This window comes from Paenibacillus sp. 32352 (assembly GCF_002042965.1).
Lineage (GTDB): Bacteria > Bacillota > Bacilli > Paenibacillales > NBRC-103111 > Paenibacillus_S > Paenibacillus_S vulneris.
On record NZ_MZNT01000004.1, the window covers coordinates 230,687 to 288,357 of the forward strand.

Below are 57,671 nucleotides of genomic sequence, written 5' to 3' on the forward strand. Positions count from 1 at the left end.
TTTATTGATGGATGAACCTTTCGCTGCACTCGACGAGCAGACACGCCTTATCCTGCATAAAGAGCTGGAAGATATTTGGATGCGGACGCGCAAAACGATACTGTTCATTACGCACAATATCCGCGAAGCAGTCATTCTTTCCGATCGGGTTCTGGTTATGTCAACGCGTCCCGGTACGATCAAGAAGGAATTCGCCGTGCAAGCGGCAAGGCCGAGAGATTGGTCGGATCCCCTCCTCCATCACGTGGAAAACAGCATCATGGATGCTCTGGCCGATGAGCTGGAAAAAGTGGTAAAGGAGGAAATGGGCGATGAGTACAGCATTAAGAAGAACCCTCTTTCTGGTTCTGCTGCTGATAGCATGGGAAGCGGGATTTAGAATCTTTGACTGGGGCTGGAAATTCCCTTCGGTTTCACAAACGTTCCAAGCTTTCTATGACGGCTTCGTTCACGGCCAGCTGCTTGAGGCCACACTGGAAAGTATCCGCCGGCTGCTTACCGCATTTATTATATCGATTGTCATTGGTACTACGCTTGGCTTCCTGTTCGCCAGATACCGGTTCCTGGACGATACGATCGGCTTCCTTGTTGTCGCTTTGCAGACAGTTCCGAGCATCGCCTGGCTCCCGTTCGCCATCATCTGGTTCGGTATGAACGATTTCTCCGTTATTTTTATTACGACATTGGGAGCGACCTGGACGATGGCCATGTCGAGCCGGACAGGGATTATGAACATCCCCCGGATTTATCTCAAGGCGGCCCAGACGATGGGAACCGGCAACGGGTTCAAAATGTTTTACCAAGTGATGGTCCCTGCCGCTTTCCCTCATATGATTACTGGCGTTCGCGTTGCGTGGGCTTTTGCCTGGCGCGCGCTTGTCTCCGGTGAATTAATCGCCAAAGGCGTCGGCTTGGGACAGCTGCTTCAGGACGGCCGCAATCTGATGGACACGGCATTAATGCTCTGTATTGTCATTATCATCGCCATTCTTGGCACGTTATCCGACCACTTCTGCTTCAAAAAGCTGGAAGATACGATACTGGTCCGCTACGGATTATCAGGCAAACAAAAATAAGCTTTCAAAGGGGAGTTATTTCATGAAAAAAAGTATTTCCTTATCACTGGCCCTCTTGCTGGTTGTCGTTCTGGTATTGTCGGCTTGCGGCAAGAGCGGGGAGACTTCCAAGGATGCAGCGAACGGCAGCGGTAAATCGGCTCCTGCGTCAACGGTCAAACTCGGCATTTTCAAAAATGTTACCCACGCTCCAGGCTATGTCGCATTGGAAAAAGGTTTATTCCAAAAATATTGGGGTGAGAACGTAAAAATCGAAGTCACGCCATTCGATAACGGCTCCGATTTCTCTACCGCATTAGCTACAGGCGAAATCGATCTTGGCTTCGTAGGCCCAGGCCCTTCGACGAACCAATATATCAAAAGTAAAAACTTCAAAGTCATTTCCGGTTCCAATAACGGCGGCGCCGTACTGGTTGCCGGCAAAGATTCCGGTATCACGAATGTCAAAGATTTGGTAGGCAAAACCGTCGCAATTCCAACCAAAGGCAGCACGAATGAGATTTCTTTGCGCTTGCTGTTGAAGCAAAACAACCTCAATATTACAACAGATAAAAGCGGAGTTCAGATTATCGCGCGCGCTCCTGCCGATACCATGGTAGCCATGCGCCAAAAAGAAATTGACGCTACCTTGATTCCAGAGCCTTGGGGCACCCAAATGGAACAGGAAGGCATCGGGAAAATCATCGTGGATTGGGATAAAATCCCGCCTAACAATGGCAACTATCCGTTGACGATTCTGGTGGCAAGCGACAAGTTCCTGAAGGAGCACCGCGATATGGCGAAGCAAGCGATTCAAGCCAATGCCGAGGCCATTGATTTTATCAAGAAAAATCCGGATCAATCCTATGAGCTGATCAACAACCGTTTGAAAGCACTCAGCGGCAAAGGGATGGACATTGCACTCATTAAAGCAGCCCTCTCCCGTTTGAATTTGACGACCGACGTAAGCAAGGAAGCTATCGAGGAGATGGCAAAAGTCTCTATCGATGCCGGCTACATTAAAGATGTGAAGAAGGAAGAACTCGATCTTAGCAAGTTCGTAGATTTGAGCCTTCTCGAAGAAGTCAAAGCAGGTAAATAATCCAGCCTGTATTCAATATTAAGAAATCCCCCTTCACCCGGCGGAATGTAATGCTTCTGCTGCCGTGAAGGGGGATTTTGTATGTTTCTAATGAAATAAGACCGATTAATATACCTTGGCGACCTCGATACGATGCGTTCGACCGTCTTCCGTAAAATACAAGTCAACGCCATGACCCTGATCGTCCATAAAATAGGATACATACTTCGGGTCGTCCTTCCGCATGGGTACCAGCAAGGTTACTATGCGATGACTTGCCGACGGTTCCGTCGATGCGGTCAAGTGCCATTGAAGATCTAGTCCCTCGATCTCGGAAGGATCAACCTCCGCGAATTCATTGGTTTGGGATAAGTTCAGCTCCCCTGAAGAGCAGTACACGAACCTGCCATCCATATTGGCCTTACGGCCTTGGACCCGGAACGATTGAGGGCCAAGCTTCATTTCGTACAGGGTATGGAACAACCAATTCACTCTTCCTGGCCGAGATAAATCCAGGCTATCAACGACGACGATATAGGACTCGTTAACAAAATACAGCTCGCGGACATATCGTTCCAGATAGGGTACATTTTCTTGGTAAGCCGCCGTTGCATTGCACCGGGTATAGGTATAGCCGGGATGCTGCTCCACGGCCTCAACAGTTCCGGAGGCAGCGATATTGAGTGCCTTATTCGTTCCGGCATACTGTCCCAGTCCATCAATTAACACGTTATTCGTGGAGCGGGTCTGTTTCCTCCAATTCATATGCATCGTACTGCCGAATGCGACATAATACCCGCTCTCGATGGCTAATGGCTCCCCGTAGGCATGGAGCAAAAATCCGTTCTGATCTCCATGACTGTGGCTAATGGAACCGTACGGGCTGCTCTTGGCCAGCAGCATAATATGTTCCTCCGCCTTGTCCATCCTGGCATGAAAGGCGACCCATCCGATATCCCGGAACCATTTTACGGGCTCAATATCCGATGGAGCTTGTGCAGGTATCTCCGGATAATCGTACCGGTACATCATCTCGTCAAAGCGGAAGTCCCACCAGCCATAATTGTAGAACTTCAGCTCCGAATCGGTATCGATCGCCTTTGTCTGCTCATAGTACCATTGATAGTATCCGTTACCCGTAATTCCTGCGAACTGCCGGATATTGAAGCCCGTTTTCAAGCTGACCGGATCTCCAAGGGTCGATTGGTCTCCGAAGCTCGCCCGTATTGTATCGGGACTGAAGCAATAAAGCGGAAAATCGCCGGTTTTTTGGAAGAAGGGTCTTTGGTAAAAATCAATGCCCGTGTATTTCTTTAACAGATTCATCGCTTCTGTAACGAACGCCATGCCTGTCGTCCAGTACATCGGCCCTTCCGCCCATCCGCCGTCCGCACCGCCCCAAGGTGTATACAAGCATGCGTAATATTCCAATGTATAATCCAGCCATTCCGCGGCTTTGCTTTCCTCCCCGAGCATCGCGATACTGCACGGAACTAGCACGGAGGAAAGCGAGCGTACCGCGTGGCTGTCAAATGGAATATGATGAATCTTGGACCGTTCCATTACATGAAATGCAACCTGCTCCGCTCTTTTCCATAGCTTGCCCCTGACCTCTTCCCGTTCCGCAGCCGTCAAACGGTCATAAAGCCAGTCATAGCCCCATGCAAGAGCCCCGGCTACCCGGAAGGCTGCTTCATCGTTATAGTCTCGGCTTGTAGGTCCTTGAGGGTCCCAGGAGGCCACATGAAGAAGCCATTGCTTGGCTCGTTCCAAAATCAGCTCATCCTCCAGCACAAATCCTGCAACGCTCAAATGACGAACCGCATACAGCGCTTCTTGGCAGTCCATGTACATTTGACGCCAAAGCTTAGCCGTCCGCTTGTTGTCGGGATAAGGCTTCGGCTCGGCGATCAGCTCCTTCCCCATCCAGGGCTGAACGGATTTCTCAATAAACACGTCCCACCCGCAGAATGCGGCATCCTGCTTGACCCTGCGTCTGAAATCCGGCAGCTCCGAGGCCTGCAGCCATAGACGTGGATGCTCGGCAGCCGCTTGCCGATAGCGTACCTCTCTCCTGGCCAAAGGCGTTAGCGGAAGCCCCTCAGGAACCGTAAAGCTTCTTATGACGCTCCATTCGGAATGCTCGTCTCCTTGTTCATTGGATGAAGCGTCAAGGAGCAAGGCATAGCGCCAATAATAGGCTCCCGGCTCCAGGGGCTCATCCGGAGTGTACAAATTATACGGAATCCGCTTGACCGTTACCGTACAACCCTCCTCGAATTCAGGAGAACGGGAATATTGCAGCGTATAACGGTCCTCTTCCAGCTGTGCAGGAATCCAGGTAAACCGGGGAGGGTTCTCCGTCAGCCGCATGTCGCTGTCCGGTTGGTATTGGACCGTAAGAGGCCCGGCAATAGGTTGGTATAACAGGTGGCTCATAAGATATGGCTCCTTCTTGGTTCAACTCGATTGTAGATTGCATGCAGTTTAACGCATGAACATGCCGCCATTGATTTCAATCGTCTCTCCCGTCAAATAAGCTGCCAGATCGGAGACCAGATACAGTACCGCCCCAGCCACATCCTCCGGGGTACCTTCCCGTTTTAACGGAATTCCGTTAACGGTCGCTTTTCTCGCTTCATCCGTTGTGAACGTAGCGTGAAATGCGGTTTGCCCGATAAAGCCCGGGGATACTACGTTGACTGTGATCCCATCCCCGGCTACCTCTTTGGCCAGCCCCTTGGAATAGCTCGATACCGCAGCCTTGCTCGCTGCATAAATACTGGCACCTGCACCGCCCCCATTATGCGCCGCTATCGATGACATATTGACGATGCGGCCTGCCCGCTTGTCCTTCATTCCAGGCAGCACTCTTTTGCACATAAAGACGGTGCTCTTGAAATTGACGTCCATGATCTGATCATACAGCTCTTCGCTCATGTCATAATTCGAACGACGCTCGACCAGATGTCCCGCATTATTGACGAGAATGTCTACAGTGTCTCCGAATGCCGCTTCGACGGCGCCGACCAACTCGTCAATCTGTCGGATATCGGTCACGTCGGCACGGAACAGCTCGGCTTGCCCTCCCGCTTCGCGAATCCTCGCTACCGTTTCCTCTCCTTGATCCTTATGGTTTAAATAAGTAATCCCAACTTTTGCACCGTGAGACGCCAGCAGAATGGCGACAGCACGCCCAATGCCCGTATTCGAGCCTGTAACCAGTGCGATTTTCCCCTTTAAGCTCGTGTTCAAAAGATCCACCTCCGGCAAGTTTGTTTAGCTTCCCTATAGAAAACGCTTACTTAACTGCTTAAAACCGCTCTATATGATTGTACCATGTTTGGCAAATTATGAATATGAACGTTCTTATTTTTCCCTTCAGGCATGACAAATCGTTCTTGGATTCAACCATGAGCTCCGATTTGTCGGTGGAGTTCATTTTTGCTACTCTACAAAAAGTCGGATACAATCTATTTATTCCATTTTATAAAACGCAAAAGGATGATCTTATGCATTTGGAACAGCTTGAATTCATAGTCGAGGTAGCCAAGACGGGCTCGTTAACTGCGGCCGCACAAAATCTTCATGTCACTTTATCCGCCGTCAGCCAGTCGATCTCCAATCTGGAGGGGGAGCTTAACATCACCTTATTCACCCGCTCCCGCTCGGGAGCCGTTCCGACAGCCGAAGGAAAAGCCATCATCCATAAGGCGGCCGAAGTGCTCGGCAAATTACAGGAGCTACGGGACGAAGCCTGCGGGTATGCCAACACTCAGAGCGTCGAGCTGCGGATAGCGACCATTCCGGGTCCTTTATCGCTATACCTTGATACGATCCTGAGCTTAAAGAAGCAGTACCCCAAGATACAAATGGAAATAGTCGAGAAAGGGACACAGGAGATCATTGAGGAGGTTCGGCATAATAAGATCGATATGGGATTGATCATCGCGTTCGAGCCTTATTTGGAGAACCGCGCCGGTTTAACGCTCGAGCCCCTGCTGGAAGGCAAAGTCGTCGTGTGCATAAGCCGTAAATCGCCGCTTGCCTTGAACAGGTCCATTTCGCCGGAACAATTAAGAAAGCATTCTGTCGTTTTGTATAATGACGACTATTTGAAGTGGTACATGGACCAGTTCCAGAACCGGTACGGCGATGTCACCATTCTTTTCTCCACCAATAATAAGGATGCGATTCGAAGGGCGACAGAGGACGGTACCGCGGTTACGATCGGGCTAGATTATTCCTTCAGGAACCAGCCCGAATACTTAAAGGGTGAATTCGTCGTCGTTGAACTGGACAACCCTTTCCAAAGAACGATACATCTTAGCCTGGTTTTGTCCAAGGAAAAGAAACTGTCCAATCCCGCCAAAATATTTATCAATCACTTGAAGCATACCCTCCTGCAGCCATAGCTGCTTGGAAAATGAGGCCGCCCTTCCATTCGGGTGATGCTTCTTGCGTTTTTTACTTAAGCTATACTTAACTAAACTTAAATATATATAAATTTACTTAAACAATGAGCGGATTTACAATAGAAGCGAACGATGTCTCTTCATCATTTTTTTTGTTACTTACTCTTCATAAAGGAGCTGTTCCCAAATGAAAGCAGCCAAAATTTACGGCCCTAAAGACATTCGAGTGGAGGATGCAGAAATTCCTGTACTGGAAGCTGGAACGGCTAAAATCAAAGTAGAATTTGCCGGAATATGCGGAAGCGACATGCATGAATATATGGCCGGAATTTATCCAATGCGAACGCAGCCCGTGCTGGGTCATGAATTTTCCGGTACTGTGGTTGAAGTCGCACCGGATGTTACTACCATTAAGGTTGGTGACAGAGTAGCCGTCGAGCCCTTGATCCCTTGCGGCAAATGCGACAATTGTAAAAGAGGTCTTGTGAATTTGTGCATCAGCCGTCAAGGATACGGCTATACTATATCCGGCGGTTTTGCCCAATATGTTGTTGTCAAGGAAGAAAATATATTCTTGCTACCCGAGCATATGAGCCTGGAGCTGGGTGCTCTTGTGGAGCCTACTGCCGTAGCCGTTCATGCCGTTCGGCAAAGCCAGCTTCGTCTTGGAGACAGCGCAGCTATCTTTGGTGCAGGTCCAATCGGGCTGCTGCTGCTGCAAGCCGTAAAAGCGGCCGGAGCAAGCCGTATCTATGTCGTGGAGGTTTCCGAGGAACGCAGACAAAAGGCAATGGAGCTTGGAGCTACAGTAACTCTCAACCCTATGGAAGTCGACGCCACCCAATTTATTCTCGATGAGACTCGAGGCGGTGTAGATGTAGCCTTTGACGCCGCAGGTGTTCAAGCCACCTTCCAATCCGGGGTCCGTGCCGTACGTCCGTATGGAGAGTTCAAAATTGTGAGCGTATGGGAAAAACCCGTCACCTTCGATCCGAATACCATCGTACGTACCGAAGCAAAAATTAGCGGCTCTTATGCTTATATCCGTCTGTTCCCCGAGGTCATTCGTTTGTTAGCTGACGGAATCATTGACGGCAAAGCTGTCATTACCAGTATCATCGATCTGGACGACATTGTTGAAAAGGGCTTTGAGCTGTTGAGCCATGATAAAAAACAATGCAAAATTCTCGTCAAGCCAAACCGGGATTAATTAACATAACAACCCCAAAGCCAGTGGAGTGTGCCGTTCACGCTCTGCTGGCTTTTCTTGTTTTGGCTGCCTCCTATGATTATGGTTTTATTCGCCTGGCAGGCGAACGGTATGATATAGTATTTTTATACATAAGGATTTTTTGTCGCTCAGGAGGATATGGACATGACTTTCGAAGGTTTTCAGCAAGAGGATTTTGACGTATTCGCTATCCCCGGCCTGGAGGGCCGAATGCAAGGGATCCAGCAAAGAATTCAGCCCAAGTTCAAGGCTATAGGAGATGCGCTGTGTGATGAAACGGCTATGCTCGCCGGGGACGAAATGTTCCTGCACATCGCCAAGCACGCCCGGCGTACGGTTAACGCCCCTGTAGACACCTGGATGGCCATTTGTCATAACAAACGGGGATATAAGATGTACCCCCATTTCCAGGTAGGGCTTTTCGATGATCGCGTATTTATATGGCTTGCCCTTATCTATGAGCTCCCTGCAAAACAAAATATAGCCCAAGCGTACCTGAATGAATTCGACGAATTTCGTTCGGCGATTCCGGATTCTTATAAGCTATCGTTCGACCACATGCAAAAAGATGCCGTTACGATCAGCGAACTGAGCGATACCGAGCTGCAAAAGGCGCTGGAGAGATTCCGTGACGTCAAGAAGGCCGAGCTGCTGATCGGTCTCAGCCTGTCATCCGCCGATCCCGTACTTTCCAACGGCCCGCAATTTCTTGAGCTCGTGCGAAACACTTTTCAAACATTAATGCCGCTGTACCAAATAGCCAGAAAGGCTTCCAACTAATTCCTTTTCGTATAAAAGCCGCTGAAACTGCAAACTCTTAGTTTCGTAATGTTATACGAGCGTCTTAGAAAATTTATGTAGCACTAAGGTTCTCTTAAAGTAACATTAAGTTCATTTGCACACGCTATAACTTGGTTACCTCATCCAATGGGGGATCAAATTATTATGCGAAAGGCGGACAGAAGATGAGAAGCGTTCATACGAACAGGGTTATTGTCACAAGCCTGGCTTTCACTTTACTGCTGAGCGGAGTCGCTCTCTCCGGGTCTAAGCAGCAAGCATTTGCCGATCCTTCGGAACGGACAACCCTTGAGCAGCAAGGGCCCACGGATCAGAAGCAGGACCGCGGCGAAAAAGGCAAGGAAGGCAAACATTTGGAGAAGGGCGAGCGCAGAGCCATCCCAATTCTCGAAGAGGCCGCTGCGATTCTAAATATGGATAAGGCCGCTCTCTCTGCTGCACTCAAAGAAAAGTCGCTTGTGGATATCGCAAAGGAAAAAGGAATCAGCGAGACGGATCTGATCAGCAAGCTGACAGCCGTTCGCAGCGGTAAAATCGATGAGGCGGTTAAAGCCGGCAAGCTGACAGCCGAGCAGGCCGAGAAGATGAAAGCCAATATGGACAAGCATCTGAAATTTATGGTGAACCATAAAGGCGGTTTCTGGCATGGCAAGCACGGTATGAAGCATAAGATGCTCCCGGCGCCGGACAAGCTTGCCGCGATTATCGGAATCTCGGAGGATCAGCTGAGAGCTGAGTTGAAGGAAGGCAAGTCCCTGGCCGAGGTCGCCGCTGACAAAGGCATGAATAAGGAGCAGCTGGTCGCCAAGATTAAGGAGGAAATGACTCCTTGGATCGAGAAAATGGTGGAGCACAAGCGCGGCTCTCCGCAAGAAAAAAGCAAGGAAGCTAAGTAACCGTCCGTTCAACCCGAAAGGTTAAGGCAAACACAGTCCTCCGCATTGGATATGACGGGGGACTGCTTTTTTTTCGCAATTTCAGCAAAAAACGTGATTAATTTCACACTTCCGTCATCTTTTTCGTTTATAATGGAGAAAAGTGACAATCACAAGGAGTGCCTGCTATGTTTCGCAATCGACCCATTAGAAAAAGCACATTGCTGCTGCTCGGCGCTGCCTTGCTAGCCGGAGGCATGCTGCTCCAGAGTTCGTTACCTAAGGATAGGACGGCAGCAGCGGCAGCGGCTCCCGATCCTTCAGCGGCCGTTCCTGTAAGCGGCGAGGCGGTCTACCAACAGCACTGTCTGTCTTGTCATGCAGCGGATGGCAAAGGTTCTGGCAAATTCCCCGCCATAGCGAGCGATCATGTTAAGAAGAAGCTAGGCACGTACGATAAAGCCTACGATTTTATTAGCCGTAACATGCCAGAAAGTGCACCCGGCTCCTTGACCGAAGACGAATACAAAGCCGTAAGCAAGTACGTGCTGTCTTTAAATGGTATTCCTACGGATTTTAGCGATATACAAGGCCACTGGGCTCAAAAAGAGATAACGGATTTATACGACAAAAAGTATATCGACGGTTATTTGGACAAACAGACGGACAAGCTGGCCTTCAAGCCGGATCAGTACATTACCCGTGCCGAGTTTATCCGGTATTTTGTGAAAGCGAAGGAATTGTTTCTGTCCAACAGCACCGAAACTGAATTTACGGATATAGGCTCTAATAAGGAAGACCGGACTTATATTATTACGGCCGTAGAATACGGGCTTATTAACGGCTACCCGGATCACACGTTTCGTCCGAACAATACGATAACGCGCGCTGAAATTTCGGCTATACTGTCACGAAGCGAAATGCTGAAGGCAGCTGCCTCTTCCCCATCTTTTAGCGATATACCGTCCGATTATTGGGCTGGAGAATCTATTAGTGCGGTTCAGGAAGCGCACCTATTTGACGGATACGAGGACGGAACGTTCCGTCCCGACCAGAAAATGACTCGCGCCGAGGCCGTCGCCGTCATTTACCGGCTGCTCCATCCTGCTGCCTAACAAAATAACCCCACATTGTGGGGCCAGATTGTTAAAAACCTAGTTTTACGTGAACCATGCTACAGAGGTTCGATTCAGGGGGATTGCATGGAACCATCCTTTTATGCTAGAGAAAGCCTATAATGCAAAAGAAAGCCGCAGTCGCTCCCTTGAAGCGCCTGCGGCTTTCCTAGCGTTATGAAGCTTAAGCTCTTTGTCCGAGCGAAGCGGTTTCCTTGTCAATAACCATGAACCGGTAAAGCAAATACAGCGCTGCCACAGACAAAATTGCCCCCGTGTAGAACGGAAGGTTCATGCTGTACTGATAGATTCCAGCTCCTAGCAGAGGTCCTGTGATGCGGCCCAAGCTGTCCATAGAGGAGCTGAGTCCGGAAGCAACCCCCTGTCCGACCTTCGTTTTCTGGGTGATCAGCGAAGTCACACAAGGACGAATCAATGCATTGCCTGCGCCGAATACCGACAGGTAGATGGAAGCGGTCACCAGGCTGCTCGAGAATAAGATCAGCACGAAGCCGATGGCGGACAAGATCAAGCCGAGCCCAACAACGCGCGCCTCATCGCCTCTTTTAATGAATCTTCGCACCACCCCGCCCTGAATCAATGCACCGACAACGCCGCTCACCGCGAACATGATGCCCAGGTCAAGCGAAGAAGCTCCTATCTTGTCCTTTTCGAACAAGAGCAGCGTCGCTTCAAGCCCGGCCAGAGTGAATGAAACGAAGAAGGACAGCACGTATAAATATTTGAGCGAGCCGACAAAGGCCGACCAGCGCGAAGGCTTGGCCTCTCCTGCTTGCGGCTTGCGCCGCTTCTCTTCGCTTAAGGATTCCGGCAGCATGACCAAGGCAAACAGGAAGGTCAGCAATGCCAGGATGGAGGAAGAGAAGAAGGGAACCTGAAAGCCCCAGTGGCTTAAGATCCCGCCCACCGCAGGGCCGAAAATAAAGCCAAGCCCGATGGACATGCCGACAAGCCCCATGCCCTTGGTACGGTTCTCTTCCGTCGTAATATCAGCCACATAAGCTACAGCGCATGCGGTTGCCGCTCCGGAAAACAGCCCGCCCAGAATGCGGGACACATACATCAGCAGCAAATTGCCGTCCGCCAGCCCGAATATAAGAAAGCTCGCGCTGAATCCCAGCGTTCCGATCATAATTAGCGGCCTTCTGCCGATCCGGTCCGAGATGCTGCCCCAAATGGGCGACATGAGAAAGGAAGCCAAGGAGTAGATCGACAGCAGCATGCCTAAATGAAAGCTGCTAGCTCCAGAGCTTGTCACCGCATCGGGAAGCACCGGAATGATGATGCCGAAGCCGATAAATATCGTCATCAGCAGTACCATAATGATGGCCAGCTGTTTTTTCATAGTGTTATCCATTGCCCCCCAATATATAGTTATACTGCTATGGTATCATAACTTTTTTCCATAGGGAAATCTTCTCAGCGAAGATTAACAATTTGGACAAAACCGCCGGAGGATGCATGTTCTTTGCCCTTCCGCTTCCTGAAATCCCTTCCAACTTTGGACGCTCCTCCAGACATCAAAAAATCCTCTTGCATCCCTATCCCATTATGGTTTAGTATAACTTAGTTGGGGTCCCATACCGGACCTCTTCCCGTATTTATTTTACTATGAAAGGTAGGCATGACAGTGGATCATCAACGTACTCCTCTTTTTACTGCGTTAAAGCAGCACGCAGAGCATAACCCCGTTCAATTCCATATTCCAGGCCATAAAAAAGGAGTCGGGATGGACCCGGAGTTCCGGCATTTTATCGGAGACAACGCCCTGTCCATCGACCTTATCAATATAGCACCACTGGATGATCTGCATCAGCCGACCGGTGTCATTGAGGAAGCTCAGAAGCTTGCCGCCGACGCTTTTGGTGCCGATTATACGTTCTTTTCCGTTCAAGGTACGAGCGGCGCCATCATGACAATGATCTTAACCGTCTGCTCTCAGGGAGACAAAATCATTGTACCGCGGAACGTACATAAGTCCATTATGTCCGCGATCATTTTCGCAGGAGCCAAGCCTGTCTTTATTTCACCCGTCCGTGATGAAAACCTGGGAATCGATCATGGAATTACTACCCGCTCCGTTAAACGGGCTCTTGAGAAGCATCCTGATGCCAAAGCCGTTCTCGTCATCAATCCAACATATTATGGCGTGTGTGCCAACCTGAAGGAGATCGTCGACCTCGTTCACAGCTACAATATACCCGTATTGGTAGACGAGGCTCATGGAGTACTGATTCATTTTAACGACAAGCTGCCTATGTCTGCTATGAGCGCAGGGGCTGATATGGCTGCAACCAGCGTTCATAAGCTGGGCGGCTCGATGACGCAAAGCTCCGTTCTTAATATCAAGGAAGGCCGGGTCAATGTGCGCCGTGCCAAAACTATCATCAGCATGCTGACTACGACTTCGACCTCGTACGTCCTTCTGGCTTCGCTCGATGCGGCCCGCCGCCATTTGGCTTTGAACGGTAAGGCCCTTGCCGACCATGCGATCGAATTGGCGCAATATGCCCGCAAATCGATTAATGAAATTCCGGGGCTTAGCTGCTTTGGGGAAGAAATTCTCGGTACGGAAGCAACCTATGACTATGACCCGACCAAAGTGAACATCCATGTTAGGCACTTGGGCATCACCGGTTATGATGCGGAGAACTGGCTTCGTGAGCATTACAATATTGAAGTCGAGCTAAGCGATTTATATAACATCTTGTGTCTCATCACTCCCGGAGATACCCAAGACAACGTCGATATATTGCTGACCGCGCTAAGAGAGCTTTCCAAACAAAATTATAATATAAGGGAAGTCAACGAGCTGGTCATCAAAATTCCAAAAATTCCTCAGCTCACCTTAACGCCGCGGGATGCGTTCTACGGCGATACGGAAGTCGTTCCTTTCAAGGAGTCTGCTGACCGGATCATTGCGGAATTTATCTACGTATACCCTCCTGGAATTCCGATTTTGCTGCCGGGTGAGGTTATCTCTCAGGATTTGATCGATTACATTACCGAGCATGTGGAAGTAGGCCTTCCGGTCAAGGGCCCGGAAGACAGAAGCATTCAGAATGTAAAGGTCATAGTAGAAACTCAAGCGATTTTCTAATGCTAATAAAGACAGAAGGGAACACGGCCATGAACGTCGTGTTCCCTTCCTTTATATCCCGTCCTTACACTTGAGATTCCAGCCATTCGATCACATCAGCGACGGCATGCTCATTATGATGCTTGCAGGACCGATTGCTTACTTCCACAAGCGATGGATGCGCATTGGCTACGGCAACGCCGACCCCTGCTCTGCGAAGCATCTCCAGATCATTTAAATGGTCTCCCATCGCAATACAGCGAGAACGTTCGATTCCCGTCATGCTCATAAGCTCTTCCAAGGCATGTCCCTTGGTCGTTTCTGCCGGTAATATTTCCAGGTATTTGTCGTCAGACCGCACCCAGGTAAAATGGTCGCTGAATTGCTGAACATAGCTTTCCACCTCATCCAGATGCTCCGGCTCCCAAGCAAGAAGTACCTTCAACCATGGATCTGTCAGCTGATGCATGTCTTCAGTCAACGGTCTCCTGAAATTCTCCATTCGCCGATGATGCTCTGTCATTCGATTCTCGCGAAGAAAGAACGGATCGCTGCCGCAGTACACCTCTACGCCAATCTCAGGAAATTGCCGCATAACCTGCTCCAGCACCGGCATCACGGTTCTGTCCAGCGTACGCTGCCAGACGACCTTGTCCGTCGAGAAATCGTAAATCACGGAGCCGTTATATAATATGGCCGGCGCACCAATAGGCAGAACATCGGCGAAGCGCTTTACCGAGCCTGCAATTCTTCCTGTTGCTAATGTAAAGAGTCCGCCTTCTGCAACGAATCGTTCGATCGCACTCCTATTTTCTTCACTAATTGATTTGCTGCTGTCCAATAAAGTACCGTCCATATCGCTTACCAGCAAATAGCCTTCAAATCGTTTCATTCCTGCGGTCTCCTCTCCCTGCTCCTAACATGTTGATAGTTTCTCCATAATGATACAATGCTTGATCATATTGTCAATCCAACCTTGAAATGCTATGATGGTCTTATTATGATTGTGAAACCCTTTCCAGTCCATCTTACAGGCAGGTGTATCGGTTATGGCTCAAAGCGCTTATATAAAGTTTGTAGAAGGCTCCACCGTTTCTTCCGTAACTTTGGATGAATTGAAAGATCAATTGCTGCATTACAAAGAGCAGCTGAATCTCACCGGCAAGCAGCTGGGGTGGGATTATGAAGATGCCGGTTTCCCGTACAGCATAGAGTCCAAGCCCGAAGGCGAGGGCAAATGGTTTTACCTCAAAGGCAAGAACGCCTTGTACAAATATATCGTCATGGGGTCAGGCAAAGACCAGCATACGGATCAGGAACGGCACTATATTCAAGTCGTTCTTCCAGACGATTGTACGCATGGGGACAGATCCAAGGGCAACGAGTTTTGTAAATATTTAGCCAAGCTTTGGAAAGCCGAGCTTCATCTATTCAATGGACGTATTATGTACTTCAATCCGCGCAAGTAATTCCCGTCCTAGCGTGTCTGCGTGTAAGCTCCCTTCATGAACTGGAGCGGTGCTTTAAGTGGATTCATGTAAAACGGCAAGGCTTCCTGTCCAATTTCATAAACACTACAATGTTAAAAAACCTTCTTGCTTCGGCAAGAAGGTTTTGCTCATTATTCGTTTGCTTGCTCTTCAATAATCTGATTGTAAATCTGAACCACGCGGTCCCATTCTTCCTCGTCCTCGATGCTGGCGAGATAAGCCTCGTCATCTTCTTCCTCGATTCGGAAAATAACCCCGTCCGCTTCCGGATCATTGCGGTCCAGCAAGACTGCATAAGGCTGGTCGCTTGCCTCAAACGTATATACCATAACCATTTCATGCTCAACGCCGTCTTTATCTGTTACGATAAAAATATCGTCTTCGTGATCGTGGTCATGATCACAGTTCTCATCGTGTATGTGATCGCTCATGGGAAAACCTCATTTCATCTAAATTAGTCATCCCTCGTATGGTAACACGTTTCGTAGGTTGAGGTCAATGTAAGACAGCTTGGCCTTCGGGTTTCCTTTACTCGGATACGATGACCTTCTCGGAAACGTCCGTGTACTCTCCGTCTTCATCCAGCTTGATGGAGAATTTGATCTTGTAATCCCCCGCCTCGTTGAAAGAAACCGAGAACGGCCACGGGTACCAGAAGTTTTCCTTTTGCCCGTTGACGATTTTCTCGTGGGCCGGCACCGCTTCTTTACCGCTAGGTGTTACTATGGAAATTTTGAAAGAGTAAAATGGCGTCTTCAAGCTGTCCACTTGAGCAAAGACGGCAAAATCAATCTTTTTCCCCTTTGGCACCCGTCCAAACGGAGACTTTACCGAGTAATCGTCGTTCACTTTTTCCGCTACGAACATATGAACGTTAGGCTTAAAGACGGATACGGTCTTGGTAGTGTCGTCCCAACGAACTAGCGATTGCAGCGAGTCGGATAAAGCGCGAACCGGCAAAACCGCATTGCCTTTAATCAAAAAGGCCGGAGTCTCGTTATCTTTGAACTGCTTTTCCACATCATTCACTACCAATTTGATCTTGCTGAAGCCCTCATAGTCGCCCCATATTGAACTGGCCATAGCCCCCGTTGCTCCGAAGAGTGATAAAGAGAGCACCAGCGTTAGCATCCGCGGTACTTTAAACATTCCAGCAACCTCCATCGTGTCTTGTACTTTGTTCTATATGCTTATACTCCGATCGGTGGAAAGAGTTGCGCTCATTTCCTTATTAAACAAAAAAAATGTTTTTCCGATAGACTAGATATAGTAATAATAACCAATTTTCTTCCCGCCTTCATACAAAATACGCCAATTCTGCAGTTATCTGCAGCCTGCCCGGATCACTCCATGCAAGCTTTTGACGATTTTTGCGCTTCCCCGGGAAATTGAACACTGCTTTGTTTTCCATACTAAACGTGGTATATTGCAATTATCGCAATCCTAATCTGTCATATGGAGATGGTAGCATGTCATCAGACCCAAGTCGGCTGGAAGAGGAAATTGAGGCTCTCAAGAGGCACTTGGCGCAAGTTGTAGTGAAGCACCAGTACAATTTCGGTCATCCGGATGTGTTAGCCATCAGTCAAAAGCTGGACTCTTATATCCTAGAACAAATGAAATCAAAATAAGCTTGTCAAATTTCTCTTGTAAATAGGTTCAAAGACATGGTAGATTTAAAAATGACTTAAGTGCTACGGAACCACGAGTGGAGGATCGTTTGTGAGCCTGCAAATTCAGATGATCGGCACGGGAAGTGCTTTTTCAAAAAAATATTTTAACAATAATGCTCTGGTAACCTGTAACGGGTTCGTCTTATTAATCGATTGCGGAGCGACAGCACCTAGAGCACTGCATGCTCTGGATATCGATATAGACCAGATTGACGCCCTGCTTATCACCCATATTCATGCGGATCACGTTGGAGGTCTCGAAGAATTCGCTTTTCGGTTTAAATATGAATTCAAGCGAAAAATCAAGCTGTTCGTGCCCGTCAAAGTTCTTGAAGCCTTATGGGACCACTCCCTGAGAGGAGGCCTTGAGAATGCAGCTGAAGGCTTAACCAGCCTGCAGGATTATTTTGACGTCATCGCTCTGGACGAAGCCTCTCCGATTCATCTCTCGCCGGGATTAGTCATTGAGATCATCCGTTCTATACATATACCTGATAAACCAAGCTATTCCGTGCTTTTGAACGATACTGTCTTTTTCAGCGCCGATACGACGTTCAATCCTTCCCTTCTAATGAGTTTATATGAGAATCAAAGATGCAAGTATATTTTGCATGACTGCCAGCTATCATCTCCCGGTCTTGTGCATGCGTGCCTCGAAGAGCTGCTTACTCTGCCTTCCCACATTCAGCGCAGCGTATACTTGATGCATTACGACGATACTATGGAGCAATATAGAGGCAAGACAGGTGAGATGTCCTTCATCGAACAACATAAACGCTACGATTTCGATTAAGTGTGACGGATCGAGAGGATGTTCAAACTATGATAGGCGATGTCTTACCGGCTTCTTAATGGCTGCTGCCTATCATGAGAAAACCTGACCTCCTATGAAGGTCAGGTTTTTATCATGATCCACTTCACCGTACAGATCAATATTGGGGTATACGAAGGACATCGGCTATTTAGCCGAATGTACAGCTCTTTGTCCATGCATATGAAAACGTTTACCCCTTAAAACCGTTGGGGGCTTCCTCAACCACTTGCCCTTGGTTACTAGGATAGCAATCAAAAGTTTTTATTAAACAGCCGGATAATTCCGATTTACACGGAAGGATTTGAACACTTCACAGAGAATTCCATTAATACCCTTTCATTCCTAAATTATGATAAGGAGTATGAAAGCATGAGCTATCATTGGATTCTGATTGCCTACACTGCCGTTATTTGCGCTTCCTCCATTGGATTTGACATAACGGATCATCCTTGGCTGCTAATTATAGCCGCCATAGCTTACCTGGCCGCCCATCTTGCCGAGAACAAGCTTAAAGGATCTCCTATCCTCCAGATGGGTCTGGTTATGCTTTTTCACTGGATAAGCCAAATGGATTTAGTCTTGCCGCTCTATATCGTTCAAATCTGTAAATCGATGCACTCCATCAAAAACCCACAGTTCGCAACTCCCGTCACTATCATCTATACTGCCGGATACGTGCTTATCGCTTGTATGTATATGCCATTTACAAGCTACCGGTTGTTTATTTTGCTATTTTGCGCGTGCAGCTGCCTGATTGTAGGCTATTTGTTTAAAAGGTACTTGCATGTCATTGAGAACCAAACGCTGCAGCTGGACAATGAGAAAAAACACCTAAGCACCCACGACGCTTTAACCGGGCTGTACAACTATGAGGAATGCCACCGCCAGCTGGAGCATCTGGTGCAAATTCACAAGTCCGTAGCGCTTGTGCTGATCGACTGCAAGGACTTGAAATCACTCAATACGATCAACGGGTTTCATGGAGTGAACCGGATACTGAAGCAGGTGGCTCAGCTGTTGAGGATTATGTTTCCCGAAGCCCTCGTTATCTCCCGCTATGGAGGCGACGAATTTGCTATCGTTCTGGATTATAGTGATACCGGCCATACGCAGAACAATATCTCGCAATTAATGGCCTCGGAATTCCCTAAGCTTACGGGGATCGAGATTAACTACGGTATGGCATTTTACCCCGATGACGGTGCATCCAAGGACGATTTGTTTTTTATAGCAGAGCGCAATCTGTATACTATGAAAAGAGAGTCCTGGTTAAAACGCGAGGAGCATATGCTTCGTTCCGAAAAGCTGCGTGTCGTCGGAGAGCTAGCCTCGGGCATGGCCCATGAAATCCGAAACCCTCTTACGACTATTAAGGGTTTCCTGCAAATATCAAAATCGGATAATTATAATATTAAACCGTGGTATGATTTAATTATGGATGAAATTACACGCATGAGTATGCTGACGGCCGAATTCCTTCAGTTTTCCAAGCCGCATGCTACGCAGTTCAAAGTCCATTCGATTAAGGATTGCATCCAAAGGGTCATCTCCCTGCTGGACTCGGAAACATCCCGGCTGGGGCATCATATCGATTTTGAATCCTCCTCCGAGCCGCTTATGATGCTGATGGATCAGGATAAAATGCTGCAGCTGCTGCTGAATCTGATAAAAAACGCTTTTGAAGCTATGCCTGATGAAGGACTTGTGCGAATTCGCCTTACTAAAGATAAGGACCATGCCGTCATAGAAATATCCGATACCGGCCAAGGCATTCCCGAGCACGAGCTGGACCAAATATTCCTTCCCTTCTATACAACCAAAGAATCCGGTACGGGCCTGGGATTATCCATCTGCCATAAAATTGTGCAGGACCACGAAGGCACGATGGAAGTGGAAAGCCAAATCGGTAAAGGGACCAAATTTACGATCACGGTGCCGCTGAGTCATCCGGACGCCTCTCCTCAGATGAGCCTTAGCGGGAATAGAAGCTCCATGTAGCAAAGAATGAACCCTGTACCGGTCATGATGACCATACAGGGTTCGTTGATTTAATCAAACCATGGAATAAAAAATTTGCGTTTCCGCGTCGGCTTTTCCAGCAAAAAGCTGCCCGCCCCGATAAAGGTGCCCATCAGCGCTCCTCCAAGCACCTCTTGCGGGATATGGCCAAGCCTTTCCTCCAGCTGTTTCTCCCGCTTCTCATGCCCTAAGGACGGGTCCTTCTCTGCCATTAGAGCAACGGTATCTCCCAAATCGTTCACTTCCGTCGCAATAATTCCCGCTTGTCTTCGAATTCCCATTGCATCAAACATAACAATAAGGCCGAGCATGCTGGCTGTTGCGAAATGGATAGAGGTTACTCCTCGTTTTAAGGCGACATAGGAGGCTAATGCGGCTACACCAGCGGAGTGTGAGCTTGGCATTCCTCCGGTTCTGAGCAAATTCGACCAGTCCAGCCTGCCTGTCTGCTGGTATGCGAGCGGAACCTTGGCCAGTTGGGCCAAGCCGACGGAGAGCAGAGCCGTAGTTAAAGCACGGTTCATCGTATCACCTCAAGCATAGCATTTTGTATCTTGGGGCGTTCTATACATCCTAAGGTGTATCCATTTGAACAATGCTTCCGCTGCCGTCTCCCTCCCATTGAATGACCACGCCGAAGAGCTGTGGCAGCTCACTGACGGCTACAACGGGTTCCGCCCCCAGCTTTTTGATAAAATGTCCAAGCTTAACGCTCTTGCCGTCAATCCAGGCTTCGTCCTGATTCATTTGAACCTTCACAGATCGCTGTTGAAACTGAACGTCCAGCGGCCTGCCGTCGCTGTTCAATGGCTGGTTAGCGTCATCCCCATCCGAAAATAATCTCAGAGGAATATAGTCGACGCCGCTTTCTTGGTACTTCCGCACGGCATTATAAGGCTTCCCGTTCAAATACATAAGAACAAGCGGCCAGCTTTCCATCCCTTCGTTCTTCAGCATAGTGCGAAGGCCTTGTTTATCCAGCGGGAGTGTCATCGGCTTCAGCGTCCCGGTCTCCGTATCAAATGAGAACCAATTCATATAATAAGGGGTATACATGATCTGTTTGCTCTCCGGCTCCAAGGCCCATACTTGAATATGGAGATAAAATGTTTGGAGCTCCTGTGTCAAAGGCCGTATATCCAGGCTGGCTTCCACTTGTCCCCTGCCTTCTGCTTCGAGCCCTGTTGTTATGCTGACAGGAATCCCTCCCTGCTCACCGAAGCCCATGATGCGAATGCCATACATGAGCTTATGCTCATTAGACGGCGCGGCCGAGGAGAACGCAACATGGATTTTGGGGCCGGCTTCGTCCGGCGTTTCATCCTTTACCAGCTCCCACTGTTGAAGAACAGGCATTTTCAATGCCGGCTTTGGCGGAAGTCCCGCCGCGGTCTGCCAATAACTTCGGACAGCTGGAATGGACAGCACGGATGGAATGTAATCATTCTCGTGCCGCAACCAATTCACAACATCGCTAGGTCTGTCAGGAAGAGGTCTGGAGTCGATACCGAAGAGCAATACATAATCTTCCGCCATAATTTCTTCCGGGTCCCATTTATGGCTGTAGGGTAAAGTAGTTCCCGCCCACCGGATAGGAAAACCATCCAACCGGCGGATTTGTGACCATTGGGATGCTTCCGTCAACTGGGAAGGATAGATGCCTTCCTTCTTCTGCAGCCAATAATAAGTAAAATGATGTCCGTACTCATGAATCAGCGTCCGTTCAATAGGCAGCGCATCGACTTCGTACAGATCAATACTTTTGTTTTTTATATTGTAATAGCCTACTCTGTAGCCGCTCTTGCCTACACTTCGATCCGGATAAAGGGCGACCTGCTTCAGCTCTGCCAATTCCTCCCCATGCTCACAATGAAGCAGCATTTCATACAATCCCTTCAATTTATCCAGATCCCACTTCGTGCTGTAGCTTTGAAAGCGAATCCCTTCCGGACTTATATAGGTAACTGCCGGCTCTTTATCTTGAGCTAAAATGATGCAGGAATATGCCATACATAAACCAAGCCAAATCCAGAATGCAGCTACCTTTTTGCCCATAAAAAGCAACACCGTCCCACATCAAATGACAACGCTTTCAATTTTCCTTTAACATCATCTTAGCACAAATAGTATGAATATTGTATAAAGTTTTTGTAGGTTATTGGATTTAATTCCGATACAATAGAACTACGACCTACGCAGAAAGGTTTGATCTGACGATGTCCATGAGAATGAATGCTCATACACAAATTGCCGACTATTTATCCGCAGCTAATTTCAAGCAGCTGGAGCAGCGGCTGGCATTTGAACATAAAAAATCCGGAAATCACCTGTTTTGGGAAGGTGAGTCGGCACGCTCTTGCTTTTACATCAAGCATGGGTTGGTGAAGGTGTATAAAGTCACTAAGGACGGTCAAGAGCTTATTTTACAGCTGCTTCAACCCGGGGATTTTTATATGGAGATAGGCAACGGAGAGGCGCAGTTTAGCTGCAGTGCAGAAATGATGCAGGACAGCGAAATCGGGTTGATATCGAGCGATGCTCTGGAAGAGCTGGTTGCGGGCAGCGGGAGCTTCGCGGTAGAATTCATGAAATGGATGGGATTGCTTCATCGAACCTCGCAGTCCAAGTTCCGCGATCTGATGCTGTATGGCAAGAACGGCGCACTGGCTTCCACACTGATACGTATGAGCAATTCTTACGGCGAGCCGTGCGAGGCAGGCATTCGTATTCAATTAAAGATGACCAAAACCGAGCTGGCCAACCTGATGGGAACGACTAGAGAAGGGGTCAGCCGTATGCTGAGCGCATATCAGGAGCAAGGCGCCATCACCTATATGGACGGTCACCTTGTCATTACCGATCTTGCTTACTTGCGTTCTATTGTCCAGTGCCCCGATTGCCCTCCGGATATTTGCAGAATGTGACCCCTATTACTTCTACTCACCAGCCGAACCTTAATTCGTACAGGGATTAGGGTTGGTTGGTACATAAGAATCCCATATACGCCAATCGGTAAGCTTTATCCCTATCCAAGAAATACGCTGAAGCAGCTCTATAACCCCGCTCTCCTCCTGCCTGATCAGCTCCGTGATGACGTCCAGGCAGCTTCTGCTGTACACGCCTCCGAGCGCTTCGGGCTTCTCCTCCATGACCGGCAGGACCGCTTGAACGGACTGCCGCTGCTTTGTTTCCGACAACCGGAGAATGGAGCTTGAAGAATACACATAGGGAGCATGACTTCCTATGACCCATAAATCATCGTACTTGCTTAATGCAAAGGCGGCATGCATACCGCTCAATACACCGAACCCGGGATAATAGTCCGTCAAAATCCGGATGGACCGCGGAACCACTGGGAGCAGCCTCCTCGGTTCGTTAGTTACAACTATGATTTCCTGGCACACCTTTTGCATTTCGCGAATCTGGCATTCAATGAAAGCTTCACCGCCGACGAGACGCAGCGATCTCGCTACTCCTTTCTCTCCTCCGGCCAGTATGACTCCGCTCAGCATGTGTCTTTCACATCCTTTCCTGCAAAGCTGAAATCCCCTGCCTGTTGCTATTTATAACTATATCAAGCCGGGCACGCCTCTGCATGTTACAAATATCACAGAATTGGGCGCTTTTTCAGGAAAAGCGTGATTTTTGTCACATCGCCTGTGAGATGAATCCGATATGGTTAAAGCAAAGGAAAAACCTTATCGGCGAGACACCTCCCGCGTGCTCCAAGAGGGATTGGTTTAATAAACTAAGTCCTATACAACATGCGGGTAACGTGCGATAGGGCAAGGAGGAAAATTACATGCTGCACTGTTCTCTTATGGTGGACGGCGTTCATAATACCGACTGTTTTTCAAAGGAAAACCTGCAAAAGCTGAAGGACATCATGTATGAACAGAAGGTGACTTCGGGTTCGTATTTGTTCTGGGAAGGCGATCCTGCGGATAAGCTATATTTCATGATTCAGGGACGGGTCAAAATTACGAAAACAAGCGATGAGGGGAAAAGCTTTATTCTATACATGTACGGGGATGGAGATTTATTCGGTCAGCTGGACCCTTTCCATCAATCGGTTCATAGCTTTAATGCGGAGGTCATGGAAGACAGCATGATCGGGATTATTCAGCAAAAGGACCTGGAGACACTGCTGTGGCAGCATGGAGATCTATCCATTGAATTCATGAAATGGATGGGACTTATGCATCGGATGACACAAACAAAGTTTCGTGACCTGATGATGTTCGGAAAGCCCGGGGCGCTATGCTCGACGTTAATCCGCTTGAGCAACTCTTACGGACAAAGCAGCGGCAGCCAAATTTTGATCACGAAGAAATTGACAAACAGCGAGCTGGCCGATATGATCGGCGCAACCCGCGAAAGTGTCAACCGCATGCTCAGCGACCTTAAGAAGCTAGGCATCCTGTCCGTGGATAACGGCTATATGGTTATTGAAAATATCGAATATTTGAAAAACGTATGTCAATGCGAGAATTGTCCCAAAGATATGTGCCGGATTTAGGCCCGGGTCAGCATCGAGATAGGAAAGCTGGCCTCCGGGTCACTTCCCATTTTGCCCCAGCCCATCATTCCGTTGATATATTCCAGCTCGAAGGGCTCCTCGAACCCCTCAACATGATATGTGCCAGGCTGAAAATCCGACGGGTCCAGCAAATACGATTTGGCAGTGTAATATTTGCGTTCTAAAAGCTCCTTCTGGCTTGGAAACTCAGCCTTGGCCAGCGCTTCCAGAATGTCCGCCAGCTCCGCATCAAGCTCTCCCGGCGACATCTGGCTGTACAGCTTCTTCATCCAATCACCCCCATTGTGCCCGGCAAAGGTCCATCAGCTGTTCTTTATTTTGCTCCAGCCATGCATATACTTGACTCAGCTCGGTTAAATAACGGCCGATAACCTGCTCCTCATCGATACCGTCCCAATGTCTTCCAAGGAAATGGATGCAGAGCACCATACTGCGCAGCAAAATCAACTGCGGCAAAGCTTCAATCTCATCCTCATTCAAGCGGGCTGCTTGGCCATAGCCTGCGATGAAAGCCTCTACCAAGCTCCAGCCATTCGCTTCCTGCTGACGGATCAGCTCGCACAGAAATACAGCCGCGTCCATGGCACGAAGATCCGGGGTGACAAATTCAAAATCCAGTACGCCGGATATTTCGCCGTCATCGATTAGCACGTTGCCCGCAACGATATCGGAATGCGTCAATTGGACCGGTAAGCGGCATAATCCCGGAATATTGTTGAGTAAACGGTCTATCCCTCCGCTTAACAGCTGGATTTCATTGTGATACGGTCCTTCACTCATCTCTTTCATCCAGGCATCCAGCCTGTCCTTCTTCACCAGCGGGTGGACCTCATAGAGCTCGTAATAAGGCTCGTATGCTGCGTCTACATCCAGCTGGATTCGAGACAGTGCATCCGTCAATTCCCCCATAGCCCTGCCTATCGCCTCTACATGTCCGGGATCGGTTAAATCGGCCCGTTCGCCTTCGATATATTCGAATAAGACGGCTATTTTGCCTGACACCGTAACTACATAGGGCATTCCTTTGATAGTAGCAACCGGCTTCGGTACGCGATAGGATAGCTTTACCCTTTGAAGCTGCTGCAATACAGTGCTCTCATAGATAATTTTATTCATATCTTCATGGTTTTCATAAATTCGTAATACAAATGCGCCCATTGGAGTGTACACGAACCGGGTCGTGTTGTTGACGCCGCTTTCCTTCGCCTCAACCCTCCACTGGCTGTCTTCAAAATAGTTCTCCAAAACTTCCGTAACGATGCCTTCTATATCATTTTTCATGGAACCTGCTCCTTGTTATTATGCCTTACCCTGATGTAATGAGATTATCCGCGAAACGTACCGGAAAAGCCGGCCGTTATATATTTCTTATCCTGATCTGACATCCAAACCCAACACTTAAACAAACGGTGATCCGGCAGCAATTGATCATGAAGATCCTTCAAGCCGAGGACGGCCGCTTCCATACCATACTGACCGAAGGCCTGGAACAAAAAGCGAAGCCGCTCTTCCTCTGTTTTCAATTGGTACAAGGTCTCAAGCAATGCTTCATTATGCTCGTCCAGCCGAATCATATCCGACCACATCACCAGCCTGCCGCCCGGCATCAGCAGCGTGCTTAACAGCTTGTTATAATCCGTGATGAGACTGTCGCGAAGATACGCTAACGCCTCGATCACCAGACGAACATCCGCTTCTTCATATTGATCGGCGTACCCCGCAAATTGGGTCAGCGCATGAATATAAAACAGCTGCGTATGTACTGAGGATGACACAACAAGAGCGAAGCTCTTCTTCCATTGCGGGAAGGCCTCGCGATGTCGGACTCGAAACGAACAATCTTTTATATAAGCCGCCATCTCAGCGGCGGGAGCTTGGTTCAACAGCATTTCTTCCCAAGTCTCGTAGAACTGCACCTGATCCAAGCAAGTATAGTCTACATGGGTAACAGACTTCATTTTACCAGATAATAACCCGTTGCTCGACTCTATAATATCTTCCAGAGCATTGGACTCCGTGTCAAGCACCAAAACCTGCATAAATTGATTGGCGAGCTCAGGTAAATCAACATCCCCGTGAGTCCCCGCCCCGAGTACAACCGCCTTATCCTTCACCTGCAGCTGATCGACGGCATGAGTCACCAGCTGGCGAATATGAAACCGGTGAGTACCCCATTCCTTGCTTCCCCAATCGATGGATTCGTCTTGGAGCGGCTCCTGCTGCATTTGCAATTGAATAGGTTGAAATGACCGTTGAAACTCCCTCATCCTGTACCTTCTTTCACTAGGTTGATATCCTAGTATTATAGCATAAGGTATCGGATTGCGTGCTGCAATCTTCATCACAAACCCGTAAAGTAAACTTTTCATATTTTTTTATGCAAACCGTTGACATGGACCCAATATCTTGGTATATTAGTACTTGTCGCTGATGAGGTGACGAACTTAATAAGACTTGTTAGCTCAGCGGGAGAGCACTATCTTGACAGGGTAGGGGTCGCTGGTTCGAACCCAGCACAGGTCATAACGATGTATAGCGAAGCCCCTTATTAATTAAGGGGTTTCTTGCTGTCTTTTTTATTTTGTTCCTCATTTTGGTTTATGACGAACCCATTATCTCCATCCGCTGTTTCATTCTGATACTCGTGAGTCATAATGATTGTCCACTCTAAAGTATTATCAAATACGTAAAAATCACGCGGAAAAGCTTTTACATTATCAATTAAAAATTGACTCGAACAAGTGAACAACTCCTTCCGCCCCAAATCCATAAGATCCGGTAGTATGTGGTGATCCCAGAACAGGAACACATTTTTTGCGGCCGTACGATCCATTTCAATTCCAAACTCTTCGACGGAGAAAGTATAAATCTGGCCTTGCTGTTTAAAACAGCACCAAAGGTAATATCCATCACCGACATTTACATAATTTTCGTAATACTCACCATTTGTTGAGAAAAACTTTTCAATATATTGATTTTTTATGATGTCTTTTTGACCTTTTTGAACTCTATCAAGATTAAATAATAATTCTTTATCCAACAATGCTAGCTCCCCTTTAAAAGAAAGGTGTTGATTAAATGAAAAGTGACAATATAACCAGTTTTTTAACCATAATAACAAGTGTCATTCTTTTGATTACCGTTAGTCCAAATGACACAAGCGTTACCCAGACAACAATCTACATCATTTCCCCAATAGTTATTTTACTATGTTTAATTTCTATAATACGTTCATCAAAATATAAATGATAATAGCTATCGAAAACACTCGTGGAAATTATAATGAAAATAAGGGTTTGATTTAAGTTTCCACGAGTCTGTCGTTACAGATTTCAATCCTCATCTACTTTTTTCCGATTTAGATAATATCCAAAGGTAAATGGCAATTCCACCAAAGGTTATAATCGTACTTATGATGAGTTGAGTTTCATTTTGAAGTGGCGTTAGATTAAGTAAATAATCTGGCAATGTTAACAATGCCATGATAATGATTAGAATCCATGATTTTGCCCAAATGGATACGCCTACTATCAACAGTGCTGTGATTACGCCGATAATCAAGCTCCCCGTATGGCCAAAATGAATGACGGGAGTGTCGATGGCTCTATTTAGGTAGATTAAACCAATAAACAGAACGATTGGCAGTATCCCTATACCGAATAAGATCATTCCCTGCTTTTTGATAGATAGATGAACTGAAGCAATATATTTAAATCCAGTGAAAACAGAAGCAATAAATATAATGCCAATTACAATATGCCCGAAAATTTCCAAGACGGAATAAGAAAGGTTGCCTTCTAATAAATCAGGGAAAACCGTAAATGAAAACGACCCGAAAACGATGATGCAAATGTATTTGAACCATGTTCGATAGTCAAGGGTCATTTCATTAGAAACCATCTTCATATACTCTTTCGGTGATTTACCAATAATTTTTTCGATGGGTTTACCATTTTTTTCGGCTTCTGATAAATGGATTTCTAACTCTGTTACAATATCTTCGATTTCATCGGAATTTTTTCCACTCGAAAATAAGTATAGCCGTAAGTTTTCTAAGAAATCTCGGCTCTTTTTAGAAAGCTGTAATTCATTCTTCAACCATCTCATCTCCTTTTGCAAACTTTGTATCTGACCCATAATCTAACACTCTGTTAACATTGTTCTGCAGCGCGGTCCAACGTTCCACGAAATTTTTCAATTCCTGCTCACCTTTAGTTGTTAGTGAGTAATATTTTCTTTTTGGTCCAGCTGTTGAGTTTTTTAGTGTTGATGTAACTAATTCTTCCCTTTGCATCCGCATCAACAATGGATAAATGGTCCCTTCACTAAAGGACTCAAACCCACAATGACCCAATTCCTCTGCCAATTCATATCCGTACACCTCTTTTTTTCCAATAATCGCCAGTATACAGCCATCAATAATCCCTTTTAGCATTTGTGTTGTTGATGACAAATATCTCCCCCCCTCTCCGGTAGCTTGCAATACAAGATATATAACTGTAAAATATCTTGCATTACATGATAATGATGTAGTTAGTATAACTTTATTAGTCTTGTAATGCAAGGTAAACCACGAAGAGTTCCTAAAAAAATATTGGGAATCATTTAATTAAAAGAAAAAGAGTGCCCACCCTCCAGGAAAGGATAGGACACTTCAAAAGCATTTAACCCCATCTGAATGTAGAAATGGCTATAACACAAACCATTTAGAACGACTAGTAACCCCGCTCTGCTCATACTTCAATCCAAAATCGCTTGATTATATTGCCGTCTTCCTCTGTATAGCTCGAATCCTCGATCCCGCCGTTATATAGAATCGTTTTCTCCGACCCTATATTCCAAGCATCGCAGACAACCAGCACCTTCTGAATCCCTAAATCCTTTGCTTTATTCAGCGCTAACGACAACAGCTTTGTTGCATACCCCTTACGCCGTTCGGATGGACGAATGCCATAACCGATATGGCCTCCGGATTGAAGAAGCTTATCCGTCAAGCGATGCCTGATGTTCACTGCTCCTACGATTTTTTGGGATTCGGTAACCAGCCAATAGGTAGAATCCGGAACCCAGTGTTCGGGCAAGTTATCGCCTTTCTCATTATCTTGAAGAGATCGCAGCATCCCCTGAAAATCGGAAGGATCCTTACTTATAACCCACGGAACCATCTGTTCCCCACTCCGCTTCCATTCGAGATAAAACTCCATGTATTCGTTTTGCCAATCTGCCGTCGGTTTCACTAATTCAACACGCTCTGCCACAGAATATCTCTCCTTAGTCTCAAGATCTCGTGTCATTCGTCCTTTACTTCTCAGCAACAACGGCGAAATATACGGGAAGTTTCCCTAATATCATCATGCTGCTGTGCGTGTAAGCCTGCACATTCACAAATCCCGAATCGGCAAGGAGCCGTTTTACCTGACGAATGGTGAGCACCTTTGCGCTCGAACGTTGATTTAGGGATTGTGATATAGGGTTGCGTCGTACCCCATCATTATAGAGAAAGTGAATCATCTGTTTGCTAAAAATCCTTTTTCTAGTAAACAAGTAATGATAGATATAGCCGATTCCATGAACAAGCAAAAACAGCTTTCCATGCGGGCGAAGGATGCGGTAAATGTCGGTCAGCACAAGATTTTCATTCAAATAATGCAAGGCTACCCGGCAGACTGCCATATCAACGCACTCATTATCGAGTGGAATGCTATGTGCATCAGACACTTTGGTGACAAGCCGGGTATTCGTCCCCCTCATGGAGCTGTAGAACGTTTGAACCAGCTGCAGCTGTTCCGCATCGGAATCTAATCCATAGATAATCCGCGGCTCATGATTAAGCAGCGCCCGAATGGTCGCGCCTCCTCCACAGCAAAGATCTAATATGGATTCACGATGTATCGATTCCTTCATTAACAAGGTATCAAAATATTCCGGCTCGAGGTTCTGACGGTAATGCTCATAACAAGTGTAGCCGAATCGCTTGTCCAATAGCTTCAAATCTTCCGATACAATCCGATGAGCCAAGAGAACTTGCTTGTTTTCTTCAAGCAAACCGGATGTTCCGTTAAGCTGTAATCCTTCCTGCCAGGCATAAATAGAGGCTACACTACGCAGCAGTCCATTGTTCAGCAGAATTTGCGCTTTCATATCCACAACGGTTTACTTCCTCTCGAAAATGACAGGATGATATTCGCGGATCGAGGTACACGTGAAATGAGATAGCAGGCGCCTTATTTTGTTTGCCGTATTTTTTAAACCGTAATATCTCCTGAGGCTGTTAATCCAGGATGAATTGAAAATTTGCGGTTGACCCTCATCGAGATCATACGGATGCGTGTAATAAATAAACGAACCGTTTGTTTTGATAATCGATCGGGCCCCGCTATAGAAGAGACAATAGGGGTAGATTCGAAAATAGCCTCCGCCGCCCCAAGGGATGTTAAGCCTGCCCACAGGTAAAACAGGCATCGGAACTTCCCATAGATTCCGTTTTATCCGGAAAGGAGTCAGCAAGGATGGGGCTAAATTAAATTTGGAATAAGAGGTGTTCAGTGTATTCGGAATGATACTGGAGTCGTAGACAAAGCCCTCCTCCGATAATATATCCAAAGCCGCTTCCGTTATAGAGAAGCATGGTGCTCGATACCCAAGGACCCGCTCCCCTGTGATATGTTCCAAGATGTGCTTGGACTTCCGGATATCCTCTCTGAACTCGTCGGACGATTGATGGTATACCAGACGGTGCGAGTAGCCGTGCGATGCGATCTCATGGCCTCTTCGGGCGATTTCCTTCACCAGATCCGGCCTTTTCTCGGCTATCCAGCCCAATACAAAAAAAGTGCCGTGGGCACTCCGCTCTTCCATCAGGTCTAATATGTGATGAAGCGGCCGTTCCAACCTAATTTCGTAGCGTTCCCATTCATTTAGAGATAACTCCGGGCTGCAAAACCAATCCTCAACATCCACAGTAAACGCCATTCTCAATCTACTACACCTCTCTGACCATGCAGGAATTGGAATGCTCTCATCTACCACTCGGAAAGGTCCCTTATCCGCTTATACACCATTTCTCTATATTCTTACAATATTATCATTATTTTTCCATTTCAAAAAGTATCTATTAGCAAATACGATATAAAAAAAGAATGCTAGTGAACCCTTCACTGCATTCATTCGAACACATACTTTCCCATGAATCATCTATATAGAGCATATAAACAGCGGTCTATGACCATCCCTGTGGCTTCGTCTTTGGCTTCCTCCTGTAACGAATATACCTCTTTATGATGCTCTGTTCTTGTTTATGATTTATTATTTTTTTGATTTCGCGCATCAATCTGTTAAGTCTTAAGGTTTCCTGATCTTCCGTTTTACATATTGGCCTATGCTGATCTTGCTGCATCTTGTTCGTCTAATCCACCTTTTGCAGAAGTGTTTTAAGGGATAAGTATAGAAGTGCACCTAATAAAATCAAGCCTATAACATTCCAAATTAGTAACATAGGAAGTCTCTCCTCTCTCTATCTGCTACTATTATACTGGAGTTTGGAAGTTTTTGTCGAATTTCGTAGTTATAATGACCTACTTATAGTTCGTCTTGGTAACCCGCAAGAACCAGAAGATCAGTGACCGGTTCATAACGCAAAGCCTTAGCTACTGCGATTACCGTCTCCCGAGTCGGCTGAAATCTCCCGTTCTCAATTGAATTGATAATAGAGTAGCTTACACCCGCTTTCTCCCCCAGCTTACGTAATGAGATGTCTTGCTGCATCCTCAGCTGCTTCAATTTGATGCTGAACTCTGTCGTCATTCTGCAAACCTTCTCCCTGATTACATCGTTTCCCATAACTATAACGTATTTAAACGGACAAAGAAAAGGGACTTATATGATGAGGCAGCATCCTGCCGTTAAACCTAGCCATCAAGCAGACTGCAGAATTTTGTTCTCCAGATTCGTACGTATCATGGATATTCTTTGCCTTACATAAAAATCATAAGCGGCTCCCTTCAACTCTTTGAGAGGGACATGCTGATCCGTATCATTATCAATGATGGTTAAGGAACCGTCATCGAAAAATTTAAAAGTGAGATCTGCCCATTGCGTGCCGGCTGCGTCAAGGATTTTGTCGATCTGACTATCGCTTAAATAGCTGCTGTTGTTAACCATCAACGTTCTGTAATAGTCTCGTTCAATAAATCTAACTTTTTTCGAATTCATAGCATACACCCCTCTCATTAATAGGAACGCTTGTTCTATCTCTATTATACCAAACATTTGTTCGCAGTCAATATATGTAAGAAAAAAAATAGACTTCGATCCTATCAAAGCAGGTCCGGATTCTACCAAATAAGCTGCAAGTGCTGCTATACTTCCCCCCATTTCGCCAAATGCCAAAAAAAGGTCCGCAGTTTACGGACCCCCTCACCTGTATCGTTCAGACATATGCCTTACCTTTCGTTAAAATACAGGGGACTCCTTTTCCAATTGCGCCTGGCTGAGACATTTTTTCCAGGTAACGGAGTCCGCGTTCGCATTTTCTGCATCGGCTGCACACATCTGAGGTAACGATTTTCATATTGAACTTGTTTTTATCAATGCTTGAAACGGGAGTGTTTTTCTTTTTGACTTTTTTGCCACTCATAGCGATCACCTCAACACTAGGGTTGATGTATACTATGTAGGCGGAAGCCGGATTGTACCCGCATAAAGCACGGCAGCGCTTATTATTTTCTAGATGAAACAGCTTCTCCATAAGCGGGGAAAACCGTCAATACACGATTCACGGCAAAAACCCTTGGTGCTTTACGCTCACAGCAATAAGCACGAAGCAGCATGTCGTCAACCGTTTGAATCCAAATCCGGCGCTGGGTCATAGCTCCCTTCCGATCCCAGTAGATGATGTGCACTTGTCGGCCTGCATACCTTTTAAGCTCCTTGAACAACCTGCCATCCCTCCATACAGAACATATGTTCCATTATATCCTGAGAGGACTTGGCTTATGCAATGGTAAATGCTGCATGGATGCTATAAATCCCAACTGTCAGCAAGCTGCACAAATCAAAAAGTATATAACAAAAGCCGAAACCTTCTGACGAAGACTCGGCTTTTGCGAATGTTACTGGAAAAGCGGCAGCTTAGGCTATCTTCTTGCGGGGAGAGGGGGCCCCAACCAGCCATCGACCGATAGGCAGCTTGCTCAAAACCACCGCTGTCAGCACCGATAAGAATGCGCATAGAAGGAAGGCCGCTACGGTCCTTATCGAAATATTTCCCCCTGGGAGCATATAATCCGCTGCACCGGTTGCGAAGGTAAGCATTAATGCATGAGCCAAATAAGCTCCATAGGAATGCTTGCCCAAATAATAGAATGTCCTGCGAAGCGCATCGCTAGTCCCTTCCTGCAGCCAAACCGCCATGATGCACATGGCTATGACGGAAAGCAGCAGAAATACGACCATAAAAGGCTGAAGCAGCAATGTCGCATTGTACTGAATCACGTAGCCGCTGCCGGTCGGAAAGCTGTGAACAATCTTGTAGAATAATACCAGACTGCAAAGAAGGTACAGCGAGAGCCAGACCGTTCTTGTTTTCATCATCCATGGTTTCCAGTACTGGATATTCAGACCGGCTGCGGCGCCCATAATAAAATAAAGCAAAAAGTACAATGCATTACGATCCGCGTATTCGGTGAACAAGGGCGTAACAACCGGAAGATGCCAGCTTTCGGCCGCGGAACTTATGTCACCTATTTTCGTAGTCAAGCCGATATAGGCAAGGCATAAGAGAATAAAGCCAGCCCTAAGCATCCAAGGCTTGGTTATCTCCCAAATGCGCAGCACACCTCTTTGAAGGAGCGGGAACAAAAGATACAATTGGATACTCATGACAACGTACCAAAGATGGTACGATGCTTTCCCCGTCACCCAGTCAAGCAGAATCCGCTTGCCTACATCCCGCCATTCGGCACCCAAATCTCCAAAAAAGATCGCATACAAGGTAGACCAGATCAAATAAGGCAGCACGATATCTTTAAACCTTTTGCGGATGAACGGAACAAAGGGAACCTTGTCCCTGTAATTATAGAACAAGACAAATCCGGTAATGAAAATAAAGATCGGAACGGCAAACTTCGCCGCTATAAGCAGCAGTCCGAGTACGGCGCCATTCTCTAGCCCCGTTTCGGGCAAATAAGCGTAATGGCCAATCGCGTGCTGAAGCACGACGGCCAGGAAAGCAAAACCGCGTAAATATTGAATTTCCTCAACTCTTGCCTGCTTGGACAAAGGTCTTTCACTCCTCTTGGTTGCTTAGCGGTTTGTGAAAAACCAGCCTCCTTAGTATATCACACATGAATCCTAAGCTTTGTTATCTCGTCGATTGGAAAAATTCGATCCATTCCCCGTCAGGTCCGTGAAAGAAGAAGTACCGCGAGCCGTTAGGCAGTGTAGTGATCTCCGAATCGATAAGCTTCACATCAAGCGACTGGATTCTCGTGAATTCCTCTTCGATATCGTCTGTAGTGAAGGCAATATGATGTACCTTCCCTTCAACGGGCAGCCCGTCATTGTACCCTTCAATCAGCTCCAGCTCCGTCTCGCCTGCTTGGCCGAAGCCAAGAAATGCAAGCCTCATCACGCCATTGGAATGAATCAGCGTATCCTTCAAGGTCAGTCCTACTATCTCTTGATAAAAAGTAATAGAACGCTCCAAATTGGTTACCATAACGCCGACATGCTCCATTTTGGTTCTTGCCATATTCACATCCTCCTCATTCACTTCCAATGGAATTCTTTATCAATCATGGTCCATATTATCGAAAAAAGAACCGGATGACAATCATTGAAATTGTCCCACCCTTTATATATACTAAAGATAAGCAACTATATTTTCTAAAGGAGTGAATCCCATGATACAAATCCATCCTGCCGATTCCCGTTATTCTTCCGACCACGGCTGGCTTCAAAGCAATTTCAGCTTCTCCTTCGGAGATTACTACGATCCGGAGAATACCGAATTCGGCCCCCTCTGCGTCTTTAATGACGATGTGGTTGCAGGACATCGAGGCTTCGGCGCTCATCCCCACCGCGAGATGGAGATTGTCTCCATTGTATTGAGAGGCCAGCTGCAGCACGAAGACAGCACGGGGCACAAGGCAGTCACCGGCTTCGGTGGCATCCAGCGAATGACGGCGGGGACCGGCATTATCCATTCAGAAGTCAATCCGGGAGATGAGGAAGTAGAGCTGCTGCAAATATGGTTCACACCGAATCAGCGGCAGTTAGAGCCTTCTTACGAAACGACGAGCTATGATCCTGCTCTAATGAAAAATCGGCTGCTTCCTATCGTTTCGGACGCATCAGGACCTCATATCGCACACATTCATCAAAATCTAACGATGTATTTATCGGAGCTGGATCCTGGACAATCGATCACATTCCGGCAAAAGCCGGACCGCAGAACGTATATCTTCGTGATAGAGGGCTCTTTATCTATTAACGAGTCGAATCATCTGAACCGCCGGGATGCGGCTAGAATCACTCATGAAACCGATCTGTCGTTGAATACAGAGCAAGGTGCGACGCTGCTGCTCATCGATTTACCATAAAAAGGTCATAAAGCCGGGGAGTGAACAAGAGGATGTCCAAAATTCATTTTTATATTAAGCATGCTATCGGCAGCCGTATGCTGTTCGATGTCAGCGGGAAGCAAAAGTCATTCTCTCTCGATGGAAAAGAAGGCGAGTGGATCTTTACAGTCGAGGATGTGGAGCCGGAGACGGCCGCGTTGGTGGAGAATAACATATGGAATCTTAATTTGTTTTATTTTATTGAAGAGCCTGGTAAGCCTATTCGGAAATATTGGTTTTATGATAAAGATAAGCCTCAAATTCATTATGACCTGGATTCGCGCAAGTGGACTATCCAGGTGGATACCAGAATGGAATACAATAACGAGAAAATTTGATCATCCGCTGTTCTCTAAGCGAACAAGGGCTTCCTGGGAAGCCCTTATAGGGGAACGAGTTCAAGGCCTGCTCCAATAAAAAATCCCGTAAGGTTCACGCTGCTGCATGAATCATACGGGACTGTTATGTACGCTATGGAATGATTGTGGTGCCGAAGACCGGACTCGAACCGGTACGGGGTCGCCCCCGCAGGATTTTAAGTCCTGTGCGTCTGCCATTCCGCCACTCCGGCAAACATGATGATGACCACGATCAAATTGCAATGGTGGTGGGCCCTGAGGGACTCGAACCCCCGACCAATCGGTTATGAGCCGACCGCTCTAACCAACTGAGCTAAGGGCCCACAAGATGGGTTTGGTTGCGGGGGCAGGATTTGAACCTGCGGCCTTCGGGTTATGAGCCCGACGAGCTACCGGGCTGCTCCACCCCGCGTTAGTTGGCTAGTTGTCTTAGCGACGAACTCAATAATACAATATAGATAGAAGAGTTGTCAAGAAAAAAATAACAAAAAATTTTATACGATGTAACGGACCCCAAAACGGCCTTTTTTGGAGCGGTACACTTCAACCTCTTGAGGGCACTCGTAGCCGTAAATCCACCAATCCTCTTCCATTCTCTTGGCAAGACAGCCAGCCTGAAATTTGCTTTCGTACAGCTTAGCCCAATATACCCAATTCATGTTCGTTCACTCCGATTAATTCATATTTCAGTGTGTTGGTATATAGCATATCCAAAAATCAATTGGCTTATTTTCCATCCCGCCCCTTTTTTATTTCTCCACATTTACGTAATAAACCCATAATATAGGAAATATCTTTTTGGGCTGATTCACGCACCTTGCGAACTTTCCGATATTTCATAATGATATTCTAAGAAAAAAAGAAGCTGCCCGAAGGCAGCCTCCTTGATGATATATGGATTATTGCTTAAATACACCAAGCAAACGTTTGGATTCACCGGCTTGTGTAGTAAACAGCTCATAGACGCGAATCGTCAGAGGTCGTTCAAACTGCTCGGTCGTGGATTCGAAAATAATGTTATTTTCCCCGGTTACAAGTCTTCCCGCACCGATAAACTTGCCAGTCGTTGTACCTATCAACCGACCGATAGAATCATAGATCTCAAACTGCAGCTTGGAAAAGCTTGGATCAACCTGAACCGATTCATCGCGGGTCAGCTCCAGATCAAATCTAGCTTTGTAAGAATAGGTTAGCGAATTACCCAGCCGGTTGAAAATAGGCGTGATCGTCCAGTAGGTTACTTTTGCCCCAAATGGGTATACTTTAAATTCATTCTCCGGCTCATCCGGCTGAAGGACAACGCTATAAGCCGCAATCGTTGTTTTGTACGGAGCTGCCTTCTGGGTATCCTGTACTTTTAATGCAAGCCCGTTACCCTGCTCTGAATTCGGTAGTGTATAAGAATAAGAGACAACCAGGCTGGAGTTCGGCAGTACGCTTTTGGTTGAAATGAGTTGGCGGTTGCCGCTATACGTATAGCCGTCAGCACTGACCAGATCCGTCTGGAATTCCGGAACCGCAATCGGCATATCACTGTTATTAGTTAACTTAAACTTGGCGGTTACATTCTTTGAGCCCTCTTCTTCATTAGCATCCATATGAAACTCTACCAGGGATACCTGCATGTTCGGATGAATCAAATCGCTCAAGCTGTCGAATTTCATGGCGCTGCCCATCTGATAAACCGGATAAGCCGTACCTGCCCCAGTAGACTGCAGTAAGATGTTCAGCCTTCCGACGTTATAATTGACCAAAGTGGGCTGTCCGCCGTTTCCGGATTGGGCAAACTTCTCCGGTGTCAGCAAGTTGATGCTTGAAAGCACCGTGTCATTATCGGTAGAAATAGCGTAATGAATATATTTTTGTTCCTTGGCTTCCAGCACGATGTCTCCTTGCTCGACTCTCTTGCCTGCATACACTTGCGTGTCTGACTTGCCATCCAATGTGAAGTCCGGCAGCGTCTCCCTTCCCTCCGACGGATTCTTCACTAACAGCTGAACAACTTGTACCGTTCCTTTATCGGTCATTTCCTTCTCAATACTAACGGGAGTGTATACCAGGGGAGACTCGAAGGATGCGATTTTGAAGGTCTCTCCCCATTTTTTGACGGCCATCGGATCGGTGATCGCCATATCGCTGCCCTTCCAGGACTGGCCGGCGATCGGAGCTGCTACAATCAGAGTTTCCGTTTTCGGATATACATAATAATCGACATCGGTCCAATTCACTTCGGACAGCGTCACGTTGTCCGTCCTGTCAATTACAGACATGTAGCTCAATTCCGTGTTGGCTCTTGGTTGGATAGACTTAGGGTTCGAGGCGCTGGGCTGCAGCGTGTACTCGACTCCGTCAGCGGTTTTGACGCGAAGCTCGTATTCAGGAACCCGGGTAATGGCTCCGCTGTTGTTTTTCATGCGAACGACAACGCCGATTCTCGTGCCTTCGAGTACATGCTCGTTCAATACACTCTTGATATCCACGCTCAAAGCATCGGTTAGGGTATAAGAAGCAGCCGGAGCCGCCAGATTAGCTGTTTCTGTGGGTTCCGCAGCCAGCGCGGTATAGCCTGTTGTCATTAGCGAGGTCGTAATGACGACGGATGTTACGGTCTTTTTCCAGTTCATTTTCACTTGGTTCTCCTCCAGTTCATGCGATTATTTCGCAAGCTCTACCTTTTCCTTATCTTTTAACTGATTCTGCCCGGAGATGACGAGCTGTTCCCCCTCTTTCACTCCCGAGATCACTTCCTGCTCCGCCTCGTTCAGACGGCCAAGCTGAACCTTACGCTTCTCTACCGAGTCGCCTGCCAAGACGAATACGAAGGTATCTCCACCCTCACGTACAACGCTCAAGGTCGGTACCGTAACAACCACTTGGTCCTTCTCCTCGGACAGCAGCACCTGAGCCTTCATGCCAGGCTTCAGCTTGCGGTCCGCATTCGGCACTTCAAGCTCGAGGGAATACGATTTGGACTGAGCGCTCATCACATCGGCCAAATAGCTCACCTTGGCTGTTTGCTTATCGGTCGTGCCCGGTACGTAGAAGGTAAGCTCCTGCTTCCCGCGGATCATGTTCGCCGCATCCTCCGTCAGCTCCGCTTTAATCTTGATCGGATCAAGCTGCTGAACCTGTGCCGCTCGGAAGCCCGCTTGCAGCGTCATTCCTGTTTCGATAGGGAGATCCGTCAACACACCGCTTACCGGCGCCTTTACTTCCATATTGGATAACGTCCGGTCCGCTTCCCGGATGGATAGCTCAGAAGATTGCAGCGACTGCTCCACCTGGGATAAAGAATTGGTCGTATCCAAAGTTTTCAGCTTTGCTTTGGAGTTTTCCAGGTCAAGCTTAAGATTGTTAAGCTGACTTTCCATTTGCTCCAGCTGGAACTTGGTGACCAGCCCCATATCGTAGTCGTTGCGCATTTTGCTGTAATTTTTCTCAGTATCCTTTATTGAGGTTTCCAGCTTGGTGATCCCGTTCTGAAGCTCTTGCCGGGAGTTGACTAAATCCTCCTTGGATTTCACCAATTGCTGCTGGCTGCCGGTTAGCGAGATTTGAGCTCTTTCCTTTTGCAGCTGCACGTCGGTAGGATCGATCCGGAAAATAACCTCGCCCTTTTCTACCGAGTCTCCCCGTTTTTTCAATATTTCCAGAATGTCGCCGCCAACCTTGTTCACGACATCCACTTGAATGGAAGAGGCCACGTCGGCTACCTGCTCGAGTGGATCTCCGATTTTTTTCTTTTCAATCTTGGCTGTTTTAACGGTCTTGATTTTCGTTTCAGCTGCACTTGCCTCGGGCTGAGCCGCAGGCTTGGAAGTACACCCCGCGATCAGTGCCGAGCTGATGACTACGGCCCCCATGACTTTGGTGCTTTGTTTTAGCGTTTTTGCAAATGTCGGATTCATTAGCTTCTTCTCCTTTTCCGAGTTCCCGATTAATTAGCTCCGGAAGCAGCGTTCGCTTCCAACGTGGCTTTATTTTTTCTGAACATCTTTCCAAACCTTTTTTTGATATTATCGATCATGATATAAACGACAGGCACGACAATCAAAGTTAGCAAGGTAGACGTTGTTAAACCGCCGATAACAACTACGGCGAGGCCTTTCGATATCAAAGTTCCTTTGGACAATCCCAAGCCGAGAGGCAGCAAAGCTATAATCGTTGCTCCCGCCGTCATAATAATTGGACGAAGACGCGTCAACCCTGCTTCAATCAGCGCTTCCTTCACTTCATAGCCATCTTCACGAAGCTGCTGCACTCTATCGACTAAAACAATCGCATTGGTGACCACGACTCCAATCAGCATCAGAAAACCAATCAAGGAAGTGATGTTAACCGATTCGTGAGTAACCAGTAGCCCTAGCAAACCGCCGATGGCGGCAAGCGGTAAGGAGAATAGAATGGCAAATGGCGCGCTGCCGTTGCCAAAGGCCAATACCATGACCAAATAGACAATAAAGATGGATGCTCCCATAGCGACAAACATTTGGCTGAAGCTCTCTTGAATGTCGTCGGAAACCCCTTTGACCTCCGTTCTTACACCGGAAGGCAGGTCAACGGTTTTCAGTGCTTCGGCTACTTGCTTGCTGATACCGGCCTTATCGACATTATCGATCTTGGCTGTAACCTTCACATACTGCTCTTGCATTTCCCTGGTTATGGCTACAGGCGCATCAATTTGCCGAACCTTGGCTATTTCATTCAAATTGATCGTTGCCCCGGTTGGCGTTTTAACCTGGAAACGCCCGATTTTGTCGATGGAATTTTTGAAGTTCGGATCCAGCATAATTTTCGTTTTAAATGTAGTGTTATCAAACTTCAGGTCGCCAATCTTCTCTTCGGCCAGCCAGCTGTGAACGGATTCGTTAACTTGAGCCGAGGATAAGCCGTAAATGCGCGCTTTATTTTGGTCAACGCTGATTTCCACTTCCGTTTTCGATTCGCTCAAGGAATCTTTAATATCAATAAGGGCCGGGAACTCCTTCATCTTCTCCTTAACCAGCTCCGCACCTTTGGAGAGCATGAGCAAATCATCGCCCTTCAGCATATAGGAGAAATCCGCTCCCCCGGATGGCGGCCCGCCTGAGCTCAAAAGCTGAACCTCCGCCTCGGAGCCTTTAGGCAGCATATACAAGATCTCTTCCTTCAAATCCTTAACAAGCTGTTTGGCATCCGTGGCCGGCGACGCTTCCGCAAACATGGAGCTGCGGTACGGAATCCGATCCTCGCCTTGATCATAACCGATCAATGCATCGAAGTAGACGAACGTAGGTTGACCTGCCGGGTCCTTAGAGGCCAGCAGCTTAGCTTCGATTTCCTTTACTTTCATATCCATGCTTTCGATGGTCGTTTCACGGGGCATCTTGATCGTAATTTGCATCAGCTTATCCGTAGAGCTCTCCGGCATGAACGAGACTGCCAAGAACGGTACGGTACCTGCGATGGTGACAAAGAACAGCAGAATGGCAAGGAAAATCGTTTTTTTCCTGTTACCGAGAGACCAGAGCAAGATTCTTTTGTAGCCAAGCGAAAATTTCCCCATCTGATGCTCGTCATGATGCTTGAATTGCTTGCTCCTAAGCACCAGCAGCTTCGCAAGCATAGGAATGACAGTCAAGGCTACGAGCAAGGAAGAGAGCAGAGCAACAACAAGTGTTATCGCAAAAGGTCGGAAGATTTCTCCGAGCACCCCGCCGACGAAGGCAATAGGCCCAAATACACCTACGGTCGTAATGGTCGATGATGTAATGGCTGATGCCACCTGAGAGGTTGCCAGCTTAATAACGGACTCGTTACGCTCCTGAGCTTTTTGCAGCTGGCTGTAAATATTCTCTATAACCACGATACTATCGTCCACGACACGCCCCACAGCAATGGCCATGCCGCCCAGCGTCATAATATTAAGAGAAATGTCTAGCGGAGCCATAACGAGCAGGGTCACCAGAATCGACAGCGGAATTGATACGAGTACGATAACGGTCATCCGTACGTTTCTTAAAAAGAGCAAAATCATAATGGACGCAAGAATCGCTCCTAATCCGCCTTCGCGAACCATACCGTTGACCGATTCTTTAATGTCGGTAGCACTATTGTAGATGGTGTGGAACGTAATGTTGGGGAAGTCCTTTTTCCACTGCGCCATCAGCTTGTCGGCATCGGCTGCGAATTCTACGGCATTGGCATTTTTCGTTTTGTACAAGTTAATGCCGATGGCCGGCTGTCCGTTCAGCCTTGATAAGAAAGTCGATTCGGTAATCGCCTCGACTTTAGCTACTTGCTTAAGCAGCAGGGTGTCGCCGTTTGGCGTCGTGATTTTCATGTTTTCCAGGTTATAAATGGAGTTCAGATCGCTTCTTACCCGGACCATTTGCGTGTTGCCGTTGAAATCAACGGATCCAGCCGGGCTTGTGAGCAATGCGGCTTTAATACTGGAGGAAACTCCGGATGGGGTCAAACCATAGTTGTTGATGGCATTGATGTCAAGCTTCATCGTAAGCACTGATTCCTGATTGCCGATAGAATCAACGTGATCGATGCCTTTCAAGGAGTTAAATCCCGGAAGAATCACATCCTTGTAGACTTTATCAAGCTCTTCCTGATTCATTCCGTTTGATGCATAAGCGGATAAATAGTATACCGGCTGCGACGCAAAACCAAATGTCTGTACCTTCGGCTTCTCCGAGCCTTGTGGAAGCTTGACGTTGGCGATAAGACTCTCCACGTCCTTCTTGACGTCTTCCGGCTTCTTATCCTGTTCAAGCTCGATGACGATGGATGAGAAGTTATCGCTTGATGTCGACGTCAGATTCTTCATCCCTTCCAAGCCGGCAACCGCCTTCTCCAGCGGCTTCGTTACGTCCTCCAGAACGTCCTTGGGGGGAGCTGTGTATTGAGTGTTAACCAATACGACCGGGAACGAAATATCCGGCATGCTTTCAACCTTCAGGCTGGTAGCGGCATAAATGCCTCCTCCAAACAGCAGAAGGACGATGATGATGACGGCCGTAATGTTTTTCATTGAAAACTGGGTTAATTTATTCATCTCTACTCCTCCATTACATTAACTGAACCTTTAGACGAGGCGCTTTTCATTACCCCTTCATTTTTTTTCATAAATTTTGGTCTTTTTTCATACCGAAGACCCTATTCTAATTGAGTGAATATTTGCCGCCTTCGTTGACTCCATTCCTCCTCCAGTCCGTCAAGCCGATTCAAGAACATTTCGTACATGGCCTGCATTTCAATAAAGCGTTTTTTGCATGCATCATGGGATGCCCGCTCATCCTCTCCGATCTCTTCCAGCTGCTCGAAAATATGTAGTGTATGTTCTACTTGTTGTTGAATTCTCTTCATCTTCTGTATGTTCGCTTGCAGGGCCGTCATGCAGATATCGTCGGAGATAAAATAGTAATCCTTGCGATCGTTGCTTGTCGGAATTTTATGGCACATCATATGCTTTTCAAGCGTTCGCACCTGTACACTGATTGCCGCTTTAGTCACTCCCAGCTCATCGGCCATTTCCTGCAAGCTTACAGGCCTAGGAGCAGATAACAGGAAAGCAAAAATTTTACCAACCAACGGGCTGAAGCCTTCCGCCTCAAAAGAGAGAGACATATGGTTGCTAATGCTTTGCTTCAAGGCAGCAAAAGACGGATGCGGTGGTTTCATATCACTCTTCCTCACTGTTGTTTATTATCGTTAAGAATGTTGTTAACGATAATAACATAATTCGTTTTGAAAAATGTGTCAATACTTCCAAGACAAATTTAACCATTCATTTATAAATGGGTCCAACTCTCTCTTAACAATCGCTTCAAAACGGCAAGCTAGCCCCATTAATGGCACAAGAAAAAACCGCCTTGCTATGCTTATACGCATGGACATAGGCGGTTTTCAACTTCAGGATTAGTCCGTTGTAGAGAACCAATCGATTTTTTGGGAAGCGAGCAATTTCTTTTGTCCTTGATAGGAATCGTAAACGCTAAGCTTGTACGTCTTTAATGTTTCTAAATGGAAAATAAGGTCCTGGTCCTGCTCTTCAATAACAAATTTATCCCGCTTGCCGAGCCTGATTTTGGTATCCTTATTCGTCTCCGTATTCGCGGAAGCATCAACCATGTCAAAATCCTTGAAATCAAATTCCCGCGTGAACGATTTGTTGCCATTCTCATCCTCGAGACCGATGATCAGCTTGCGGCCTTCCGTGTTGGTTTCCATCAATAAGTTCTTAGTCAGCTCGTAATTGAAGGTAACCTTTAATTTCTCCCGGTCGAGCCACGTGTTAATTTTATTAATAGAAAGCGTATAAGGCAGCAGGTCGATATCCAATAAATTATCCTTGACCTCGAAGTTCTCCAAAGGAAGCCAGAAGCCGACGGCATTCACATAAGCATCTGGTGCATCCTTACTTGTAGAGAATTTATTATCGGTGACAGCTTCGCCGATCATTACATTCATATTCGAGGTCGGGAACCCTTTGGGCAGCGTGCTGGACAAAATAAGCAGCGCTTTTCCTCCCGGGGTAATCTTATTCTTGATCTCCGAAACCGTAGCGGGATAGACGGAGCCATCCGCTGTCTTAAATTGCGCCACCAGCTTCGTGACATCGGTATAGCGCTTCTCCAGGTTGACGGCTTCCATCTGAACCGTGAAAATATCGGCTGTATCTCCGGCATAGGTTTTTACATTGCGAACCTGGTAGCTTGCGTTTCGTCCGATATTGATATTCTTGTACGTCTCTCCGACATTGTAATACGGCATGTTCATCAGCTCGGAACGATGGGCGAATTCCAGCAGATCCTCGGTTTCCTTCTCTCCGGTTTTCTCCTGAAGGACAAGCTTTACCGTAGAGAATTGGTAGGTGTAAGGCATCTTGCCAATAAATTGAAAGGTGCTGGAGCCGCCAACGGGAAGTCCTATTACCTTGTCGGTCTGAATCAGCTTGGCCTCTACCTTCACCTTGTCATCGAGGAGGAAATGGCCGGTCAATTCCGGAATGGGCAGCGAATTCTCGCCCTGGTTCATTAGTGTAATATTCGCGGATAAGATGTCCTGATCCTCCAACGGCAGACGCTGAAGGGAATTCAGCTTGGTGGTATAGGTTCCTTCCTTGTTCGTAAATTTGTACTCGATTCCGGTATCAACGCTATCAGGCTCCGATACCTGAGGCAGCTCGAAATAAGCTATAGGCAGATTCAGCTTTAGGTCCGAAGCGTTCTGAATGATGACAAGCTGCCATCCTTCCTTACTGACCTCGACTGGAATCGAACCTGTCATTTCGATCTCTTTCTTTACCTGCGGGTTAATAACCAAGTCCTTCATGTTCTTGGCGTCGAGCGGGTACATGTAGCCTTCCTTGGTTCGAATTAAAAATTGATAAGCAGGCACGGCCGCAGAACGGTTTCCGACGTTCTCCATATTCAGCACGACGGTAGGAGTCACATTCTTCTCGTTCTTCGTCATGAATATTTTTTTAATCGAGGTTTTGACCTCCGTGCCCGCCATATTAATGTTATGAGAATCATTGACCGGCGTAACCACGGAATAGTTGTCCGGTACGGCAATCTCACCTATGCTGCGTTCAAAATTCGGCTGACTGAAGTCCCATTTGATAAATTCAAAGATCAGGTCGGTCAGGTCCGTATTCTCGTTCACAGAGGCATAGAAGCTGATATCCTGAACGGATTTCGGCGTTATCCGGTTCTTATCTTTATCCTGCGGCAGAATGCGAACGGATATTTGGTTGCCGGATTTTGTCTTCAGGTGAGGCCAGTAGTCGATAAACAGCAGGTCGCTATTCCCCTCGTTATGGACGCTCACCGTAAAAGTAACCGTCTTGCTGCCCTTTTCCGGCAGGATAGTAACATTCTTCAATTCAAAATAGCTGTCGGCCGTCACCTTTACTTGCCCCAATGCCGGAGCTGACCCGGTGGACAAAACATTGGATGTGTTGGCCGGCGGGTTACTGCTGTCGTCGGCAAAAGCCGGGACAGCAGTACTTAAGGTTAAGGCCGCGCTGAGGAGCAAAATCTGGGTCGTTTTCTTATTTATTTTCATGATGTCTGTTAGCCTCCCTGAAGAATTGAGATTCGTAATGCAATACCAGGATGGTTAGCCTACCCTCATCATAGTACCATTGTTGATTGGGCCGTTAGGATTTTCCTTGATTTGCTGCAGCATGGCGTCCCCGTCGGTCTGCCATTTTTTCAGCGCGTCCCGAACTTGGAGTTTTCCATCGACTACATCGTTAAACAGCTGGCGTCCAAGATCCTGCACTTGATAAATGCTCGGCTTCTCCTGATAAATTTTATAGTCCTGGGTAGGGGCCGGTGTCAGGGTAGTAAATGCTTCGATATGGAACTGTATGCCATCCTTCGGTTTAATGAATTTTTTACGGGCTACGAGGTTGTAGGAGCTGTTGGATTTCAGACGTGCCCAATCCTCACTGTTAATGAATTTGATGAATTTCCATGCATCCTCGACATTTTGAGCCTTGGCATTAATCCCCATGATGCCGTTCATTCCGATATAGCCTCCCACGTCCGGGGCCTCCGGATGAACCGGCACAGTCACAACGTCCCAATCAATTGGGGTGTAGCCAGGGAAGTTGGCGGCATTTTTATTGGCATTCGTAATTTGATTCAATTGACTGTAATTAATGATGGACATCGCTACGCGGTTAGACAGAAAATCATCATATTGAAACGGATTGAAGTTTTCTCCGCTCATCATCTGTCCTTTCATCTTGGAAGGGTCCTGCTGTTCCGGCAGTACTTTATCCTGCTTCAGCTTGAGCATCGATTTCCAAATCTTCTCCCACTGATCGGAGTCCACCGTCATCTTCTCACCCTTCTCATCGAACATTCTCAGCTGTAAAGGCGCTGTATACATCTGCATCGAGTAGAACAGGTCGCCCATGGATTGCGTGCTGAAAGAGAATCCGGCCTTGCGGTTTTCTCCTTCGCCTTTAATTAACCGCTTGCCCAAGTCAAAGACCTCATCCCAAGTCATTTTGTCCTTCGGATACGGTACTCCCGCCTCGTCAAACATACGTTTATTGTAAATCAACGCTGAAGAGCTGAAAGTAGGCGCCAACGCATACAGCTTCCCGTCTCCAGTCTTCTTGAGACCGTCAATAACGGCAGGGACCATGTCGGTTATATCGAATTTATCCTTCGTTATCATCGGATCCAGCTGTGTAAGCAAATTGTTCGATATTAAGTCGTTAAGCTGCTCGTAACCGACCATCACGACGTCAGGCGGATTATCTCCCTGCATCACTTCCTTCAGCTTTTCCATCGGATCAACCGGTTTCTTGTTCGGATCCATTCTGCCGCCGTAGCGATAGCTGTCATCCATCGTCGGAATAATTTCAATCTTGATATTCGGGTTGGCAAATTCAAAAATTTCGGTGAACTGCTGACGGAAATATTCATCATCACCGAAACCGAAGCTGGTAGCGACCCTCAATACTTTCTCCGTATTGGAATCCGCTCCTTTCGTCTTGGTACAAGCTGCCAGCGTAGGCACCATAAGACCGGCGCTGATGGATAACAGCAATGATTTCTTCATCCACGGTTTCATAGGTTAATCCCTCCAACAATATAGTCATGCCATCGAAACATATACAACTGATTTTATTCCGACCTAATCTAAAGATTTGGGCGGCCTAATAATAATTTTTTCCCCGTCGAATTCCATGGAGGCCTTTGTATCTATCTGTAAGGCCTGCAGATAAGCCTTTGGAATTTGCAGTCTCCCTGCCTTATCCAGAACTACGTACTCTTCATGGACGCTATTCGCTGCCTGCAACCCTGCAGCAGCTTCCGTCTGCCCCTGCTCCAGATTCGGATTTCGCTTAATAAATTCCGTGCTGGTCATCCCGTCGCGAATGGCGACGACGCGATCCACCTTGCTGGCAAGTGCCATATCGTGAGTAACTATGACGATAGTCACGCCCAGCTCGCGATTGAGTCTGCGGAAAATATCCATGATCATATCCGATGTCTTCGTGTCTACCGAGCCGGTCGGCTCATCTGCCAACAGCAGCGACGGCCTGTTAGCAAGCGAAATGGCGATAGCCACACGCTGCTGCTCGCCGCCCGATAATTGCTGAAGCTTGTTGCTCATCCGGTCCTTCAGACCGACCCATTCCAGCAGTTGCTTGGCATAGGCTCCGTCATATTCTCCGCTCAGCATCATCGGTGTTTCCACATTTTCCAGCGCCGTTAAGTACGGAACCAGATTTCGCGCGTTGTTTTGCCAAATGAAGCCGACCGTTTTGCGCTTATACTTGACCAGCTCTTCATCGGTAATTTTAAGCAAATTCCATTCTCCAACCTGAACCGTTCCTGCGGAAGGCCTGTCAAGGCCTCCCAGGATGTTCAAAAAGGTGGATTTGCCGCTGCCGCTGTTGCCGATGATGGCCATCATTTCTCCGGCTGCGACGGAAATGTTCAAGCCTTTGAGGGCGACGACCTCGATATCGTCGGTTTTGTATATTTTGACGAGCTCTTCGCATGTAATCATTGTTATTTCTCCTCTCCGAGCTTGACGGCTTGGTGAACCCTCAACCTGCGGATATGCAGGAACAACAGTCCGGCTCCGGTCAGCATCATGAATGCAACGACCACATACAGCTGATCAGTGTCACGGGCATTGAAGACAACCTGGAACGGCGGGACCTGCATCTTTACATTTTCTGCCGTCTGAAGGAAGGGAAGGAACAAGTAGCTGGTCAGCTTCCCGATGCCGATTCCAAGTGCGATAGACAATCCGGCTGTAAACCCTTGCTCGAGCAGGAGCATTCCCGTCAGCTGCCGCCGTGACAGCCCCATCGCCCGCAGCACGCCAAACTGCACGACCCGGCTGGACAAATTAAAGAACCAGTAGAGAATATAGCCGATCAGTGAGATGAATACGGAGACCAGGAAGCCGAGACTTAATATCCCGAATACACCACCGCGGGCCGGGTGCTTCTTCTGTGTAATTAATTCGTTGCGGACATCCTTTACGCTGGCAATCTGAATCTGTTTTTTCGCCAGCTCCTCCATGATTGGAGCAACCTTCGCTCCATCCTTCATCTTCAGCCATACCTCATAGGGGGTGACAGGCGCCTGATCGTATATGTAGTCCAGGTTCGCAATGAAGAAAGGCATCTGATCCGGATATTGACTCGGCCAATAGGGTACGGTGGCTACGACGACAAATTCGACCTGCTGCTGCTGGATCGAGATACTGATGATATCGCCTTCCTTGATATGATGCTTTTCGGCAAAGGAGGTAGGAATAATTACCGCTTGCTCATAAGTCCCAAGCAGGTTCAAATACGCATTCGGATGTACTTTGAACAAATCCTTCCTGTACCAGAACACCTTGGAGAAGTCCACATTATCGATCCCCATCACCATGCCCTGACCCAGAGTTTTGCCTGACATGACGACATTGCCTTTGGTTCTCAGGACGCGAGCCGCATGCTCTACACCTTCCAACTGCTGAAAGATGATGAATGGCGGTTCTACAAAGCGAAGCTTGGGTGGAGGCTCCTCCATACCATTGCCGCCGCCTGAACCTCCTCCGGGACTAGGGTTGCCCCCTCCGTTCCCGTTATTGCCGTTTCCTTGATTGCCTCCGGCTGATCCGCTTCCGTTATTCCCGTTGTTTTGCCCGTTGGATTGATCCTGGGGCATTTCGTCTGAGACTCCATCCCATGCAGCCTGTATGACAACATCCGTGCCATAATTGTACAGAATACGGTCCGTCGAGTTCAGATCTATCGTTCTGGCAGCCGAGGAGTTATATACTCCCAAGCCCAGCGTAAGAATCAACAGCAGCATTAACGGATAATAGGATTGCGCGGAACGGGACAGCTGGGTTAGTGTCAGATAGACCGGTACCGGCAGGAATCTCTTGCCAAGCCAGTTCCACAAACGCAGCAGCCAAGGAAATATACGCAAGAAGAACAATCCGAGAGCGATGATCGATAAGGCAGGGACGAAGAACAGCAGCGGATGCACCTGCAGCTGATCCGTAGTCAGACCGGTCTGGACGGATAGCACCTGCCTTTGATCAAACAAATAATAGCCATAACCTACAAGACCGATGAGAAGAACATCGAGAAACCATTTTTGCCAGAACGGTGCGCGGTCTGAGCGTGCGAGCTTCTGCTTGTAGCTTACAATGGATGCCCTTGCGTAGACGATCGCCGGGATGACACTGGCTAGCAGTGCAATAAGCACGGCTGCCGCACCGTAGAGAAGCGCTTCCCGTGACACCCCGACTGGAACGGCCTTACGGTCTACAAAAGCGAGAAAACCGCTGGACGACCCGATACTTTTAGCCATAAACCATCCGAGCACAGGGCCCACGATCATCGCCGCTAACCCAAGCAGCAGCCCCTCCAGCAAGTAGATGCCGATAATTTGTTTCGTGCTTCCGCCCCTGCTTCGCAGAACAGCGATGACGCTGCGCTGCCTCTCCAGAGACTGTCTCGAGTTCATCACAATGTAATAAAACACCATGGCAATCATGGGAGCTGCCAAGGTAAACAGAAGGATTTGCAGCTGAAGGCTCTGTGTCTTAAATTCCTGCAGAATAGGAATAAACGACAAATCCACCCGTGTATTTTTCAGTTTCTGGTACAAAATGATATCCAGCCGCTCCAGCTTGGATTCCAAGGGCGATAACTGGCTCGTTTGAATCTCCTTCAAATCAAAGGCATAATACCAGTTGGCCAGATTCAGCGGTATTTTTTTGTTTTTCAGAATATACTCCTCAAACCCCACTTCACTCATAAAGAAGGAGTTGATGACCCCCTCCATTCCTTGAAACCAATAGGGATCCTGGTCATTCTTCGGTACGATGGTTCCGACCACCTTGACTTTTACCGGGGCAATACCCAAGCCGCCGCTAATCGGATAATTGAACACGTCCCCTACATGGATATCGTTGCGGTACATCGCTTCTTCCAATATGACGGCTTCTACGACGCCGTTCTGGACCTGCTCGCTAAACCATTGCCCCTGCTTAAGCTCTACCTGATCCTTCAAGGCATTCTGAGCCAGCAGCGTCATCTGCCGTTTTTTACTCGGATCGACCTTCGCCGGATCTTCAGGCGCCAGCTGGGAAGCACGGATTGAATAGCTTCTGACGAACGCTTGATATGGGAACTGAATATCTTTGGGTATATCGTTAGTTATGTATTGGTCTGCATCCTTCAACGCGTCCAGCTCCGCACGTTCCGACCCTGCAGCCTGATAGCGAATTAGTACGGAGCCTGCGGGCAAACCGCCGCTTTTTTCTTCCAGCGACTTGCTGACGACCCGCTTTAACGACCCGTCGGAATACATCGGAATGCTCGTAGTAAAAGCGACCGCCATGATCAGCCCGACCAGAGAGCTTAGCGTCAGCCAGCGAGTGTTCCACATCTTGCGGTACAAAAACCGCAGCATAGGCATCGACATTAGCGACCCACTACTTTCTGCCCCGGCGTTAATCCTTTCAGGATCTCTACATCCGTTGGGGTTTGCTGGCCGATCTCGACATCCACTTCCTTCTTGTTCCCCTGCTCGTCAACAACCTGCACGTAATTGCGTCCGGAGTAGGAACGTAGCGTAGCGAGCGGGATCGTTACGGCATTTTCCTTGCGCGACGTAATGACGGATACGCTCAGGAACGTGCCGCGATTCAAGCCTTCAGGAAACGGATCCAGCTGCACTACCATATAATTGTCTATGGAATCCGGCTTTTTCTGCTGGTTGTTTCCGTTCTGCCCGCCATAGTAACCGTTGTTGTTGTTATTATTATTATTATTCGTATCCGCACTCGGATTAGGAAGCTGAATAACTTTTCCCTTGTGCTGACCGGCAGAGTTGATATCAACGATCGCCTCCATACCGACGGCGACCTTCTTCAAGTCTTCATTATTCAAGCTTGCCACAACGGCCAGCTGCGTCAAATCCGCAATAGTGGCTATGGCATCGTAAGCTTTAGCCGTATCGCCTTTCTGAACATACACGGAAACGATCGTTCCAGAGTAAGGAGCTGTCAGCTTCGCTTTCGCTATAGTGTTTTCCAGCTTGGTTAAATCCTCACGCTTTAACTCAAAATCAATTTTAGCCTTCTCGAGATCCTCTGCGCTCATTTCATCCGCTTTTCGCAAGGTCTCAATCATCGTAAGCTCATCCCTGCGGGTCTGAAGCCGCTTTTGCTTTAGCTGGCTTTCCTGCTCCGTCACATCGAGCTCGGCAATGACCTGTCCCTGCTCCACTTTGTCACCGCTTTTAACATAAACGGCTTTAATTCTGCGGCTTTCTTCATCGGTGAAATAAAGATCCTCTTCCTTCGTTCCCATCAGCTTGCCGGAGCCTCGAACCTTCGTCTCCAGCGTTTCGGTCTTCACGACATACTCCGGCTTCTTCGAAAGCTTCGGCGGAGTGACGGTAGGCAGCGTTTCCTCCTCCGCCTCCTTGGGAAGCAGCGAGCAGCCGGAGCTGACGGTCAATACGGCCGCCATGCACAATGCAAGAAGAGGTTTGGCCTTTCTATTATGTGTTAATAAATTTTCCATCCACCATCTCAAATACACGGTCGGCAACCTCCATAATTGTTGGATCATGAGTTGTCATACATATGGTCACTTTCTCGGTTTGGATAATCTCCCGAAATACCGCCATGACCTGAGCCCCCATTTGCGAATCAAGCTCCGCCGTCGGCTCGTCGGCAAGCAGCAGGCTGGGCCTGTGGGCGATAGCTTTGGCTATAGCTACACGCTGTTGTTCACCGCCGGAAAGCTCAAAGGGTCTATGGTGCATCCGCTTACTTAACCCGACCAGCTCCAGGCAGTGAGCCACACGCTGCTTCCATTCCGAACGCGGAACATCCGCCATTCGAAGCCCCAGCTCTACATTCTCCCAAGCGGAGAGAAGAGGCATCAGTGCAAACGACTGGAAAATAAATCCTATTTCCTTACGCCTTATTTGGGTCCGCTTGTCGTCGCTGCACAAGTGAAACGGATATTCCTTAAAGACGATCTCTCCCTTGTTCGGCTGATCCAGGCCTCCGATCAAATTCAACAGCGTCGTTTTACCCGAGCCGGAACGCCCTTTGAGCATGACGAGCTGCCTTTGATACAACGACATATGAATTCCCTTAAGCACATGCAGCTCCTGGCCTCCGACAGGAAAGGACCTTTCTACTCCTTGAACGGTCAATAACGGACTTGTATGATCGACCGGTTCATCCGCTGCTGACGGACTATCCAGGATGTCAGATCCCTGCTGCGGCATAGTGGAAGGCACTTCGGCTCCCGCTTCCCCTTCCGCCGGTACAGGATGATTTTTGTTCTTTTGGCGAAGCCAACCAAGCATTTCGACCCTCCTAGCTGTTCTGGACAATCATTCTATGTATCTAGCAAAACCAGTACTTCCAAATTATAGACGAGGGATACAGCAAAAAAGTTACAAATTGTCTTCAAAAAAGTTCTCATTTTATCCAATTCCGGAATCCGGATCCAGTCATAGCAAGGCTTCCTGTGGTTTGTGCTGGGGAAAACTTGAAGCCAGATCAACGATATCTTCCTCCGGCATCCTATCTTTCTATTCAAAAGGATTGATAGCCGCATGCTATCTTTGCTAGAATTGTAACCTCTCCGTAACCAATGGAAAAATCAGGTCCGTTATAATGACTATAGGATTTACATCAATCCATAATCATCCAGGAGGTACTTGCAATGAAAACGCCTTTTAAACTATTATCATTAGGCATCGCAGGATGCTGCTTGTTCGGTTCATACACAAGTCACACGCTTGCCGCAGCTCTTCCGGCCACCGGCGCCATCACCGCAGTTCCTGTTGCCGCACTCATTTCCGATTCACAAATTCAAGTCAACACCAAAGCGGACAAAGAACAATCGGATGAAATCACAGCAAGCTTGAACTTGCCGGTGATTAGCGGGTTAAAGGATACGGCCTATCAAACCAGGATGAACAGCCAAATCGCCGAAACGGCAGCCAAAGACCTGGAAGCAATAAGAACGCAGGCTAAGGAAGGGGCTGAACAGGCGAAACAGAACGGCTACGAATTCAGACCCTATTCCCTGGATGTCAGCTACGAGGTCATGACCAATGCCAACCATACCCTTTCGATCAAAGTGACCAGCTACCTCTATACAGGGGGAGCACACGGCATGTCTCGCATTGACACCTATAACGTAGCAGACCGCGATCAAGCTGCCGCCATTTCACTAAGTGACCTGTTTGGTTCCAGTTACAAAGATGTAATTAATAAACATATTAAAGAAGAAATTACCAAAAATCCAGAACAATATTTCCCCGATGCATTCCAAAGCATCAGTGACGATCAAATCTTTTACTTGAAGGACGGAAAGGCCTATATCGTGTTCAGTGAATATGAAATCGCTCCTTACGCAGCAGGCAGTCCGGAGTTTGCCGTTTCTATTCCTGGTGCAAGCTCGAACCAAGGAGCGGTTCAAGTAACCTCCACTCCGGCCCAACAACAGTCCGATCAATTAAAGGTGGACATGGATGTCCCTGTTATTAGCGGAATGAAGGATACGAAATACCAGGCCGAGCTTAATGACCTGATAGCAAGTCATGCCGCTAAGGATTTGGAGAGCATGAAGGAGCAGTCCCAAAAGGATACTGAGGAAGCCAAGAAGGCTGGGCTTGACCCGCGGCCTTATGAGCTGATGATTCAATACAAGGTCAAATCGGATGGAAGCAACGGCAGCGATCATCGCCTGTCTATTCAAATGATTACCTACACCTACACTGGCGGCGCGCATGGAGCGACGCGAATCGATAACTACAACGTCATCAATAGCGATCCGGCGGAAAAATTGGAGCTCAGCTCCCTGTTCGGAGAGCATTTCAAAGAAACGATTAACAAGCAGATTGAAGCGGAAATCGCCAAGCAGCCGGAAAAATATTTCGAGGATGGCTTTAAAGGAATCTCGGATTCGCAATCCTTCTATATCGAACAAGGGGATGCCGTCATTGTGTTCAGCCAGTATGAAATCGCTCCTTATTCTTCCGGATCACCGGAGTTCCGAATCGCCATTCCAAAAGATTCATACGGCAAGGAAGAAGCCAAGCCGGCCAAGCTCATGGTGAACGGTCAGGAGCTCCCGTTGTTAACGGACGAGAACGGTACAGCCTTCGCCCCTCTGCGCGCTGTCGCTGAAGACCTGGGCTTCAAGCTGCAATGGAATGCGGAGAAAATGCAGGCTGAAATAAATAAGGGCGCACAATGGACAGCGGTTACCGTCGGTAAAGACGCTTATACCTATAACAAAATGGCCCCCATACAACTGGGCGCCGCGCCTTTTATCAATGAGGAAGGGTCCTTATATGTTCCCGTTTCCTTCTTCGATCGAATTCTTAAAGCCGAGGTCTCAACCGAAGCGGATACGCTGACCATCGGGCTAAAATAATAGGAGAACCTCTATAATACGAGGCATGAGTTGTGAGCCTGATATTGGGGTGAACCTCAATCCTATAAACGTAACAAAAAACCTTCCCTGCCCTGGGAAGGTTTTGTATATTCCAATATGCCTTTCAACTAACGCATGGAACGAAACCTCTGGGAGTGCTCCCGTGCCTGCTCTACGGTTGTAATGCGATTGCGGCTCCATTCCAGTAAAATCCGGTCAATGTATCTGAAATGCACTTTCCCTGCAAATACAGCTTCCTTCAAGCCCGCCAGAATCAATTCCTCCGGGTAACTGTCTTTATCAATCCACCCTGTAATCGACTCCAGCTCCATAGGGGTCAAAGGACGGCCGAATTCTTTCTCGAAGATGGAAAATATATCTTTGCGGGCTTCCGGCTCCGCCTGCTTCTTATTCTTCTGCATCTCTTCATACCAGCAGATCGCTAGACGCTCCAGCAGCGGACTGAAATTGTACTTTTCATATTGAACGCCGCTGACAGGATCCACGCTATCGTCGATGGAAATCAGTCCTTCCTTCAGCAGCTTTTGCAATGCCGCAATGACTTTCTCGCCGGGAACCGTCATCCGGGCCTGGAGCTCTTCAAGTGTTGGGAAATCCTTGCGCTCCCTTTCCATGAATGCCATCACATGAATCATAAGCATGACCTCAACCTCAGTCAGCTTCCACTCATGGTAATATTTTAACAGAAGATACGGAATTCCTACGCTGCCTTCCCGCCAGCCGGCCGCAAATGCCGCAAGCAGTTCCGTGTTTTCCTTACTTTGCTGTTTCATCCGATCACCTCTCCTTGCCAAAAACACGTATCCGTTCTTCAACTATTGTACCGGAAGGAAAGCGAGAAAGTGAAGCGTCCCGCATCGGAACCGCCTCACTCTCCCATACTTGATCCTATATCCGATTCTAACTCAAGACTTCTGCATTATGGGTACAAACGGTACAACAGCCTTGGAAAAGGAATCGTCTCACGCACGTGATCCAATCCGCAAATCCAGGCAACGGTCCGCTCCAGTCCCAGCCCGAATCCCGAATGCGGCACCGATCCGTACTTCCGCAAATCCAGATACCATTGATAGGCTTCCTTGGACAGCTGATGCTCCGTGAACCGCTCTTCCATCAGATCGGGATCGTCGATACGCTGACTGCCCCCGATAATTTCGCCATAACCCTCCGGAGCGATCATATCGGCGCAGAGCACGACCTCCGGACGGTTCGGATCCGGCTTCATATAGAACGCCTTAATCTCCGTAGGATAGTGGGTGATAAAGACCGGCTTATCATACTTCTCTGCGATAGCAGTTTCATGAGGAGCGCCGAAGTCTTCTCCCCACTCAATTTCATGTCCGTTAGCTTTGAGGAATTGGACGGCCTCGTCATAGGTAATCCGGGGAAACGGCTCTTGAATGTTCCGGAGCTTCGACGTATCCCGCTCCAGGACTTCCAGTTCCTTGCCGCAATTCTCCAGTGCGGACTGAACAATATGCGATACGAATTGCTCCTGGACCTCCAGATTTTCTTCATGCGTAACAAAAGCCATCTCGGGCTCAATCATCCAGAACTCGATCAGATGGCGTCTTGTCTTCGATTTCTCAGCCCGGAAGGTAGGACCAAAGGAATAAACGCGCCCTAGCGCCATGGCAGCCGCTTCCATGTAGAGCTGACCGCTCTGCGTCAGGAAAGCATCCTCATCAAAATATTTCGTATGAAACAGGTTCGTCGTTCCTTCGCATGATGATGGCGTCAAGATAGGAGGATCGACCAGATGAAAGCCCCGTTCGTCAAAAAACTGCTGGATTGCGCGGATAATTTGCGCGCGTATGACGAGAATCGCCCGCTGCCGCGGCGAACGAATCCACAAATGACGGTGATCCATTAAGTAATCGACACCATGCTCTTTAGGAGTTATCGGATAATCAGTGGACACCTGGATAATTTCAATTCCGGTCACCGTCAGCTCGTAGCCGCTCTTGCTGCGGGTATCCTCCCGTACCGTCCCGGTCACATACAGCGA

At 47.7% G+C, this 57,671-nt stretch carries 55 protein-coding genes and 4 tRNA genes (2 of these 59 running past the window's edge); 19 read left to right on the forward strand and 40 right to left on the reverse strand.

Going from position 1 to position 57,671, the window contains the following annotated elements:
- The 3 genes in view from B1728_RS11685 to B1728_RS11695 are tightly spaced (at most 22 nt apart) and all read left to right on the forward strand, a layout consistent with a single transcriptional unit that may run on beyond the window.
- Positions 1–379, forward strand: partial view of an ABC transporter ATP-binding protein gene (locus B1728_RS11685; protein WP_079910392.1) — the end only. 461 nt of this gene lie to the left of the window's left edge; 379 of the gene's 840 nt are visible here — the last part of the coding sequence; its start codon lies off the left edge, out of view; the stop codon is at positions 377–379.
- On the forward strand, positions 312–1,076 hold the full coding sequence (locus B1728_RS11690; RefSeq protein WP_079910393.1) for an ABC transporter permease: 765 nt from the start codon (positions 312–314) through the stop codon (positions 1,074–1,076). The genes B1728_RS11685 and B1728_RS11690 overlap by 68 nt, the downstream gene beginning before the upstream one ends.
- A gap of 22 nt (positions 1,077–1,098) precedes the next feature.
- Positions 1,099–2,157, forward strand: a complete 1,059-nt coding sequence (locus tag B1728_RS11695) for an ABC transporter substrate-binding protein (RefSeq protein WP_079910394.1) — start codon at positions 1,099–1,101, stop codon at positions 2,155–2,157.
- Positions 2,158–2,262: 105 nt separating this feature from the next.
- Here the strand turns inward: B1728_RS11695 and B1728_RS11700 are convergent, their stop codons facing one another.
- Positions 2,263–4,575, reverse strand: coding sequence for a DUF4962 domain-containing protein (locus B1728_RS11700; protein WP_079910395.1), 2,313 nt, complete (start codon positions 4,573–4,575; stop codon positions 2,263–2,265).
- Positions 4,576–4,623: 48 nt separating this feature from the next.
- Complete coding sequence (locus B1728_RS11705) at positions 4,624–5,391, reverse strand: SDR family NAD(P)-dependent oxidoreductase (protein ID WP_079910631.1); 768 nt, start codon at positions 5,389–5,391, stop codon at positions 4,624–4,626.
- A gap of 257 nt (positions 5,392–5,648) precedes the next feature.
- Here B1728_RS11705 and B1728_RS11710 point away from each other — a divergent pair, with 257 nt between their 5' ends.
- From B1728_RS11710 to B1728_RS11730, 5 genes are all read left to right on the forward strand, one after another.
- The gene (locus B1728_RS11710) at positions 5,649–6,551 is read left to right on the forward strand and encodes a LysR family transcriptional regulator (RefSeq protein WP_079910632.1); all 903 of its coding nucleotides are present in this window, start codon (positions 5,649–5,651) and stop codon (positions 6,549–6,551) included.
- A gap of 187 nt (positions 6,552–6,738) precedes the next feature.
- A complete protein-coding gene (locus B1728_RS11715; protein WP_079910396.1) occupies positions 6,739–7,761 on the forward strand; it encodes a 2,3-butanediol dehydrogenase in 1,023 nt (340 codons plus the stop codon).
- 165 nt (positions 7,762–7,926) lie between these two features.
- The gene (locus B1728_RS11720; protein ID WP_079910397.1) at positions 7,927–8,562 is read left to right on the forward strand and encodes a DUF1054 domain-containing protein; all 636 of its coding nucleotides are present in this window, start codon (positions 7,927–7,929) and stop codon (positions 8,560–8,562) included.
- Between the two features lie 185 nt (positions 8,563–8,747).
- A complete protein-coding gene (locus tag B1728_RS11725) occupies positions 8,748–9,479 on the forward strand; it encodes a DUF2680 domain-containing protein (protein WP_079910398.1) in 732 nt (243 codons plus the stop codon).
- A gap of 167 nt (positions 9,480–9,646) precedes the next feature.
- On the forward strand, positions 9,647–10,573 hold the full coding sequence (locus B1728_RS11730; protein ID WP_079910399.1) for an S-layer homology domain-containing protein: 927 nt from the start codon (positions 9,647–9,649) through the stop codon (positions 10,571–10,573).
- Between the two features lie 184 nt (positions 10,574–10,757).
- Here B1728_RS11730 and B1728_RS11735 read toward each other — a convergent pair whose 3' ends face one another.
- A complete protein-coding gene (locus tag B1728_RS11735) occupies positions 10,758–11,939 on the reverse strand; it encodes an MFS transporter (protein ID WP_079910400.1) in 1,182 nt (393 codons plus the stop codon).
- Between the two features lie 285 nt (positions 11,940–12,224).
- On the opposite strand from B1728_RS11735, the gene B1728_RS11740 reads away from it, so the two are divergent.
- On the forward strand, positions 12,225–13,694 hold the full coding sequence (locus tag B1728_RS11740) for an aminotransferase class I/II-fold pyridoxal phosphate-dependent enzyme (protein ID WP_455430508.1): 1,470 nt from the start codon (positions 12,225–12,227) through the stop codon (positions 13,692–13,694).
- A 64-nt stretch (positions 13,695–13,758) separates the two neighbouring features.
- Here the strand turns inward: B1728_RS11740 and B1728_RS11745 are convergent, their stop codons facing one another.
- Positions 13,759–14,565, reverse strand: coding sequence for a Cof-type HAD-IIB family hydrolase (locus tag B1728_RS11745; protein ID WP_079910402.1), 807 nt, complete (start codon positions 14,563–14,565; stop codon positions 13,759–13,761).
- A 157-nt stretch (positions 14,566–14,722) separates the two neighbouring features.
- Here B1728_RS11745 and B1728_RS11750 point away from each other — a divergent pair, with 157 nt between their 5' ends.
- Entirely contained in the window at positions 14,723–15,142 is a 420-nt protein-coding gene (locus tag B1728_RS11750; protein WP_079910403.1) for a DUF1885 family protein, read from the forward strand.
- A gap of 152 nt (positions 15,143–15,294) precedes the next feature.
- Here the strand turns inward: B1728_RS11750 and B1728_RS11755 are convergent, their stop codons facing one another.
- Together B1728_RS11755 and B1728_RS11760 are read right to left on the reverse strand one after the other, a co-directional pair.
- Positions 15,295–15,594, reverse strand: a complete 300-nt coding sequence (locus tag B1728_RS11755) for a DUF1292 domain-containing protein (RefSeq protein ID WP_079910404.1) — start codon at positions 15,592–15,594, stop codon at positions 15,295–15,297.
- A 97-nt stretch (positions 15,595–15,691) separates the two neighbouring features.
- Positions 15,692–16,312, reverse strand: coding sequence for a stalk domain-containing protein (locus tag B1728_RS11760; RefSeq protein ID WP_079910405.1), 621 nt, complete (start codon positions 16,310–16,312; stop codon positions 15,692–15,694).
- 320 nt (positions 16,313–16,632) lie between these two features.
- Between B1728_RS11760 and B1728_RS11765 the strand changes: the two genes are divergently transcribed.
- The 3 genes from B1728_RS11765 to B1728_RS11775 all read left to right on the forward strand — a co-directional run bounded on the left by B1728_RS11765 (position 16,633) and on the right by B1728_RS11775 (position 19,648).
- A complete protein-coding gene (locus B1728_RS11765) occupies positions 16,633–16,794 on the forward strand; it encodes an aspartyl-phosphate phosphatase Spo0E family protein (RefSeq protein WP_079910406.1) in 162 nt (53 codons plus the stop codon).
- A 91-nt stretch (positions 16,795–16,885) separates the two neighbouring features.
- On the forward strand, positions 16,886–17,629 hold the full coding sequence (locus tag B1728_RS11770; RefSeq protein WP_079910407.1) for an MBL fold metallo-hydrolase: 744 nt from the start codon (positions 16,886–16,888) through the stop codon (positions 17,627–17,629).
- Between the two features lie 390 nt (positions 17,630–18,019).
- A complete protein-coding gene (locus B1728_RS11775) occupies positions 18,020–19,648 on the forward strand; it encodes an ATP-binding protein (RefSeq protein ID WP_079910408.1) in 1,629 nt (542 codons plus the stop codon).
- A gap of 50 nt (positions 19,649–19,698) precedes the next feature.
- Here B1728_RS11775 and B1728_RS11780 read toward each other — a convergent pair whose 3' ends face one another.
- Positions 19,699–20,193 (reverse strand): divergent PAP2 family protein, encoded by a 495-nt coding sequence (locus tag B1728_RS11780; RefSeq protein WP_144027843.1) that lies wholly within the window; start codon positions 20,191–20,193, stop codon positions 19,699–19,701.
- Between the two features lie 49 nt (positions 20,194–20,242).
- Positions 20,243–21,724, reverse strand: a complete 1,482-nt coding sequence (locus B1728_RS11785; protein ID WP_079910409.1) for a stalk domain-containing protein — start codon at positions 21,722–21,724, stop codon at positions 20,243–20,245.
- 173 nt (positions 21,725–21,897) lie between these two features.
- Here B1728_RS11785 and B1728_RS11790 point away from each other — a divergent pair, with 173 nt between their 5' ends.
- Positions 21,898–22,593, forward strand: a complete 696-nt coding sequence (locus B1728_RS11790; protein ID WP_179135983.1) for a Crp/Fnr family transcriptional regulator — start codon at positions 21,898–21,900, stop codon at positions 22,591–22,593.
- A gap of 30 nt (positions 22,594–22,623) precedes the next feature.
- Here B1728_RS11790 and mobA read toward each other — a convergent pair whose 3' ends face one another.
- The gene (mobA, locus tag B1728_RS11795; protein ID WP_079910411.1) at positions 22,624–23,181 is read right to left on the reverse strand and encodes a molybdenum cofactor guanylyltransferase; all 558 of its coding nucleotides are present in this window, start codon (positions 23,179–23,181) and stop codon (positions 22,624–22,626) included.
- Between the two features lie 290 nt (positions 23,182–23,471).
- Here mobA and B1728_RS11800 point away from each other — a divergent pair, with 290 nt between their 5' ends.
- The gene (locus B1728_RS11800) at positions 23,472–24,188 is read left to right on the forward strand and encodes a Crp/Fnr family transcriptional regulator (protein WP_079910412.1); all 717 of its coding nucleotides are present in this window, start codon (positions 23,472–23,474) and stop codon (positions 24,186–24,188) included.
- Here B1728_RS11800 and B1728_RS11805 read toward each other — a convergent pair.
- Genes B1728_RS11805 through B1728_RS11815 form a run of 3 tightly spaced genes read right to left on the reverse strand, consistent with a single transcriptional unit; the run spans position 24,185 to position 26,476 of the window.
- Positions 24,185–24,478 (reverse strand): DUF1811 family protein, encoded by a 294-nt coding sequence (locus tag B1728_RS11805; RefSeq protein WP_079910413.1) that lies wholly within the window; start codon positions 24,476–24,478, stop codon positions 24,185–24,187. The genes B1728_RS11800 and B1728_RS11805 overlap by 4 nt on opposite strands.
- A 4-nt stretch (positions 24,479–24,482) precedes the next feature.
- On the reverse strand, positions 24,483–25,490 hold the full coding sequence (locus B1728_RS11810; RefSeq protein ID WP_079910414.1) for a phosphotransferase: 1,008 nt from the start codon (positions 25,488–25,490) through the stop codon (positions 24,483–24,485).
- Positions 25,491–25,534: 44 nt separating this feature from the next.
- The gene (locus B1728_RS11815) at positions 25,535–26,476 is read right to left on the reverse strand and encodes a hypothetical protein (protein ID WP_179135984.1); all 942 of its coding nucleotides are present in this window, start codon (positions 26,474–26,476) and stop codon (positions 25,535–25,537) included.
- A gap of 184 nt (positions 26,477–26,660) precedes the next feature.
- Between B1728_RS11815 and B1728_RS11820 the strand changes: the two genes are divergently transcribed.
- Positions 26,661–26,732, forward strand: a tRNA-Val gene (locus B1728_RS11820).
- A 25-nt stretch (positions 26,733–26,757) separates the two neighbouring features.
- Here B1728_RS11820 and B1728_RS11825 read toward each other — a convergent pair.
- The 12 genes from B1728_RS11825 to B1728_RS11880 form a co-directional block, all read right to left on the reverse strand.
- Complete coding sequence (locus B1728_RS11825; RefSeq protein ID WP_144027844.1) at positions 26,758–27,249, reverse strand: hypothetical protein; 492 nt, start codon at positions 27,247–27,249, stop codon at positions 26,758–26,760.
- A gap of 299 nt (positions 27,250–27,548) precedes the next feature.
- On the reverse strand, positions 27,549–28,307 hold the full coding sequence (locus B1728_RS11830) for an HAAS domain-containing protein (protein WP_079910416.1): 759 nt from the start codon (positions 28,305–28,307) through the stop codon (positions 27,549–27,551).
- Entirely contained in the window at positions 28,297–28,662 is a 366-nt protein-coding gene (locus B1728_RS11835) for a PadR family transcriptional regulator (RefSeq protein WP_079910417.1), read from the reverse strand. The genes B1728_RS11830 and B1728_RS11835 overlap by 11 nt, the downstream gene beginning before the upstream one ends.
- A gap of 280 nt (positions 28,663–28,942) precedes the next feature.
- A complete protein-coding gene (locus tag B1728_RS11840; protein ID WP_256865333.1) occupies positions 28,943–29,467 on the reverse strand; it encodes a GNAT family N-acetyltransferase in 525 nt (174 codons plus the stop codon).
- Between the two features lie 43 nt (positions 29,468–29,510).
- On the reverse strand, positions 29,511–30,350 hold the full coding sequence (locus B1728_RS11845) for a class I SAM-dependent methyltransferase (protein ID WP_256865338.1): 840 nt from the start codon (positions 30,348–30,350) through the stop codon (positions 29,511–29,513).
- Positions 30,351–30,362: 12 nt separating this feature from the next.
- Positions 30,363–31,181 (reverse strand): polysaccharide deacetylase family protein, encoded by an 819-nt coding sequence (locus B1728_RS11850; protein ID WP_079910420.1) that lies wholly within the window; start codon positions 31,179–31,181, stop codon positions 30,363–30,365.
- A gap of 606 nt (positions 31,182–31,787) precedes the next feature.
- Complete coding sequence (locus tag B1728_RS11855; RefSeq protein ID WP_144027846.1) at positions 31,788–32,012, reverse strand: helix-turn-helix transcriptional regulator; 225 nt, start codon at positions 32,010–32,012, stop codon at positions 31,788–31,790.
- 111 nt (positions 32,013–32,123) lie between these two features.
- On the reverse strand, positions 32,124–32,420 hold the full coding sequence (locus B1728_RS11860) for a hypothetical protein (protein ID WP_079910634.1): 297 nt from the start codon (positions 32,418–32,420) through the stop codon (positions 32,124–32,126).
- Between the two features lie 217 nt (positions 32,421–32,637).
- On the reverse strand, positions 32,638–32,844 hold the full coding sequence (locus B1728_RS36760; RefSeq protein WP_079910422.1) for a hypothetical protein: 207 nt from the start codon (positions 32,842–32,844) through the stop codon (positions 32,638–32,640).
- Between the two features lie 82 nt (positions 32,845–32,926).
- Positions 32,927–33,145 carry a hypothetical protein gene (locus B1728_RS11870; RefSeq protein WP_079910423.1) on the reverse strand — a complete coding sequence of 73 codons (219 nt, stop codon included), beginning with the start codon at positions 33,143–33,145 and terminating at the stop codon, positions 32,927–32,929.
- Positions 33,146–33,338: 193 nt separating this feature from the next.
- Entirely contained in the window at positions 33,339–34,487 is a 1,149-nt protein-coding gene (locus tag B1728_RS11875) for an acyltransferase (protein WP_079910424.1), read from the reverse strand.
- A gap of 82 nt (positions 34,488–34,569) precedes the next feature.
- Positions 34,570–34,959, reverse strand: a complete 390-nt coding sequence (locus B1728_RS11880; RefSeq protein WP_079910425.1) for a VOC family protein — start codon at positions 34,957–34,959, stop codon at positions 34,570–34,572.
- 151 nt (positions 34,960–35,110) lie between these two features.
- Here B1728_RS11880 and B1728_RS11885 point away from each other — a divergent pair, with 151 nt between their 5' ends.
- Together B1728_RS11885 and B1728_RS11890 are read left to right on the forward strand one after the other, a co-directional pair.
- Complete coding sequence (locus tag B1728_RS11885) at positions 35,111–35,809, forward strand: pirin family protein (RefSeq protein ID WP_079910426.1); 699 nt, start codon at positions 35,111–35,113, stop codon at positions 35,807–35,809.
- Positions 35,810–35,841: 32 nt separating this feature from the next.
- Positions 35,842–36,168: a hypothetical protein gene (locus B1728_RS11890; protein WP_079910427.1), complete on the forward strand. Its 327-nt coding sequence runs from the start codon at positions 35,842–35,844 to the stop codon at positions 36,166–36,168.
- Positions 36,169–36,315: 147 nt separating this feature from the next.
- Here the strand turns inward: B1728_RS11890 and B1728_RS11895 are convergent.
- From B1728_RS11895 to B1728_RS11955, 14 genes are all read right to left on the reverse strand, one after another.
- Positions 36,316–36,401 (reverse strand) — tRNA-Leu (locus B1728_RS11895).
- A gap of 34 nt (positions 36,402–36,435) precedes the next feature.
- Positions 36,436–36,512 (reverse strand) — tRNA-Ile (locus B1728_RS11900).
- Positions 36,513–36,524: 12 nt separating this feature from the next.
- Positions 36,525–36,601: transfer RNA gene (locus B1728_RS11905), tRNA-Met, on the reverse strand.
- Between the two features lie 82 nt (positions 36,602–36,683).
- The gene (locus B1728_RS36260; RefSeq protein WP_179135985.1) at positions 36,684–36,848 is read right to left on the reverse strand and encodes a hypothetical protein; all 165 of its coding nucleotides are present in this window, start codon (positions 36,846–36,848) and stop codon (positions 36,684–36,686) included.
- Between the two features lie 240 nt (positions 36,849–37,088).
- Positions 37,089–38,813: a hypothetical protein gene (locus B1728_RS11910; protein ID WP_079910428.1), complete on the reverse strand. Its 1,725-nt coding sequence runs from the start codon at positions 38,811–38,813 to the stop codon at positions 37,089–37,091.
- Between the two features lie 30 nt (positions 38,814–38,843).
- Positions 38,844–40,097 (reverse strand): efflux RND transporter periplasmic adaptor subunit, encoded by a 1,254-nt coding sequence (locus tag B1728_RS11915; protein WP_079910429.1) that lies wholly within the window; start codon positions 40,095–40,097, stop codon positions 38,844–38,846.
- Between the two features lie 29 nt (positions 40,098–40,126).
- Positions 40,127–43,234, reverse strand: a complete 3,108-nt coding sequence (locus tag B1728_RS11920; protein ID WP_079910430.1) for an efflux RND transporter permease subunit — start codon at positions 43,232–43,234, stop codon at positions 40,127–40,129.
- Positions 43,235–43,335: 101 nt separating this feature from the next.
- Positions 43,336–43,860, reverse strand: a complete 525-nt coding sequence (locus B1728_RS11925) for a GbsR/MarR family transcriptional regulator (RefSeq protein ID WP_079910431.1) — start codon at positions 43,858–43,860, stop codon at positions 43,336–43,338.
- 237 nt (positions 43,861–44,097) lie between these two features.
- Positions 44,098–46,248: a hypothetical protein gene (locus B1728_RS11930; protein WP_079910432.1), complete on the reverse strand. Its 2,151-nt coding sequence runs from the start codon at positions 46,246–46,248 to the stop codon at positions 44,098–44,100.
- 54 nt (positions 46,249–46,302) lie between these two features.
- Positions 46,303–47,775: an ABC transporter substrate-binding protein gene (locus B1728_RS11935; RefSeq protein WP_079910433.1), complete on the reverse strand. Its 1,473-nt coding sequence runs from the start codon at positions 47,773–47,775 to the stop codon at positions 46,303–46,305.
- 63 nt (positions 47,776–47,838) lie between these two features.
- Complete coding sequence (locus tag B1728_RS11940; RefSeq protein ID WP_079910434.1) at positions 47,839–48,720, reverse strand: ABC transporter ATP-binding protein; 882 nt, start codon at positions 48,718–48,720, stop codon at positions 47,839–47,841.
- A gap of 2 nt (positions 48,721–48,722) precedes the next feature.
- Complete coding sequence (locus tag B1728_RS11945; protein ID WP_079910635.1) at positions 48,723–51,647, reverse strand: ABC transporter permease; 2,925 nt, start codon at positions 51,645–51,647, stop codon at positions 48,723–48,725.
- 5 nt (positions 51,648–51,652) lie between these two features.
- Positions 51,653–52,777, reverse strand: coding sequence for an efflux RND transporter periplasmic adaptor subunit (locus tag B1728_RS11950; protein ID WP_483310976.1), 1,125 nt, complete (start codon positions 52,775–52,777; stop codon positions 51,653–51,655).
- The gene (locus B1728_RS11955) at positions 52,737–53,558 is read right to left on the reverse strand and encodes an ABC transporter ATP-binding protein (protein ID WP_079910435.1); all 822 of its coding nucleotides are present in this window, start codon (positions 53,556–53,558) and stop codon (positions 52,737–52,739) included. The genes B1728_RS11950 and B1728_RS11955 overlap by 41 nt, the downstream gene beginning before the upstream one ends.
- 362 nt (positions 53,559–53,920) lie before the next feature.
- On the opposite strand from B1728_RS11955, the gene B1728_RS11960 reads away from it, so the two are divergent.
- Complete coding sequence (locus tag B1728_RS11960; protein WP_079910436.1) at positions 53,921–55,642, forward strand: PdaC/SigV domain-containing protein; 1,722 nt, start codon at positions 53,921–53,923, stop codon at positions 55,640–55,642.
- 128 nt (positions 55,643–55,770) lie between these two features.
- Here B1728_RS11960 and B1728_RS11965 read toward each other — a convergent pair whose 3' ends face one another.
- Positions 55,771–56,436 carry a DnaD domain-containing protein gene (locus tag B1728_RS11965; RefSeq protein WP_079910437.1) on the reverse strand — a complete coding sequence of 222 codons (666 nt, stop codon included), beginning with the start codon at positions 56,434–56,436 and terminating at the stop codon, positions 55,771–55,773.
- Positions 56,437–56,582: 146 nt separating this feature from the next.
- Positions 56,583–57,671, reverse strand: the 3' portion of a protein-coding gene (asnS, locus tag B1728_RS11970; RefSeq protein ID WP_079910438.1) for an asparagine--tRNA ligase. Its footprint extends 210 nt past the window's final position; 1,089 of the gene's 1,299 nt are visible here — the last part of the coding sequence; its start codon lies off the right edge, out of view — the gene reads right to left on this strand; the stop codon is at positions 56,583–56,585.

What these genes read in the sequence shown, in the direction of transcription:
- B1728_RS11690 (WP_079910393.1), top strand. Translation starts at nt 312, where the DNA reads ATGAGTACAGCATTAAGAAGAACCCTCTTTCTGGTTCTGCTGCTGATA.
- B1728_RS11695 (WP_079910394.1), top strand. Translation starts at nt 1,099, where the DNA reads ATGAAAAAAAGTATTTCCTTATCACTGGCCCTCTTGCTGGTTGTCGTT.
- B1728_RS11700 (WP_079910395.1), bottom strand. Translation starts at nt 4,575, where the DNA reads ATGAGCCACCTGTTATACCAACCTATTGCCGGGCCTCTTACGGTCCAA.
- B1728_RS11710 (WP_079910632.1), top strand. Translation starts at nt 5,649, where the DNA reads ATGCATTTGGAACAGCTTGAATTCATAGTCGAGGTAGCCAAGACGGGC.
- B1728_RS11715 (WP_079910396.1), top strand. Translation starts at nt 6,739, where the DNA reads ATGAAAGCAGCCAAAATTTACGGCCCTAAAGACATTCGAGTGGAGGAT.
- B1728_RS11720 (WP_079910397.1), top strand. Translation starts at nt 7,927, where the DNA reads ATGACTTTCGAAGGTTTTCAGCAAGAGGATTTTGACGTATTCGCTATC.
- B1728_RS11725 (WP_079910398.1), top strand. Translation starts at nt 8,748, where the DNA reads ATGAGAAGCGTTCATACGAACAGGGTTATTGTCACAAGCCTGGCTTTC.
- B1728_RS11730 (WP_079910399.1), top strand. Translation starts at nt 9,647, where the DNA reads ATGTTTCGCAATCGACCCATTAGAAAAAGCACATTGCTGCTGCTCGGC.
- B1728_RS11735 (WP_079910400.1), bottom strand. Translation starts at nt 11,939, where the DNA reads ATGAAAAAACAGCTGGCCATCATTATGGTACTGCTGATGACGATATTT.
- B1728_RS11745 (WP_079910402.1), bottom strand. Translation starts at nt 14,565, where the DNA reads ATGAAACGATTTGAAGGCTATTTGCTGGTAAGCGATATGGACGGTACT.
- B1728_RS11750 (WP_079910403.1), top strand. Translation starts at nt 14,723, where the DNA reads ATGGCTCAAAGCGCTTATATAAAGTTTGTAGAAGGCTCCACCGTTTCT.
- B1728_RS11755 (WP_079910404.1), bottom strand. Translation starts at nt 15,594, where the DNA reads ATGAGCGATCACATACACGATGAGAACTGTGATCATGACCACGATCAC.
- B1728_RS11760 (WP_079910405.1), bottom strand. Translation starts at nt 16,312, where the DNA reads ATGTTTAAAGTACCGCGGATGCTAACGCTGGTGCTCTCTTTATCACTC.
- B1728_RS11765 (WP_079910406.1), top strand. Translation starts at nt 16,633, where the DNA reads ATGTCATCAGACCCAAGTCGGCTGGAAGAGGAAATTGAGGCTCTCAAG.
- B1728_RS11775 (WP_079910408.1), top strand. Translation starts at nt 18,020, where the DNA reads ATGAGCTATCATTGGATTCTGATTGCCTACACTGCCGTTATTTGCGCT.
- B1728_RS11780 (WP_144027843.1), bottom strand. Translation starts at nt 20,193, where the DNA reads ATGAACCGTGCTTTAACTACGGCTCTGCTCTCCGTCGGCTTGGCCCAA.
- B1728_RS11785 (WP_079910409.1), bottom strand. Translation starts at nt 21,724, where the DNA reads ATGGGCAAAAAGGTAGCTGCATTCTGGATTTGGCTTGGTTTATGTATG.
- B1728_RS11790 (WP_179135983.1), top strand. Translation starts at nt 21,898, where the DNA reads ATGAATGCTCATACACAAATTGCCGACTATTTATCCGCAGCTAATTTC.
- mobA (WP_079910411.1), bottom strand. Translation starts at nt 23,181, where the DNA reads ATGCTGAGCGGAGTCATACTGGCCGGAGGAGAGAAAGGAGTAGCGAGA.
- B1728_RS11800 (WP_079910412.1), top strand. Translation starts at nt 23,472, where the DNA reads ATGCTGCACTGTTCTCTTATGGTGGACGGCGTTCATAATACCGACTGT.
- B1728_RS11805 (WP_079910413.1), bottom strand. Translation starts at nt 24,478, where the DNA reads ATGAAGAAGCTGTACAGCCAGATGTCGCCGGGAGAGCTTGATGCGGAG.
- B1728_RS11810 (WP_079910414.1), bottom strand. Translation starts at nt 25,490, where the DNA reads ATGAAAAATGATATAGAAGGCATCGTTACGGAAGTTTTGGAGAACTAT.
- B1728_RS11815 (WP_179135984.1), bottom strand. Translation starts at nt 26,476, where the DNA reads ATGAGGGAGTTTCAACGGTCATTTCAACCTATTCAATTGCAAATGCAG.
- B1728_RS11845 (WP_256865338.1), bottom strand. Translation starts at nt 30,350, where the DNA reads ATGAAAGCGCAAATTCTGCTGAACAATGGACTGCTGCGTAGTGTAGCC.
- B1728_RS11850 (WP_079910420.1), bottom strand. Translation starts at nt 31,181, where the DNA reads ATGGCGTTTACTGTGGATGTTGAGGATTGGTTTTGCAGCCCGGAGTTA.
- B1728_RS11855 (WP_144027846.1), bottom strand. Translation starts at nt 32,012, where the DNA reads ATGACGACAGAGTTCAGCATCAAATTGAAGCAGCTGAGGATGCAGCAA.
- B1728_RS11860 (WP_079910634.1), bottom strand. Translation starts at nt 32,420, where the DNA reads ATGAATTCGAAAAAAGTTAGATTTATTGAACGAGACTATTACAGAACG.
- B1728_RS36760 (WP_079910422.1), bottom strand. Translation starts at nt 32,844, where the DNA reads ATGAGTGGCAAAAAAGTCAAAAAGAAAAACACTCCCGTTTCAAGCATT.
- B1728_RS11880 (WP_079910425.1), bottom strand. Translation starts at nt 34,959, where the DNA reads ATGGCAAGAACCAAAATGGAGCATGTCGGCGTTATGGTAACCAATTTG.
- B1728_RS11885 (WP_079910426.1), top strand. Translation starts at nt 35,111, where the DNA reads ATGATACAAATCCATCCTGCCGATTCCCGTTATTCTTCCGACCACGGC.
- B1728_RS11890 (WP_079910427.1), top strand. Translation starts at nt 35,842, where the DNA reads ATGTCCAAAATTCATTTTTATATTAAGCATGCTATCGGCAGCCGTATG.
- B1728_RS36260 (WP_179135985.1), bottom strand. Translation starts at nt 36,848, where the DNA reads ATGAATTGGGTATATTGGGCTAAGCTGTACGAAAGCAAATTTCAGGCT.
- B1728_RS11910 (WP_079910428.1), bottom strand. Translation starts at nt 38,813, where the DNA reads ATGAACTGGAAAAAGACCGTAACATCCGTCGTCATTACGACCTCGCTA.
- B1728_RS11915 (WP_079910429.1), bottom strand. Translation starts at nt 40,097, where the DNA reads ATGAATCCGACATTTGCAAAAACGCTAAAACAAAGCACCAAAGTCATG.
- B1728_RS11920 (WP_079910430.1), bottom strand. Translation starts at nt 43,234, where the DNA reads ATGAATAAATTAACCCAGTTTTCAATGAAAAACATTACGGCCGTCATC.
- B1728_RS11925 (WP_079910431.1), bottom strand. Translation starts at nt 43,860, where the DNA reads ATGAAACCACCGCATCCGTCTTTTGCTGCCTTGAAGCAAAGCATTAGC.
- B1728_RS11930 (WP_079910432.1), bottom strand. Translation starts at nt 46,248, where the DNA reads ATGAAAATAAATAAGAAAACGACCCAGATTTTGCTCCTCAGCGCGGCC.
- B1728_RS11935 (WP_079910433.1), bottom strand. Translation starts at nt 47,775, where the DNA reads ATGAAACCGTGGATGAAGAAATCATTGCTGTTATCCATCAGCGCCGGT.
- B1728_RS11940 (WP_079910434.1), bottom strand. Translation starts at nt 48,720, where the DNA reads ATGATTACATGCGAAGAGCTCGTCAAAATATACAAAACCGACGATATC.
- B1728_RS11945 (WP_079910635.1), bottom strand. Translation starts at nt 51,647, where the DNA reads ATGCCTATGCTGCGGTTTTTGTACCGCAAGATGTGGAACACTCGCTGG.
- B1728_RS11955 (WP_079910435.1), bottom strand. Translation starts at nt 53,558, where the DNA reads ATGCTTGGTTGGCTTCGCCAAAAGAACAAAAATCATCCTGTACCGGCG.
- B1728_RS11960 (WP_079910436.1), top strand. Translation starts at nt 53,921, where the DNA reads ATGAAAACGCCTTTTAAACTATTATCATTAGGCATCGCAGGATGCTGC.
- B1728_RS11965 (WP_079910437.1), bottom strand. Translation starts at nt 56,436, where the DNA reads ATGAAACAGCAAAGTAAGGAAAACACGGAACTGCTTGCGGCATTTGCG.